The 57,671-nt window shown below is 61.6% G+C and carries 44 protein-coding genes and 1 tRNA gene (1 of these 45 running past the window's edge); 27 read left to right on the forward strand and 18 right to left on the reverse strand.

Going from position 1 to position 57,671, the window contains the following annotated elements; all coding sequences use genetic code 11:
* A partial coding sequence (locus IAE77_RS11820; protein WP_294226572.1) for a tRNA uridine-5-carboxymethylaminomethyl(34) synthesis enzyme MnmG occupies positions 1–1,787 on the reverse strand: 1,787 nt, incomplete at its 3' end.
* Between the two features lie 327 nt (positions 1,788–2,114).
* Here IAE77_RS11820 and pdhA point away from each other — a divergent pair.
* A complete protein-coding gene (pdhA, locus tag IAE77_RS11825; protein ID WP_294226574.1) occupies positions 2,115–3,200 on the forward strand; it encodes a pyruvate dehydrogenase (acetyl-transferring) E1 component subunit alpha in 1,086 nt (361 codons plus the stop codon).
* Between the two features lie 47 nt (positions 3,201–3,247).
* Here pdhA and IAE77_RS11830 read toward each other — a convergent pair whose 3' ends face one another.
* Positions 3,248–3,811: a hypothetical protein gene (locus tag IAE77_RS11830; RefSeq protein ID WP_294226577.1), complete on the reverse strand. Its 564-nt coding sequence runs from the start codon at positions 3,809–3,811 to the stop codon at positions 3,248–3,250.
* 108 nt (positions 3,812–3,919) lie between these two features.
* Between IAE77_RS11830 and holA the strand changes: the two genes are divergently transcribed.
* Together holA and IAE77_RS11840 are read left to right on the forward strand one after the other, a co-directional pair.
* Complete coding sequence (holA, locus tag IAE77_RS11835) at positions 3,920–5,041, forward strand: DNA polymerase III subunit delta (RefSeq protein WP_294226580.1); 1,122 nt, start codon at positions 3,920–3,922, stop codon at positions 5,039–5,041.
* A gap of 23 nt (positions 5,042–5,064) precedes the next feature.
* Positions 5,065–5,436 (forward strand): sulfite exporter TauE/SafE family protein, encoded by a 372-nt coding sequence (locus tag IAE77_RS11840; protein ID WP_294226582.1) that lies wholly within the window; start codon positions 5,065–5,067, stop codon positions 5,434–5,436.
* A 10-nt stretch (positions 5,437–5,446) separates the two neighbouring features.
* Here the strand turns inward: IAE77_RS11840 and IAE77_RS11845 are convergent, their stop codons facing one another.
* The 5 genes from IAE77_RS11845 to IAE77_RS11865 all read right to left on the reverse strand — a co-directional run bounded on the left by IAE77_RS11845 (position 5,447) and on the right by IAE77_RS11865 (position 9,980).
* A complete protein-coding gene (locus IAE77_RS11845; protein ID WP_294226587.1) occupies positions 5,447–5,995 on the reverse strand; it encodes a DUF456 domain-containing protein in 549 nt (182 codons plus the stop codon).
* Between the two features lie 86 nt (positions 5,996–6,081).
* Positions 6,082–6,684, reverse strand: a complete 603-nt coding sequence (locus IAE77_RS11850; protein WP_294226590.1) for a nitroreductase — start codon at positions 6,682–6,684, stop codon at positions 6,082–6,084.
* A gap of 3 nt (positions 6,685–6,687) precedes the next feature.
* Positions 6,688–8,181 carry an SLC13 family permease gene (locus tag IAE77_RS11855; RefSeq protein WP_294226593.1) on the reverse strand — a complete coding sequence of 498 codons (1,494 nt, stop codon included), beginning with the start codon at positions 8,179–8,181 and terminating at the stop codon, positions 6,688–6,690.
* Positions 8,182–8,242: 61 nt separating this feature from the next.
* Positions 8,243–8,911 (reverse strand): hypothetical protein, encoded by a 669-nt coding sequence (locus tag IAE77_RS11860; RefSeq protein WP_294226597.1) that lies wholly within the window; start codon positions 8,909–8,911, stop codon positions 8,243–8,245.
* Positions 8,904–9,980, reverse strand: coding sequence for an ATP-binding protein (locus IAE77_RS11865; RefSeq protein WP_294226600.1), 1,077 nt, complete (start codon positions 9,978–9,980; stop codon positions 8,904–8,906). Before IAE77_RS11865 ends, IAE77_RS11860 begins: the two co-directional genes overlap by 8 nt.
* A 50-nt stretch (positions 9,981–10,030) precedes the next feature.
* On the opposite strand from IAE77_RS11865, the gene IAE77_RS11870 reads away from it, so the two are divergent.
* On the forward strand, positions 10,031–12,418 hold the full coding sequence (locus tag IAE77_RS11870) for an MMPL family transporter (protein WP_294226603.1): 2,388 nt from the start codon (positions 10,031–10,033) through the stop codon (positions 12,416–12,418).
* Here the strand turns inward: IAE77_RS11870 and IAE77_RS11875 are convergent, their stop codons facing one another.
* The gene (locus IAE77_RS11875; protein WP_294226606.1) at positions 12,419–12,619 is read right to left on the reverse strand and encodes a hypothetical protein; all 201 of its coding nucleotides are present in this window, start codon (positions 12,617–12,619) and stop codon (positions 12,419–12,421) included.
* A gap of 171 nt (positions 12,620–12,790) precedes the next feature.
* On the opposite strand from IAE77_RS11875, the gene IAE77_RS11880 reads away from it, so the two are divergent.
* A tRNA-His gene (locus tag IAE77_RS11880) sits at positions 12,791–12,865 on the forward strand.
* Between the two features lie 49 nt (positions 12,866–12,914).
* On the forward strand, positions 12,915–13,646 hold the full coding sequence (gene rnc / locus IAE77_RS11885; protein ID WP_294226609.1) for a ribonuclease III: 732 nt from the start codon (positions 12,915–12,917) through the stop codon (positions 13,644–13,646).
* A 200-nt stretch (positions 13,647–13,846) separates the two neighbouring features.
* On the opposite strand, the gene IAE77_RS11890 is transcribed toward rnc, so the two are convergent.
* Positions 13,847–15,610 carry an SLC13 family permease gene (locus tag IAE77_RS11890; RefSeq protein WP_294226611.1) on the reverse strand — a complete coding sequence of 588 codons (1,764 nt, stop codon included), beginning with the start codon at positions 15,608–15,610 and terminating at the stop codon, positions 13,847–13,849.
* A gap of 119 nt (positions 15,611–15,729) precedes the next feature.
* On the opposite strand from IAE77_RS11890, the gene IAE77_RS11895 reads away from it, so the two are divergent.
* The 3 genes from IAE77_RS11895 (at position 15,730) to IAE77_RS11905 (ending at position 18,660) form a co-directional block, all read left to right on the forward strand.
* Positions 15,730–16,647 (forward strand): alkaline phosphatase family protein, encoded by a 918-nt coding sequence (locus IAE77_RS11895; RefSeq protein ID WP_294226614.1) that lies wholly within the window; start codon positions 15,730–15,732, stop codon positions 16,645–16,647.
* 78 nt (positions 16,648–16,725) lie between these two features.
* Positions 16,726–17,034: a DUF485 domain-containing protein gene (locus IAE77_RS11900; protein WP_294226617.1), complete on the forward strand. Its 309-nt coding sequence runs from the start codon at positions 16,726–16,728 to the stop codon at positions 17,032–17,034.
* 54 nt (positions 17,035–17,088) lie between these two features.
* Entirely contained in the window at positions 17,089–18,660 is a 1,572-nt protein-coding gene (locus IAE77_RS11905) for a sodium/solute symporter (protein ID WP_294226619.1), read from the forward strand.
* A gap of 13 nt (positions 18,661–18,673) precedes the next feature.
* On the opposite strand, the gene IAE77_RS11910 is transcribed toward IAE77_RS11905, so the two are convergent.
* From IAE77_RS11910 to IAE77_RS11945, 8 genes are read right to left on the reverse strand one after another with little or no spacing between them, the layout of a single operon-like run.
* Complete coding sequence (locus tag IAE77_RS11910; protein WP_294226623.1) at positions 18,674–20,953, reverse strand: AAA family ATPase; 2,280 nt, start codon at positions 20,951–20,953, stop codon at positions 18,674–18,676.
* A gap of 9 nt (positions 20,954–20,962) precedes the next feature.
* Positions 20,963–24,241 carry an AAA family ATPase gene (locus tag IAE77_RS11915; protein ID WP_294226626.1) on the reverse strand — a complete coding sequence of 1,093 codons (3,279 nt, stop codon included), beginning with the start codon at positions 24,239–24,241 and terminating at the stop codon, positions 20,963–20,965.
* Positions 24,238–27,456 (reverse strand): AAA family ATPase, encoded by a 3,219-nt coding sequence (locus IAE77_RS11920; protein ID WP_294226629.1) that lies wholly within the window; start codon positions 27,454–27,456, stop codon positions 24,238–24,240. Before IAE77_RS11920 ends, IAE77_RS11915 begins: the two co-directional genes overlap by 4 nt.
* Positions 27,457–27,507: 51 nt before the next feature.
* Positions 27,508–28,476, reverse strand: a complete 969-nt coding sequence (locus tag IAE77_RS11925; RefSeq protein ID WP_294226632.1) for an oligopeptide/dipeptide ABC transporter ATP-binding protein — start codon at positions 28,474–28,476, stop codon at positions 27,508–27,510.
* Positions 28,473–29,471 (reverse strand): ABC transporter ATP-binding protein, encoded by a 999-nt coding sequence (locus tag IAE77_RS11930; RefSeq protein ID WP_294226635.1) that lies wholly within the window; start codon positions 29,469–29,471, stop codon positions 28,473–28,475. The genes IAE77_RS11925 and IAE77_RS11930 overlap by 4 nt, the downstream gene beginning before the upstream one ends.
* Positions 29,468–31,423 (reverse strand): extracellular solute-binding protein, encoded by a 1,956-nt coding sequence (locus IAE77_RS11935; protein WP_294226638.1) that lies wholly within the window; start codon positions 31,421–31,423, stop codon positions 29,468–29,470. Before IAE77_RS11935 ends, IAE77_RS11930 begins: the two co-directional genes overlap by 4 nt.
* Positions 31,420–32,937 carry an ABC transporter permease subunit gene (locus IAE77_RS11940; protein WP_294226641.1) on the reverse strand — a complete coding sequence of 506 codons (1,518 nt, stop codon included), beginning with the start codon at positions 32,935–32,937 and terminating at the stop codon, positions 31,420–31,422. The genes IAE77_RS11935 and IAE77_RS11940 overlap by 4 nt, the downstream gene beginning before the upstream one ends.
* A gap of 3 nt (positions 32,938–32,940) precedes the next feature.
* A complete protein-coding gene (locus IAE77_RS11945; protein WP_294226644.1) occupies positions 32,941–34,197 on the reverse strand; it encodes an ABC transporter permease in 1,257 nt (418 codons plus the stop codon).
* A 294-nt stretch (positions 34,198–34,491) separates the two neighbouring features.
* Here IAE77_RS11945 and IAE77_RS11950 point away from each other — a divergent pair, with 294 nt between their 5' ends.
* The 4 genes from IAE77_RS11950 to IAE77_RS11965 all read left to right on the forward strand — a co-directional run bounded on the left by IAE77_RS11950 (position 34,492) and on the right by IAE77_RS11965 (position 40,398).
* Positions 34,492–35,253, forward strand: coding sequence for a retropepsin-like aspartic protease (locus IAE77_RS11950; RefSeq protein ID WP_294226647.1), 762 nt, complete (start codon positions 34,492–34,494; stop codon positions 35,251–35,253).
* Positions 35,254–35,303: 50 nt separating this feature from the next.
* Positions 35,304–36,344 (forward strand): retropepsin-like aspartic protease, encoded by a 1,041-nt coding sequence (locus IAE77_RS11955; RefSeq protein ID WP_294226651.1) that lies wholly within the window; start codon positions 35,304–35,306, stop codon positions 36,342–36,344.
* Between the two features lie 186 nt (positions 36,345–36,530).
* Positions 36,531–39,464 (forward strand): DUF4838 domain-containing protein, encoded by a 2,934-nt coding sequence (locus IAE77_RS11960; protein WP_294226654.1) that lies wholly within the window; start codon positions 36,531–36,533, stop codon positions 39,462–39,464.
* A gap of 697 nt (positions 39,465–40,161) precedes the next feature.
* The gene (locus IAE77_RS11965; RefSeq protein WP_294226657.1) at positions 40,162–40,398 is read left to right on the forward strand and encodes a hypothetical protein; all 237 of its coding nucleotides are present in this window, start codon (positions 40,162–40,164) and stop codon (positions 40,396–40,398) included.
* Between the two features lie 448 nt (positions 40,399–40,846).
* Here the strand turns inward: IAE77_RS11965 and IAE77_RS11970 are convergent, their stop codons facing one another.
* The gene (locus IAE77_RS11970) at positions 40,847–41,122 is read right to left on the reverse strand and encodes a PEP-CTERM sorting domain-containing protein (RefSeq protein WP_294226660.1); all 276 of its coding nucleotides are present in this window, start codon (positions 41,120–41,122) and stop codon (positions 40,847–40,849) included.
* 695 nt (positions 41,123–41,817) lie between these two features.
* On the opposite strand from IAE77_RS11970, the gene IAE77_RS11975 reads away from it, so the two are divergent.
* The 14 genes from IAE77_RS11975 to IAE77_RS12040 all read left to right on the forward strand — a co-directional run.
* Positions 41,818–42,564, forward strand: a complete 747-nt coding sequence (locus IAE77_RS11975) for a cytochrome c3 family protein (RefSeq protein ID WP_294226663.1) — start codon at positions 41,818–41,820, stop codon at positions 42,562–42,564.
* A gap of 23 nt (positions 42,565–42,587) precedes the next feature.
* Entirely contained in the window at positions 42,588–45,869 is a 3,282-nt protein-coding gene (locus IAE77_RS11980; RefSeq protein WP_294226665.1) for a TAT-variant-translocated molybdopterin oxidoreductase, read from the forward strand.
* 9 nt (positions 45,870–45,878) lie between these two features.
* Positions 45,879–47,342, forward strand: a complete 1,464-nt coding sequence (gene nrfD, locus IAE77_RS11985; protein ID WP_294226668.1) for an NrfD/PsrC family molybdoenzyme membrane anchor subunit — start codon at positions 45,879–45,881, stop codon at positions 47,340–47,342.
* A 42-nt stretch (positions 47,343–47,384) separates the two neighbouring features.
* Positions 47,385–47,984: a DUF3341 domain-containing protein gene (locus IAE77_RS11990; protein WP_294226670.1), complete on the forward strand. Its 600-nt coding sequence runs from the start codon at positions 47,385–47,387 to the stop codon at positions 47,982–47,984.
* Between the two features lie 12 nt (positions 47,985–47,996).
* The gene (locus IAE77_RS11995) at positions 47,997–48,674 is read left to right on the forward strand and encodes a cytochrome c (RefSeq protein WP_294226672.1); all 678 of its coding nucleotides are present in this window, start codon (positions 47,997–47,999) and stop codon (positions 48,672–48,674) included.
* A gap of 24 nt (positions 48,675–48,698) precedes the next feature.
* Positions 48,699–50,012, forward strand: a complete 1,314-nt coding sequence (locus IAE77_RS12000; protein ID WP_294226674.1) for a hypothetical protein — start codon at positions 48,699–48,701, stop codon at positions 50,010–50,012.
* A gap of 19 nt (positions 50,013–50,031) precedes the next feature.
* On the forward strand, positions 50,032–50,433 hold the full coding sequence (locus tag IAE77_RS12005; RefSeq protein ID WP_294226676.1) for a hypothetical protein: 402 nt from the start codon (positions 50,032–50,034) through the stop codon (positions 50,431–50,433).
* A gap of 3 nt (positions 50,434–50,436) precedes the next feature.
* Complete coding sequence (locus tag IAE77_RS12010; protein ID WP_294226678.1) at positions 50,437–51,918, forward strand: cbb3-type cytochrome c oxidase subunit I; 1,482 nt, start codon at positions 50,437–50,439, stop codon at positions 51,916–51,918.
* Positions 51,915–52,601 (forward strand): cbb3-type cytochrome c oxidase subunit II, encoded by a 687-nt coding sequence (locus tag IAE77_RS12015; protein ID WP_294226680.1) that lies wholly within the window; start codon positions 51,915–51,917, stop codon positions 52,599–52,601. The genes IAE77_RS12010 and IAE77_RS12015 overlap by 4 nt, the downstream gene beginning before the upstream one ends.
* A 32-nt stretch (positions 52,602–52,633) precedes the next feature.
* Entirely contained in the window at positions 52,634–53,362 is a 729-nt protein-coding gene (locus IAE77_RS12020; RefSeq protein WP_294226683.1) for a cytochrome c, read from the forward strand.
* Between the two features lie 72 nt (positions 53,363–53,434).
* Positions 53,435–54,184 carry a carboxypeptidase regulatory-like domain-containing protein gene (locus IAE77_RS12025; RefSeq protein ID WP_294226686.1) on the forward strand — a complete coding sequence of 250 codons (750 nt, stop codon included), beginning with the start codon at positions 53,435–53,437 and terminating at the stop codon, positions 54,182–54,184.
* Positions 54,185–54,213: 29 nt separating this feature from the next.
* Positions 54,214–56,169, forward strand: coding sequence for a cbb3-type cytochrome c oxidase subunit I (locus IAE77_RS12030; RefSeq protein WP_294226689.1), 1,956 nt, complete (start codon positions 54,214–54,216; stop codon positions 56,167–56,169).
* Positions 56,170–56,208: 39 nt separating this feature from the next.
* A complete protein-coding gene (locus IAE77_RS12035; RefSeq protein ID WP_294226692.1) occupies positions 56,209–57,573 on the forward strand; it encodes a cytochrome c oxidase subunit 3 in 1,365 nt (454 codons plus the stop codon).
* 21 nt (positions 57,574–57,594) lie between these two features.
* A protein-coding gene (locus IAE77_RS12040; RefSeq protein ID WP_294226695.1) for a cytochrome C oxidase subunit IV family protein crosses the window boundary here: on the forward strand, positions 57,595–57,671 show its 5' end (the start). It continues 250 nt past the right edge of the window; the window shows 77 of its 327 coding nt (coding positions 1–77); it begins with the start codon at positions 57,595–57,597; its stop codon lies beyond the right edge, outside the window.

Raw genomic sequence — 57,671 nt, forward strand, 5'->3', positions numbered from 1 at the left:
TCCTCCATCCGGGCGGTGCGGGCGACGAGGTCTTCCTGCCGGGTGATGTAGCCGGCGTATTTGACGTCGTTTTCGACGAGGGTCCAGACCTCGGGCATGAAACGGTCGCGCAGCTCGGAGGGCAGGGAAGCGGGGGTGTTTTCGGGCCGTTTGAGCCACTGGACGGCGGAAATGCCGTCGAGGCGGGTTTCCGAAAGCAGGGTCTTGGCGGCCGAGACGGCGTCGATTTTGGCCTGGGTGTGCTGTTTCCGGAAGTCGGAGACGAGGCCGATCTGGGCGGCGAGGGGGGTCAGGCGGAGGTCGCAGTTGTCTTGGCGGAGGAGGAGGCGGTATTCGGCGCGGGAGGTGAAGAGGCGGTAGGGCTCGGTGGTGCCCTTCGTGACGAGGTCGTCGATCATGACGGCGAGGTAGGCCTGGCTGCGCTGGAGGAGGAAGGGGGGGCGGCCCTGGACCTTGAGGGCGGCATTGGCCCCGGCGATGAGGCCCTGGCCGGCGGCTTCTTCATAGCCGGAGGTGCCATTGATCTGCCCGGCGAAGTAGAGGCCGGAGACACGCTTCGTTTCCAAGGTGGGGTGGAGCTGGGTGGGCGGGCAGTAGTCGTATTCGACGGCGTAACCGGGGCGGATGATCTCGGCCTGCTCCAGGCCGGGGATGGACCGGATGAAGTCATACTGGACCTCGAAGGGCAGGGAGGTGGAGACGCCGTTGACGTAGAATTCGCGGGTGTGGCGGCCCTCGGGCTCCAGGAAGATCTGGTGGCGCTCCTTCTCGGCAAAGCGGACCACCTTGTCCTCCACAGAGGGGCAGTAGCGCGGGCCAACGCCCTCGATTTTGCCCGAATACATGGCCGATTTGTGGATATTGGCCCGGATGATGTCGTGCGTCTGGGGGGTCGTGTAGGTGATCCAGCAGGGAATTTGTTCCACGTGGAACGTTACATCGCGCCAGGAGTTGAGGGTGAAGCGATGAAATGCGGAGTTTGGAATGCGGAATTCGGAATGCGCAGAGGAATCGGCGGGCGCGTTTGGGGATTCCGCACCCCGCATTTCGCATTCCGCATTCTCGCTCTCGTCTTCCCCCAGCACGCCCGAGAGGTAGCTAAACCGCGGTGCCGGCTCATCACCGGGCTGGAGGTCGCACTTGGAGAAGTCGATGCTGCGGCTGTTGAGGCGGCAGGGGGTGCCTGTTTTGAAGCGCTGGACGTCGAAGCCGAGCTGGCGGAGGCTGTCGGACAGGGTGGAGATGCTGTCGCCCATGCGGCCGCCGGCCTGGTTTTGCTGGCCGACATGGAGGAGGCCGCGCATGAAGGTGCCGGAGGAAATGACGACCGCTTTGGCCCGGTAGATCATGCCGAGGGAGGTGCGCACGCCGGTGATGGCATCGTTTTCGACGAGGATCTCGGCGGCGTTGCCCTGGTGGAGGTCGAGGTTGGGCTGGTTCTCGATGAGCCACTTCATGCGGAACTGGTAGGCCTTCTTGTCGCACTGGGCGCGGGGGGCCTGGACGCTGGGGCCCTTGCGGGCGTTCAGCATGCGGAACTGGATGCCGGTGGCGTCCGTGTTCCGGCCCATGACGCCGCCGAGGGCGTCGATCTCCCGCACGACATGCCCTTTGGCCAGACCGCCGATGGCGGGGTTGCACGACATCTGCGAGATGGTGTCGAGATTCTGGGTGAGGATGGCCGTCTGGCAGCCCATGCGTGCCGCCGCCATCGCGGCCTCCACCCCGGCGTGACCGGCTCCGCAGACGATGACATCGTAGTGCTTGGGGAAGGTGTAGAGAGACATGGAATGACGAATGATGAATGCGGAATGACGAACTGGCCGGGAAGGGCAGGGGACCGCGAGGATAGCATGCGGGATTCGATTGTTCCATGTGGAACGTGGGCGGGCGGAGTCCGGCTGGGTTTCAAGTTTCAGGTTTCAGGTTCCAAGATGGCGGACACGGAGCTTGGTCGGGTGCCTCTCGTGCTCGAAAAGTGGAGGAGTGAGCAGGCGTGCGGAGGTGGTTTTCCAGACCTGAAACTTGGAACGTGAAACTTGAAACTGGCGTCCCGCCGCAGCGAACGCCCGCTTGCCTTTGGCACCCTTCCCGCTAGTATCGCGGCTCCCCACATGGCCCAGATCCAAGACTCCTCCGCCTCCCTTGCCGCGCATGCTTCGGCACCGATCAACCAGAAGCTGACGGCGGCTGACAAAGTGAACCTGTATCGCCAGATGGTGCGCATTCGCCGCTTTGAGCAGGTGTCGCTCCAGCACTACCAGGCGGGTCGCATGGGCGGCTTCCTCCACCTTTACATCGGCCAGGAATCGGTGGCGGTCGGCACGGTTTCGGTGATGGGACCGAACGATCACGTCATCACCGCTTACCGCGACCACGGCCACGCTTTGGCGGTCGGCATGGGCATGAACGAGTGCATGGCCGAGCTCTTCGGCAAGGCCACCGGCTGCTCCCGCGGCAAGGGCGGCTCGATGCATTACTTCGCGCCGGAAAAGAATTACTGGGGCGGCCACGGCATCGTCGCCGGCCAGACCCCGCTTGGCCTCGGGCTGGCGTATGGTTTGAAGTATCGCGGCATCAAAGGCGCGGCTCTGTGCTTCCTCGGCGATGGGGCGGTGAACCAGGGTGCCTTCCACGAGTCGCTCAATCTGGCCGAGCTTTGGGACCTGCCGGTCATTTATGTGATCGAGAACAACGGCTACTCGATGGGCACCAGCCAGAAGCGCTCCTCCGCGTATCAGGATTTCCTCGCCAAACGGGCCGAAGGCTACGGCATGGCGTGGGAGCAGTTCAACGGCGAGGACGTCTATGAAGTGCGTGCCGGCGTGGGCAAAGCGATCGAGCGTGCGCACAACGAATCAAAGCCGAGCATTCTCGAAATCGCCACCTACCGGTGGGAAGGCCATTCCGTGGCCGACGCGAACAAGTTCAAATACCGCACGAAGGAAGAGGTCGAGAAGTTCCAGAGCGACCATGACCCGATCCAGGTGTGGAAGCGCAACCTGCTCAACGAAGGCGTCGCCACAGAGGAAGACTTGAAGAAGATCGACAAAGAGGCCCAGAAGGAAGCGGAGGATTCGGCCGAATTCGCCAAATCCAGTCCTTATCCCGAGCCGGAGACGATCTTCGAAGATGTGTATTGGGAAGTGGACAACAAGACCGAAGCCGGTCAGACCGGACGTCACTTCTTCAACGACTGAGTTGCGGGCCAAGGTGGCTTAACTCATTCAGAATCAACACTTTACGGCTACTTCGTCGCCGCCGTGGAGCCGGTCGAGTCGGCTTGGCTGCTGAGGATCACGGCATGCTTGTCATACGTGGCCTTGGCATCCACAAGCTGGGTCACGTAGTTCAAGGCCTCGGTCAGCGGGACGTTTGCGAGCGTCAGACTGAGCTTCCGCTGGCCCAGTTCCTCGCCTTTCACGATCACATTAGGAGTGACCTTGCCGCCCGAGGCATTCTTTGACAGTGCACGCAGGGCTTCGACCGCTTCCGTGAGACTGACGTCCGCCATCTCGACCTTCGGCAGGATCACGGTCGCGTATTGGTTCTTGAGTGTGTTCTCCGCCGGTTTGTGATTGGCGCGGATGAATCCCAGCATGCGCTGGGTTTCGACATGCTTCGGATTCGCCGCCGCCACCTGCGACAGGAGCGCCTGGGCGGTCGCCATGTCGCCCCGATAGAAGGCAGCGCGTCCCTGCTGATACACCGCGTTCAGATCCTCCGCCTGAACCGGAGCCGTGGCAAAAAAGAAGGCCGCGATGAAGGCGGCCGCTGCTGAAACCTGGGTCCCAATCGTGATTGCTTTCATAGGATGGTCTGGATTTGCGCTGATTTCACCAAATCGCGCGCCGCATGTCAAGACTGCGGCTGCCGCGTGAAACTTGATGCTGCCCGCATCTTGTTCCATCGGTGAACGATGCCGCCGCCGAAGAAACCCACCGCCAGCCAGGTCACTGTGATCCTGGGCAGCGACGAGGCGCGTGTGAAGGAAGCCGCGCTCATGCTGGTGCGCAGCCTCACGCCGCCGGACGCGGGCGACTTTAGCAACGACATCATCGACGGCACCGCCGACAACGCCGATCACGCCGGCACGATCTGCTCGAACGTGTGCATGGCGTTGCAGACGCTGCCGTTCTTCGGCGGGACCAAGGTCGTGTGGCTGAAGAACGCCAACTTCCTCGGCGACTCCGGCCCGGGTCGTGGGCAGGATGCGGTGAACGGCTTTGAGCGCATCCTCAATGTGGTCGAAGGCGGGCTCGGCACCGATGTGCGCTTCGTCATCAGCGCCAACACGATCGATAAACGACGCAGCTCCTACAAACGCATCTCCAAGATCGCGAACATCGAGGTCTTCGACAAGCCGGACACCTCAAAGGCCGGTTGGGAGCAGGCGGTGCTCGCCGATGCCTCGCGCAAAGTGAAGGCGATGGGCATCACCTTTGAAACCGGTGCGCTCGAACTGCTGGTGCAGATGGCGGGCGATGACACGCGGCAGATGGAGAACGAACTCGAAAAGATCGATCTCTACCTCGGCGAACGCCGCCGCGCCGGATTGAAAACCGTGCAAGGCCTCGTCTCCATGAGCCGCGCCGGCGTGCTGTGGGATCTCGGCAATGCGATTGGCAAACGCGACCTGCCGCGTGCGCTCGATCTGCTCGGCACGCTCATGTATCAGGGTCAGAACGCGATTGGATTGCTCCTCGCCGCGATTGTTCCGCGTGTGCGCAGCCTTCTGCTCATCAAGGATCTCGGTTCACGCTACAAGCTGAACAAATTCAATTACGCCGGCTTCTGCACCTCGCTCGAAGGCCTGCCATCGACGGCCACCGGACATCTGCCGCGCAAGAAGGACGGCAGCGGCTTCAACGCCTATCCGCTCTTCCTCGCCTTGCCGGAGACCGGCAACTTCACGCTCGAAGAACTGCACGCCGCCTACAAAGCCTGCCTCGCGGCGAACGTGAAGCTTGTCACTTCCTCGCTCGATCCCAAGCTGGTGCTGGAGCGGCTTCTCGTCGGCATGCTTTCACGATCCCGCTGAACCCGCGTCCAGACTTCCGCATCATGTCCACGTCCTTCGTCATCACCTGTCTCGGCATCGGCGTTCTCAGCGGTGTCATCGCCGCGCTCTGCGGAGTCGGCGGCGGAGTCGTGATGGTGCCCGCCTTTGTCATGCTCTTGAAGCTGCCGCAGAAGACCGCGGTCGCCACCTCGCTCGCCATCATCATTCCCACGGCGTTGATGGCCACGACGCAGAACGCGCGTTCGGGCTACGTCGATTGGAAAGTCGCCGTCATCACCGCGATCTCCGCGTCGATCTTCGCCTACTTCGGCGCTGGCTGGTTGAAAACGATGAGCAACGAGACGCTCACGCGCATCTTCGGCACTGTGCTCGTTGTCTTCGGCCTGCGCATGCTGTTGCAGGGCAAGGCGTGAGCTTTTCACCTCACCACACGAGCACGTCGAGGAAGAACACGGCCACCATTCCGACCGCCACGATCAGTCGCAGCACCAAACCGACGCCGGTGCCGAGCAATGAACCCCACGCCGACTTCGCGGCGGGTTGGAGTCGTTTTTTCGCGAAGATCAGCTCAAACCCCACACCACCGATCAGCGGTCCCAGCACCCAGCCCACGGGACCGAAGAACATGCCGACAATGCCTCCGACAAAGACGCCCGCGATGCCCCAGCGACTGGCACCGAACCACCGCGCACCCACAGCTCCGCTGGCAAAATCAACGACGTAGGACAGCCCTACTCCCAACGTCAGCGCCACAAAACCCCACACACTCATCCCGGCCTCCGGCAGCAACAGCGTGTGCACGACGCCAGCGATGAAAATCAGCACAGGCCCGGGCAGAAACGGCACCACGGAACCGACAAGGCCGACGATCAGCAGACAAATCGTCAACGACCACACACCGAGCACGTCCCACGGCATCGAGGTGAAGAAGTGGGACGTCGCGTTCCACGTGTTGGTGAGCCATTCCATCATGATCGCGTTAATGAGTACGTTGTTCACCTTTAGCGTGTCCGGACATGAAAATCACGCGCAAGCGTGAACAACGTACACGCCAGACATCACGCTTCACGCCACACCGTTTTCGATTCCACCGGCTGGCGCACACTGCGCGGCCAGTTCAGGCCTGATTTGGGCCAGCCGAGATAGATCAATCCCACGCAACGATCCTCAGCGCCGATTTGCAGCCACTCCGCAAACTCATGTGTGCCGAGAATCGGTGGGGATGACCAGTAGCAGCCCAAACCCGCCGCCGTGGCCGAGAGCTGCAAATTTTGCAGCGCACAGGCCACCGCCTCGATCTCTTCGATCTCCGGGATCTTCGCTCCACCGCGACGTTCCATCACACACGCGATCACCACCGGCGCGAGCACCGGGTTCTCGCCCATCTTCTTCATCTTGTCCTCGCGAAACTCATTGGCCGGCGTCGTCGCCTGATAAACACGCTGCATCGTCTCGGCGAGTCGCTGCCGCGCCGCACCTTGATGCACAATGAACTTCCACGGTTCCGTCAATCCATGCGTCGGCGCCCATGTTGCGTCTTCGAGGATCGTCATCAGCAACGCACGCTCCACCCCACGCGACGAATCCAGATCCACCGGCTTGATCGAACGCCGGTGGCGGATGAGAGCGCTGAGTTGTTCATGAGTGGCAATGATGGTCATGGATCAAACCATCGGCAGCACCTTGCTCAGCACAAGCGTCACGAGCAGACCGATGACCGCGTCGGCTGTGACGAGCAGGGACCAGGTGCGCAGCGTTTCTTTCTCCGTCATGCCGCTGAGGCGGTTCACCACCCAGAAGCCGCTGTCGTTCATCCAGGAGCAGAACATCGCACCAAAACCAATCGCAGTGAAAAGATAGATCGGATGACAGCCGAGTTTTCCGTCGGCGAGCATGGGGGCCATGATCGATGCCGCGGTGAGCATCGCCACGGTGGCGGAGCCTTGGGCCACACGCACGACGGCGGCCACGACCCAGCCCAGCAGGATCAGATTGAGGCTGTAAGTCTTCGCCAGATCAGCCACCGCCGTGCCCACGCCCGCGCTGCGCAACGCATAACCGAACGCACCGCCCGCGCTGGTGATGAGAATGATCATGCACGCTGTTTCAAGAGGCGGACCCATGAGCGACTCGATCTTCTTGAGGCCAAAACCACGCTGCTTCGCCAGCACCCCGACGGAAATCAAAGCACCAATGATGAGAGCGATGTTTTTGTGCCCGATGAAGTCCACCCAGCCACGCACCGCATCGAATCCCTGCTGGCCGCCGAACGCGTTCACCGTTGCCACGCCCCACGCCGCGCCACTTTTCGCGCCGGAGTTGGCCAGTTCAAAGACGGTCGTCAAACTGATCAAGATGATCGGCAGCAGCACCGGCGTGATGCTCCAGAAGAACGATGGCAGCTCGCTCTCCGCCTTGCCGCTGATGCCCTTCAGATCATCGAGCGACACACCGCCGGACGCACGCAGCGGCACCTCCGTGCGCGCATTGAGCCACTTGCTGAACAGGAAGCCGAAGAAACAGGTGATCGCGCCGATGACCATGCCACCGACGAGCGACTCGCCCACATTGAGATGCAGGCTGTCCACCACGGCGACCGGACCTGGATGCGGCACGGTCATGGAGTGCGTCACCGTGCCGCCGCAGCAGATCGCCATGAGATAGAGCGTGTAATCCTTCCCAGTACGCATGCGCAGCGCCATCGCCAGCGGCACCATCAGCATGAACATCGTGTCGAAGAAGATCGGCGCGCTCAGGATGAACGTGCTCCACAGCAGCGCCCAGCCCGCGCGCTTCTCACCGAAGAACGCGAGGAAGCGCCGCACCACCTTGTCCGCGCCACCGCTTTCCATCAGGCACATGCCGATGATCGCCGCCAGGGCGATTGAAATGGCGATGTCACGCGCCGAGTCGCCCAGTCCCTTCGACACCATCTCCACCGCGCCCACCAGGGCAGGCATCGCCTTCACCTTGCCATCCTTCTGCACCACATCCCACGATTGATTCCCCGCCAGCAGGCACGCCAGCAACGCCGCGAGCACCAGTGCCAGAAAGGCATGCATGCGCAGCACACTGATTGCCACGATGATGAAGGCGACGCTGACAGCGAGAACGACAAAGGGCCAGTAGCTGGCCGTGGTGGCGGCGAGAAGAAACATGGCCGCGATGCTGGCGGGTCTTCGCAAAATGATCCAGCCGAAAATGCGGCTGAGCCGGGCTTTATCGCCAGCCCTGCAACTGCTCCACGAACATCCTCAGGCTCTCAGAGGCCGCCATGGCTGGTTCCAGCGGTTGCTCCGCCGCGTCCCAGAACAACTGCATGCGATCCACACCCCGCGCCTTCACCTCCTCGTCGCGCAGATCCTTGAGCTGCGGCGGTGGCACTTTGCCATAGTAAAGTCTGGCAAGACCCTGCGAAGCCTGGCTGAAAGGCGGCAGTTCTTCGCGTTGCGGATTCAGCAGCAGGAGCACCCAGCTCTCGATCATCTCCACCGGCACCGCCAAAGCCACCTTCACAGGCCAGCGCGATGGATCAGACCCGAGTGCCGCGAAGAGCATCTGTTGCAGCGCCTCATATCGTGGAGCCTTGGATTGATCCGGCTTCGGCAAAGGTTTGGGATAGGAGCGCCCGCCGGGATGCCCGGAAGCGCGATCATTGTCCACGGCGACGATCACCGCGATGTCCTGCTTCTCTTGCCAGTGTTTGAAGCGACTGATCAGCAGCCTTGCGGATGCCATCGCAGTCTTCCAGTTCGCCCCATGCCGCAGACGAAACTCCTCATCCTGCATGAAAGTGAAGCCCGTCACCCGCTCCGCAAGACGTTCATAGAACATCTCATCCAGCTCACCTTCGCTGAGGATGTACAAGTGTTTCGTCATCTCAAGCATGCGGGCGAAGCTTGATCGGACGCGGCACTCCGCCCACCAGGCCGGAGAACCACAGGTTGCCCAGCGGCATGTCATCAGGATCGACCTTGTCGTAATCCAAGTCCTTCAGCCGGTCCGCCAGCGTGCTCAGTGTGCTGGCCCCGTCCTTCTTCTCCACGATGATCACCGCTTCCTTATCGTCCTGGAAGCAGTCCACGAGGTAGGGATTGTGCGTTGTCGCCAGAATGTTGACGTTATGGCGCTCGGCGATGTCCTTCATAAGCGGAGCCATGTACTCGAACAATCGAGGATGCAAACCACGGTCAATGTCTTCAAGCAGTATGACTGGTGCCGGCTTCTCTTGATGGATGATCGTCAAAATAGAGAGCACTAGTCGTGTACCTTCTGATAACTCGGTTGCAGGAAGAACCGCGTTCCCCAGCCCTTTTTCACGAACTTGAATCTGCTTCTTCCCTTGTTGAACAGTGCGCAAGCTCAATTTCTCGACCTCTGGTACATAGCGGCAAAAATGCTCCTCAATGCTATCGAAAAGATCCTCTCGATCTCCATTTTTAAGCATCTCTAACACTTGTGCCGTACCCGAGCCGTCTGCACGAACTCCCGCTGATGCAACGACATCCTCAATGCCAGATATTTTCCCAGGATCTAAGTTAAAAATTGGAAATGGAGATTTCCACGGTGCATTGTCCTCATGTGCGAAGCAGGATGTCCCAATGCCGGGTGGTACTGTGCAATCAATGGGCTTGATGTCGTCTCCTTCCAATTTGATATGCGCTGGCTTGCCGATGTGTCGCGCATGGGGGCTCCATCCGGCATCAAGAATTGTCCAATAACGATCTTTATCCTTATGCCTGCTTATTCCCTTGGCGCTTGTTCCTGCGATTGCCGATAAGACATTACTCTTCCCCGACCCATTCGCACCCACGACCAACGAGAAGGGTCGCAAGTTCACTTCGGCATCGACGAAGGAACGGTAGTTCTGGATTTTGATCCGAGTGATCATCTTGGCGTTGAGCCTACGCTGTGGCCTATGGAAGCGCAACAGGGCAGCTTTTGGCAGCGGCTTCAACTTCTTTGCCGTTGGACATCCCGCATCGCTCCGCTTCTTTCCGCCGCCGCATGAAACCCGCCGCCCTTCGCCTGCTTTTTCTGCTTCTCGTCATCGCGGCGGGATGGTTTGGCGTCTCGCGGCTGGATTTCGATGTGGATCCGCTCAGCCTGCTGCCGCAGGAGCTTCCGGGCTTGCAGGGAACACGCCTGTTGCGTGAGCAGAAGCGTGATCTGCTCCTCATTTCGGTTCAGGCCGACGATCCCGCGCTCGTGGAAGTCGCAGCCGATGCGTTGGCGGAGCATCTCACGGCAAAACCGGAGCTCTGTGCCAGCGTGCGCAGCAAATCCCTGCTGCAATCCGATCCCGCCATCATCGCCGAAGTGGTCGCGTATCTTTGGCTGAATGCTTCGCCGCAAGAAGTGGCGAAACTCACGGCCTCGCTCGATCCTGCGGCGCTCAACGCTGTGTTGCAGAAAGCGAAGGACACCGCGGGCACCTCGCTCGACCTGCAAAGCGCCACGCTCAGCGGTTACGATCCCTTCGGGCTCGCGAAAGGAGCGCTGCAATTCCTCAGCAACGGCCAGGACATGAGCAGCATGATGAGTGATGAGTTCACCAGCGCCGACGGCACGTTGCGTTTGCTGTTTGTCACGCCGCCAGGGCAGGCGCTGGCCGATTATCGGGCCGCGAACGCCTGGCTCACGCAGATCAAGAGCGAGGTGCGTGAGAAGTGGCTGCCGCAGCAAGGCGAACTGACCCATGTGAAGATCGGCTTCACCGGCGATCCGGCGTTTCAGGCGGAAATCGCCACCGGAATGGAAGGCGACATGCGCCAGTCCATCGGTGCGGTGACGTTCATCGTCGGCTTCCTCTTCTGGCTGCTGCATCGCAGTGTGAAGCCGTTGTTCTGGCTGCTGCTGGCGATCCTTTGCGCGAATCTGCTCACCCTCGGCACCGCAGGTGTGATCTACGGTTCGCTCAATGTCATGTCGATGGGCTTCGCGGCCATTCTCACCGGCTTGATCGAGGATTTCGGCGTCGTCGGCCTTCACATCGCCCGTGAGCATCCTGGCGAAGGATTCGCGGGCATTCGTCGGCGTGCGCTGCCGGGTGTCGCATGGTCGGCCATCAGCATCGCGGGTGTGTTTGCCATGCTTGGACTGAGCCAGCTTCCAGGCGTTGCGCAGCTCGGCCTTTTGTCCGCGCTCGGCGTTTTGATCGGCGCGGCCGTCATGCTGTTTGGCTTTCTGCCGCTGGGCATGAAAGCCGGCCGGTTGGAGGAACATCACGGCACAACACGTGTCGCGATGAGGCTGCAAGGTGTCATGGGCTTCCTCGTCATGGCCGCTTTGATCGCGGCGACGGTTGTTCTGATGGCGAAAGGCCTGCCGCGCATGGATTTCGGCTCCGCCGTGCTGCGTCCGGACAAGAGCGAGGCCTTTGATGTGTTCGAGGTGATCGAGAAACGCATGATGGACGTGAACGCCGAGCCCGGACGCAATGTCCCCGTCATCTTCGCCGCGCCTGACGCCGCAGCTTTGCGTCAAAGCATGCTCGCCACGCAAAAGGCGCTGATAAACGATGACGTCGAGGCGCAGGTGCTGCCTCTCGCGCTGGTTCCAGATGCAGACGCCCAACGAGCCAATCTGCAAACCCTGCAAACTGTCGCTCAACGCGAAGAAGAGCTGCGCAAAGCCGTCGATGCGGCCGGATTCACGGATGTGGCGTTTTCGCTGACGCAGAAGGTGCTCCAGCAATGGCGCGACTGGTCAGCAGCGAACGCAGTGACGCCGTTGTGGCCAAAACCCGTCGTGCTGGAAAACCTCGGCGGCATCGTCTCCCAACACAATGAGCATGGTTTGATGGCCGTGGGCACGGTGAGGCTGGCAAAAGGCCGCACTTTGGAAAACGCGGCCATTCTGCATGCCGTGGAGCAGATTCCGCACGCGCATCCCGCCGGGTGGGCGTTTCTGCGCACGTCCTTGGAGCCGCTGTTGAAGCGGGAGATCCTGCGCGTCTGCGTTCCCACGGTCGCCATCGCGCTGATCCTGTTCTTCCTCGTGTTCCGTGGCTGGCATGAGCGTTGGTTCGCGTTCCTCGTGCTCGCCGCCAGCGCCTGGATTTTGCTTGGCGGCATGACCTTGTTCGATTTGCAGTGGAACCTCATGAGCGTCGGCGCGGTGCCGCTTTGCCTCGGTCTCGGCCTCGATTTCACGATCCACATGATGCACGCATTGCGCGAATCCGGGGCCACGCGTCAAAGCGCCGCCTCGCTCGGCCGTTCGCTGGCCTACTGTGGTCTCAGCACCGGCCTGGCTTTCGGAGCGCTCGCCACTGGCAGCAATCGCGGACTCATCACACTGGGCATGACGGCGATGATTGGTGTGCTCACAGTCCTGATCACAGCGGCGTTCGCCTTGCCCTGGCTGTGGTTTCGTCGTCCACAGACCCGCTGATCAATCCCAAGGATGTTCTCCGGGCCTGCGAACGCGTCTCCACGGCCCGTTTGCGGCGACGCCAGCGACGATCACGGCCAGAATGATCATGGCCGCCACGGCTTCGACTGTTCCGAGCGGCTTCGCCAGATTGGAGACAAAGCGGCCGGCATCGTGGAAGAATCCGATCCCGTCGGTCAGCACAGAAATGAGCGTTTCCATGCCCGCAGGGTGCTACGCGGCCGCCGTCAGCTCAAAATTTCCGCGGTCACAGTTCAATCACTGACTTTTCGGTCACATTCCCCGGTCGGCAGGCAGGACCGGCCGCCCCCTGAATTTTCGCTGGCGTTACCGTCCCGGGCGATTACTATCCGCGCACTCTCGCCCGAGATGGTGACCGTAGTTCAAAGGTAGAGCCCCAGATTGTGATTCTGGTTGTTGCGGGTTCGAATCCCGTCGGTCACCCCACTTTTTCGCTGGAGCGTGCGTTCAGCAGCGGCTTGAATCGCGGCACGTCATGGACACGCTGGAAAACATCCTCGGGCACACTTTTCGCGATCCCGCGCTGCTCCAGCTCGCCCTCACCCACGGCAGCGTGGGCTATGAGAATCAGCGGCCGCAGCCGGATAACCAGCGTCTGGAGTTCCTCGGAGACGCCGTGCTGCAACTGGCCTTGTCCGATCTGCTCTACCGAAAGTTCCCCCACGCCGATGAAGGCGTCCTGACCAAAGCCAGAGCCCAGCTCGTCTCCACCAAAGCCCTCGCACGCATTGGCCGGCGCATCGGTCTCGGCGGCCACCTGCGCATGGGCCGCGGCGAGGAGGCGAATGGTGGTCGCGATCGTGATTCATCGCTGGCGGATGCCCTGGAGGCCATCGCCGGTGCCGTTCACCTCGATGCCGGCACCCAGGCAGCCCATCAGTTCGCCGCGCGAGTCTTTGCGGAGGATCTGGCCGCCCTGCACCAAGGCCAGCTCGACAACAACCCCAAGGGCCACCTCCAGGAACTCATCCAATCCGTCGGCATCACGCCCCTGGTGTATCAGATCATCGGCGAGGAGGGCCCTGACCACGCGAAGCAGTTCATCGCCACGGTCTCCTGGCACTCAGCGGAGCTCGGCCGCGGCCATGGCCGCAGCAAAAAGGAGGCGGAAGTCCACGCCGCCCAGTCGGCGCTCGACAATCCGGCGCTGCACGAGCAACTGCGAACAGCCTGTGAAGAATCCGGCCAACAACCGGCCTGCCGTTGAGGACAATGCGGAAAAACCCTGGTTGTTCCATCAGGCTCACAATTTCTGCCGGATTGATTCACAAACCGCATGCGCGTGGAACCCGCATGATTGCAGGGCGGAACGCGCTTGTTGCAGTTGTTCGCATCACTTACGGATAGGATGGTTCAGGACACCTCACATCCTCCAATCATAAGCGCTGGGAACAACTCTCCCCCGAGCTACTTCAACGGCCAGAACAGCGGCACCAGCGTCAGGACGACGAGCAGAATGACGAACGTGAGACCACCACCCGCCTTGATGAAATCGGCGAAGCGATACTTGCCGGGGCCATAGACCAGAATGCAGCTCGGTTCGAACGGCGTGAGAACCGACGCGGACGCGCTGATCATGACCCCGACCGCGAACGAGCGCTGATCCGCGCCGAGCTGGGCCGCGGCTTGCATGGCGACTGGCAGCACGACCAGTGCCGCGGCTGCGTTCGACATCGGCTGCGTCAGCATCATCGTCAGCACGCAGAACCCGGCGAAGACGGCAAACACGCCCATGGGCGCGAGCCAGGACGTGAGAGTATCCGCCACCATCGACGCCGCTCCGGAGGTCTTCATCGCCTCGCCAAAGGCCATCATGCCGCCAATGAGGATGAGCAACCGCCAGTCGATGTTCGCGTAGGCGTTCTCCAGTTTGATGCAGCGGGTGAAGACGGCCAGCATCGCCACGAGCACGAAGCCCACGGTATCCGGCACCCAGTCGAGGCTGCTCGCGATCACAGCGAACGCAAATGCGCCCAGCAGCGTGAGCCCACGGCGGCGCATCTCGCTGCTGAATTGATGCTGTGCCATCACGATCATCTCGCTGCCTTCCTCCAGGGCGCGGAAGCGCTCGTTCGGCCCTTGCAGCAGCAGCACGTCCCCGGCGTGAAGGCGTTCGTCCGCCATGTGATGGAGCAACGACCGCCCGCCACGGGTCAATGCCAGCACGGAGAGGCCCGTGCGCTGCCGGAACTTGCTGTTGCGCAACGATCTGCCGACAAGGCTGGACCGCGGCGCGATGACCACCTCCGCCACCTGCGCATCCCGCATGTCGATGCCTGAGCTGCGCAGCGTCACATCCTCCAGGATGTCGATTCCCTCGATCTTTTTCACCTTGATGAGGTTTTCCACCTTCCCGGCCACCAGCACCACGTCTCCTTCCTCGAACTGCACGGCTGGTCCCGCATCGAGTGTGCGGTCATGGCGGCGGATCTTGAGCACTTGGAACTCCAGGGCCGAAAAGTCCGACTCGTACGCCGCCTGCCCGATCAAGGGTGAGCTCGGCAGCACCACCACCTCCGCCAGATATTCACGTACACTGTCACCGCCGCCCATCAGGTCCTGATCTCGCTCCGGCACCAGGCGTTTGCCGATGAAGACCATGTAGGCGATGCCTGTGATCACGATCACCATCCCGATGAAGGCGAATTCGAACATGCTGAACGGCTTGAAGCCCATCTTCGTGATCGCCCCGCTCACCGCCACGTTCGTGGAGGTGCCGATCAAAGTGCAGGTGCCTCCCATCAGCGAGGCAAACGCCAGCGGCATCAGCAGCCGTGAGGGCGGGATGCCAAGCGTGCGGCACAGGCCGATCACCGGCCCGATGAACACGGCGGTGACGGTGGTGTTGTTCATGAACGCGGAGATTCCTGCCACCACGGCCATCATGAACGCCATCAGCCGCTTTGGCTGCTTGCCAAAGGTCTGCGCCAGAAAGCCGCCCATCATGTCCAGCACGCCGGTCTCGCGAAGGGCGGCGCCGATCACAAAGATCGCGGCCAGCAGCACGATCACGCGGTCGCCAAAGGCTGCGAAGGCCTTCTCCGCGCTCAGGATCCCGCACATCACGAGCACGCACAGCATCGACAGGGTCACCAGATCCACGGAGATCTTCTCCGTCGAAAAGGCGATGACGACCGCGATGAGCAGTCCGATGACAATCCAGGCTTCCATGTGGGGGTCGGTACTTCTGGCGCAAGTCGTTCAATGGCTCAACAAGCAAGCGCTCAAACTCGGGCACCGCAAAGTTTTGGAAGCATGACAGCGTCAGCACCGTTATCTCGCGCCCCACCATGATGCGTTCCTGTTTCTGCACCTTTGTTTCTTTTGCCACCCTCAGTCTGACCGCCATCGCCGCCCCGCGTGCCGATCATGTCTTCATCGTCAGCATCGATGGCGGCAAGCCCGCCGTGATCGCCGAAAGCGAGGCTCCGACGCTGAAGCAGATCGCCGCTGAAGGTGCCGTGACCTGGCAGGCCAGCACGATCTTTCCTTCCATCACCCTTCCTTCGCACACTTCCATGCTCACGGGCGTGGGTCCGGACAAGCATCAGATCTTGTGGAACAACTTCACGCCGATCAAAGGCTTCGTGAAGGTCCCCACCGTCTTCTCGTTGCTGAAGGCCGCCGATCCCATGGCAGTGGATGGCATGTTCGTCGGCAAGGTGAAGTTCCGGCACCTGTGGCTGAAGGACTCCGTGGATGTGTTCGATTTCGGCGGCCCGCAGGACTCCGCGCCCGTGGCTGGCACTCCCGAGATCGAAAAGGACAAAAAGCCTTCGCAGATGGTCGCCAAACAAGCCTCTGCCTGGATCAAGGAACACAAACCGAAGCTCGCCTTCATCCACTTCCCGGATGTGGACAGCGCCGGCCACAAGAGCGGCTGGGGCTCGCCAGAACAGAAGGAAGCGATCAAAGTGACCGATCAGGCCTTGTGGCAGGTGTGGCAGGCCATCAAGGACGCAGGCATCGCTGATTCGAGCGTGATGCTCATCAGCGCCGACCACGGCGGCCACGACAAGACGCATGGCCTGAACATTCCTGACGACATGATCATTCCCTGGGTCGCCTGGGGGAAAGGCGTGAAGAAAAACTTCACCATCACCGACAAGGTCACCACCTACGACACCGCCGCCACCGCCTTGTGGCTGCTGGATGTGCCCGTGCCTGCCGAATTCGACGGCAAACCGGTGACCAGTGCGTTCGAGTGATCGTCGCGAAAGAAAAACCCCCGAGCCGGACGCTTGGCCTTGCCAAACGAGGACCGGTTTTCTAACCTCGCGCCCTCTATGAGCCAAAAATCACCTGTGAACTGGGAACAAATCGAAGCGAAGCCGGAGTTCCGCGCGCTTCTGGGCCGCAAGTCCAAGTTCATCGTCAGCGCCACCATCTTCTTCATGGCCTATTACCTGGCGCTGCCTGTGCTCGTCGGCTACTTCCCTGACTTGATGAAGACGAAGGTGTGGGGAGAAGTCAATCTGGCCTACGTCTTCGCCTTGTCCCAATTCTTCATGGCCTGGATCATGGCCTTCATCTACGTCCGCGTCGCATCGAAGTGGGACAAGGAAGTCGCCGCTGTCATCGAGGGGCATCATTGATGATCGCTTTGTCGTTCGCCGCCTGATCCGCTGATTTTCACCTCTCCCGATTTCATGTCCACGTCCCTCATCATGTTCCTGGCCTTTGTGGGCCTCACGCTGCTCATCACCTTCTGGGCGGCGAAGAAAAACACCGGCGCCAGCGCCTACTTCGCCGCCGGGCGCAGCATCACCGGCTGGCAGAACGGCCTCGCCGTCGCAGGCGACTACATGAGCGCCGCGAGCTTCCTCGGCATCTCCGGCATGATCTGCTTTTCAGGCTACGACGGCTTCATGTACTCCGTCGGCTTCCTCGTCGCCTACATCACCGTGCTGCTGGTCGTCGCCGAGCCGCTGCGCAACGCCGGCAAGTACACGATGGCCGACCTGCTCGCATATCGCCTCAAACCACGTCCCGTGCGTGCGCTTGCCTCGCTGAGCACCCTGGTCGTCTCCACCTTCTACATGATCGCGCAGATGGTCGGCGCCGGTGCGGTGATCAAGGAGCTCATCCACATCGAATTCGCGCCGGCAGTGATCGGCGTGGGGATCCTGATGCTCGTCTATGTCGTCTTCGGCGGCATGCTGGCCACCACCTGGGTGCAGATCATCAAGGCGCTGCTGCTCATGGTCGGCGCGTTGCTCTTGAGCTACCTCGTTCTGCAGCATCATGGCTTCAGCTTCGCCAACTTCTTCGAGGCCGTCTCCAAAGCCGACTACGCCGGCACGGCTCCGCCCAAAAACCTGCTCGAACCCGGCCTGAAGTACGGTGCCGCCGCTGGAGCGTGGGGCCACATTGATCTCATTTCCCTCTGTCTCGGCTTGGTGCTCGGCACCGCCGGCCTGCCACACATTCTGGTGCGCTTCTACACCGTCCCAGACGCCAAGACCGCCCGCTCCAGCGTCGTGTGGGCCATGGCCATCATCGGCCTGTTCTACATCATGACCACCTTCTTCGGCTTTGGCGCTGCCACGATCCTGGAAAAGGCCAAAATCCTCACCGCTGCTGGCAAACCGAACACCAACATGGTCGCGCCGATCCTCGCGCAGCACCTCGGCGGGGAGTTGTTCTTTGCCTTCATCAGCGCCGTGGCCTTCGCGACCATTCTCGCCGTCGTCGCCGGCCTCACCATGAGCGCCAGCGCCAGTTTCGCGCACGACTTCTACACCAACGTCATCCATCACGACAAGGAGCATCGCCCCGGCGACGAAATCCGCGTCGCGCGCATCACCGCCTTCGTCGTCGGTGCCGCCAGCATCGGTCTGGCCATCTATTTGGGCCCCAGCGTGAACGCTGCGTTCCTCGTCGGCCTCGCCTTCTCCGTCGCTGCCTCGGCAAACCTGCCGGTCATCGTGCTCAGCGTGTTCTGGAAGCGTTTCAACACCACGGGAGCGGTCGCAGGCCTCGGCGGCGGACTGATCGTCTCGATCGTTCTCATCCTGCTCAGCCCGAACGGCATGTTTGGCAAGGAAGGCGCTATCTTCCCGCTCGAAAACCCCGGCATCGTCAGCATTCCCATCGGCTTCCTCGCCGCCTGGCTGGGCACCATCCTCACCGCCCGCGATCCGCAGGCCGAGTCCAAGTTCATCGAACTCAAAGTCCGTGCCCACACCGGCCTTGGTGCTGAGAAGGCGACGGCGCATTGATCGAAACGGGCCGTCATGCGGCCTGGATCCGCGTGCCGCCATCTTCCAGCGAGATCGAGAGTGTCGCATCTCGCTGGGCGGCGTTTTCCAGCCGCCATTTTGCCAGCGGAGTGACCACGAGGCGTTCCAAGGCCCGCTGGAGGGGCCTGGCACCGAAACGGTGGTCGTAACCGTCCCGCACGAGCGTGGCGAGCAGCTCTTCGGACCAGCTCAGGGTCAGCCCGCTGGCGGCCAGGCCCTCGCGCTGGTTGAGGTCGTGGAGTTCCTTGAGGGCAATGTCACGCACATGCGTCTGCGCCAGTGAATCGAAGGTGACGACCGCATCGAGGCGGTTGAAGAACTCGGGACGGAAGAATTTCTTCACGGCCGTTTCAAACGCGGGCGGAACCTGGTCCGCTCCAAAGCCCATCGCACCGCGTGAAGTGGCCCCCAGGTTGGAAGTCATCACGATGATGGCGCTGCGAAAGTCGGTCACCCGGCCAAAACGGTCTGTCAGACGGCCTTCATCCAGCAGACCCAGCAGCGCGTCATAGACTTCAGCAGCCGCTTTTTCGATCTCGTCAAAAAGCAGCACGCTGAAGGGCTGGCGGCGCAGTTTTTGGATCCACGCAGCCGCGTCGCCATCCGGCGCATGCAGCAGGCGATGCGCCGCGCCCCAGCTTCCGTATTCGCTCATGTCCAGGCGCACGAGACGCTCCTTTTCCGTCCCGGAGCCGAAACAGAACTCGGACATCGCCCTGGCCAGCGCGGTCTTGCCCACGCCCGTCGGCCCGCAGAACAGCATCACGCCCTGAGGCCGCCCAGGATCGGTCATCCCGGCTTTGATGCCCGTGATGACGCGTGCGGCGGCCTCCACGGCCGCGGGCTGGCCGATGATCTGTGCGGCGAGCGATTCGCGCACCTCGTCGAAAGGAAGCGGCCATTCATCCCGCAACAGGAGTTCAGGCAAACCGGTCTGCTGGACGAACAAGGCCAGCACATCGTCGGCATCGACGCGGCGGGAGTCCAACGTCTGGCGCCCTGCCCTCTCGGCGAGTTTCCGAATGAAGGCTGACGCCGGGCCTGGAAAAGCAGCGCAGGGCTGGAAGCGCCGAAACAGCCGGTGAACGAGTGTCACGCTTCCGGGAGCGAATTCGAGCCTTCCAGAGGTCGCGCAGGCATGCGCGACTCGTTCCAGCACATTGCGTGCTTCATTGTCACCGAAGGCAGGCACGTGGACGATTTGAAAAACGTCCAGCAGGCCTGGCATGAGTCTTCGGCAGGCATCCACCTCTGCTGGCGAGGCTTCCGCGATCATGTGCAGCTCGCGGCGTTGTAAAAACGGCAGCAAAAAGGCGCCCACGCTGTCATTGGCCTCCGCACCTCCCACGCGTAGCAGCTCGAGCAGGTTCTCCGCGCAGAAGACGCCTTCGATCTCGCTCAGTTTCTGGATGAACTCCTCGCAGCGCTCCTCCCACTGACCGAGGTACTTCATTCCCGCGATCATGCGTGCGCCGCTGCCACGCCAGCAGCGCCAGGTGCGCATGGAGTTGTCACTCTCGTCATCAGCAGTGAGTCGCGCCATGCGGCGGGCGGCGTCGGTGATGATGGTGCTTTTGCCGCAACCTGGCTCACCCACGAGCAAAACGTGGACGCGTTCCGTCGTGAGCTTGCGCAGTACCGTCATCACCTGTGCGTCGCGACCATAGGCGGCCGAACTCGGCCCACGATCATGCAGCAGCGGATCCGCCACGGTGAAAAGCACCTGCATGTCCTCGCGTTCGCGCATCGGCGTCTGTCGCGTGGAGCCTGCCACCTCGCGCACACTCACCTGTTCGAGCCATGCGTTGCGTGGCGGCAGTTTCAGCGCCAGATCCGCGGGTGTCATGCCGGTGAGGTGGTCTTTCACGTAGTGGCGCACCAGTTCTTTGAGCTGTGCCTCGTTGTGAAAGTGAAACCGCAGTTCCAGCACCGGGACTTCGCATACCGGCAGGCCGTTCTCTGCTTTTCCGGTCACACACGGCACGCGCAGCGTCACCGTTTCCGGACTGGGGATGAGACGGTGGCCGGTCTCGTCTTTGTATTGCGCACGCACCTCCACCTTCACCTCTCGCAGCTGTGGCTCCAGCAGTTCAGGGTCGATGCTCCAGGATTCATGCTCGGCACGCCAGGCCAGTGCCTCACTGAGCTGCCTCAGCACCTCCTGCGGCGTGGCCCCGCAGGCAGATGCGTTGCGGTAGTCTCCCACCAGCAAGCCGGTGACACCACCGCTGGCATCACGCCAGAGCAGGACGGGGAAAACATGCGTCGCCATGGTCAGGAATCAGTTCGGAGATTGAAACAGCGCGTCCAGTTCTTCCGGGAGTGGCAGAGCGGAGAGGTGAAAGGCGCGGAATCCGTCTTCGTCCGCGTCTTCTTGCACAGCCAGGCCGGTGTGATGGCTGAGGATCTGGTGATTGGAACGCGCCGTCATCACCACGGGTGCTTCTTCCACCGGGATGGACTGCGCGAGGCGCTGAGCCAGCTCGTTGGCGGTCGCGCAGGTGAGCCTCTGCACCTCCAGCGTCTGCAGGGAACCGTCGTCTTCCAGCAGCCAGCAACCCCGCAGCGGTTCCAGCAAACGCGCGACATTCAACCCCGCCGTCCAGATGCCGGTCTGGAACGGCCGCAAAGAGTCAGCCAGTGCGCCGACCGGCTTCACTTCGCAGCCCCAATGGCTGCTCAAGAGCCTCAGCACTCTTTCCTGAAGCGCTTTGGCATGGCCCATGGCACGCGGCCCCTTCCCGCGAATGACCAGGCCAACCGCCGCATAGTCATGGGGTTCACCTGTCATCAACTCCAGCAGTGAAAGCTCCCGCACACATGCGAAGACGGGCGTCTCGGCGATTTCGAGGCTCGTCGCGTCGAGGTCGGCGAGTTCGCTTTGATGCAGCTCGGCTTCGCGTGCGCGGTCAAAGCGTGGATTGCCGGAAAGGTACTGGCGGACGACGATTTTCACCGGACGTGCACGGGAAACGGAAAGCACACGGCTGCTGCTGACGGGGCGGGCCTTCAGGCTGTTCTCCGCTGCCTGCAACACGCGCTCCACACGGCGCACCTGTTCACGACAATGGTAGTAGCGTTCCTGGGCCTGGGTGAGCGCATCGAGCTCGACCTTGCCGCCCGGTGCATGCGCTTCGATGCTGTCGGTCAGTCGGCCCAGCGCGTCATAGGCCGCATCCAGCACCGCTGTCGCAGGAACGCCGCCCCGAGAGAGTTGTTCAGGCCAAAACACGGTGCGTTCCACCGGGCGCAGCTCCCGAGTGTGCAGCGTGAACTGTTGATCAGCGCAACGCAGCTCAATCCGCAGCGGAATGCCCGGTGTGCGTGCCGCGAGATCGGCGGCGAGCGGTTGCGCCACTTCCCGCTCGATCACGCGTTTCAAAGCGCGTGCGCCGAGCTGCGGATGATGCCCCAGCTCCACGAGCCGTTCGGCCGCCGCCGCCGTGAAGTCAAAGAGGCACTGGCGTTGCCGCAAACCATCGCGCTTCAACACATCGGCCAGCAGCCGGTTGGCGATCTCCGCCAGATGTTCACGTTTCAGTTCGCGGAACGGCAGCACGCGGTCCAGCCGGTTGAAAAACTCCGGTCGGAAGAACTTTTCCGCCGCCTTGACATACGCCGCCTCCATTTCGGTCTCCTGAACGCCACCGAAACCGATGCGCGAGCCCGCCTCGCGAACGCCGAGATTTGAGGTGAGCAGGATCACGCAGCTCGTGAAGTCCGCCACGCGACCGAGCGCATCGCTGAGCCGTCCTTCGTCCAGAACGCCCAGCAGCATGTCAAAAACCTCGGGGGCGGCCTTTTCGATCTCGTCAAACAGCACCACGGAGAAGGGCTGCCTGCGCACCGCGCCTGTGAGCAGCCCGTCTGGCTGCCCCGGCGTCCCGGTGAGCCGCGGCACGGCAGTCGAATCCACCATTTCGTTCATGTCGAAGCGCAGCAGACGGTCCGCGCTGCCGAACAAATGCTGCGCCAGCGCCTTCGCGCACTGCGTTTTGCCCACACCCGTCGGTCCCAGCAGCAAAAAGGCCGCCAGGGGCCGGCGCGGATCGTTCAACCGTGCCTTGAGCTTGATGAGCACATCCGCAAAGGCATGCAGCACCTCGTCCTGACCGCTGACATGTTTCAGGAGGTCGTTCACGATGCTCTCACGGCTGAGCGCCTGCGTGCTGTCGAGCATCGACAAGTGCAGGCCGCTGCGCTCGCGAAACTCTTCCAGTGCGGCGTGACGGTCACAGGTCCCGCCTGCATGCTTGACTGAAAGACGTTGGAGGAAGCCCGCCGCCTTGCCTGGAAACGCCGCATCGCTCGCGAAGCGGCGATGCAGTTCATACACGGCCGGCACCACTTCGATGGAAAACGCACAGTCATGCTGCCGCTCCATTTCACGCGCGGCGCTCACCAGAATGCGCAGCGTGTCCGCCTCTCCCGGCTCCGTCACCGGCACCACATGAAAGAGGTCGGCGAAGGTGCGGTCACGCTCACGCAGCACCCGCCATGATTCGGGCGTGATCTCCGCCAGCAGGCGCAGGCTGCGCTTTTCAAGACGCGGCTTCAGAAGTTGCGCCACGCTCAAATCGCTGTTCGCGCTCTGTCCGGCGGTGAAGAGACCGGGCAGGTCGTCCAGATAAAGCACCGCGTCGTTCTTTTCGACGTGCTCGCAGATCGCCTGCACGCGATTCTGCCACTGGCCCACGTAGCTCATGCCGCTGATCAGCCGCATCGGTGAGACGAGCCACACATTCCGCCTCTTGGTCCACGCCTTGTCCGCCATCATGCGCCAGACGAACTCCTGCACGAGGGCGCTTTTCCCGACCTGACGCGGTCCGACGAGCAAAAGGGCACGCTTGTCCGGCAGGCGCAGCCAGCGCTCCAGATCCGCCACTTCCGTCTCACGGCCGGTCGCTCGTGGCAGATCATCGGGATACATCGAGTTCAGCAGCCGGCCCACTTTGCGCAGTTCGGCCTCGCCATCGGGCTTTTTGTCGCTGCCGCCGAAAATGGAGGCCCGTCTGGCTGGTTTCGCCTTCAGCGCATTGAGGGCCGGCTTGATCTTCACCTCCAGCACGGTCAGCCGGGCCTTGCCTTCCTGCGGCAGCGCGTAGTCATCGAGATCGACGCCGTCTCCCTTCTTTTCCATCTCGCGAAAATGCTGGGTCAGCACCTCCACCGCGCGTTCGTTGAGCCGCTGATCCTTCAGCACCTCAAAATGCACGTTGGACAGCCTGGGTGTGAACCAGAGCTTGCGCCCCAAGGCCTCGTAACCTGCCAGAAAGAAGCGTCGAAGATGCGGGCCGCTCTTCAACTCGATGCGCAGGTCCAGCGTCCTCGTGTCATAGTCCGGCAGCAGAGACCAGTGGGCCAGCTCGTCATGCCGGGTGTCTTGCGAAAGCTCCAGCAGCTTCGTCTGCAGGTCGGATTGCATCTGCGCGAGAGCACGCGAGAGCTTTTCCGACTTCCGCATGGGCTCATCACGATGCAGGGGCCTCAGCACAAACAGCGGCGCCTCCCCCGCTCCGCGTGAGTGCTCCTCGATGTAAATGGGCAGCGTGATCGTCATGACAGCTCCTCCACGGCCTTCGCCAGTCGTGCCTCGATCAGGCGTCGCATCGCCGCATCCGGCTCCGAACGTGCCCACTCAGACTCGGCAAGGATGCTGTCGGAGATCTTGTTTTCGTCAGCGTTGAAAAGCCGGCGCGGTTTGCTGGACTTGTCGGTGATGAATCCAGCGCGGTGGACGCCAGCCGGAGGCACGTAATCGGCGAGCTGCGTCGCTCCCGCCTCCACCAGGCAGATCCGGTGCACGCCGTTGCTGACGTGCTTGTGCAGGCCCGCCTCATGAAGGAAGCGCGGATGAAACAACTCGCCGCGCAGATGCAGCAGGGCTCCCACCCAGCCGCCCGGCGGTCTGGCCATTGGTTCGTTCACATTCTTCGGAGGTTCGCGGCGCGGCTTGCTCTCCGGCGCATCCCGGCCTGCGGGTGGCAGCACAAATTCGAAGCCCAGGAGCTTTCCACCCAGAGCAGCGGCGTGGTCGAGGTAAATGCGAATCATCTGCTGCATCCAGCCGCGCTCTTCGCTGTAGATGGCGACCACGACGTCATCCGGCTGCGTGAAGCTCAGGCGGAAAAAGTCACGCTGAAGCTGCTGACGGTCGTTTTGAATCTCTGACAGGCATTGGTGCAGTGCAGCGGCGTCAAAACCGCCTGCCAGATGAAAGGTGCCGAGCGTGTCCGTTTCCAGACCGTCCATGCGCTGAGTGAGCCTGGCCAGGTCTCCCAGCAAGCGGCGCAAATGCCCCAGCCGCGCCATGCGCTCCTGTTCGTCGCTGCTGAGCCAGCCGCGTTTTGCGCTTCGTCGTTCCAACACGGCCAGGATGGGTACTTCATTCTCCAGCGCACTCACGGTCGAGCTTCGTGCCAGCTTTGACAAACGGCGGCGGAGCGTCACCACCTCGTCGGCGAGTTTCAGCGCTTGCTGCGTGGCTGCGGCGTCCTCTTTGGCCTGATGCTGGCGTACTTCGATCACCAGCGCCTGCTTCACGACATTCACCGTGGCCACGAGCGGCTGGCGATGCCGCACGTCGTTCAGCGCCTCGGCCAGCGGCACCATCAGCTCGCGCTCCAGCACACGTTTCAGCGGTCGTGCGCCATACTTTGGGTCGTGCCCGCGATCTGCCAGATGCTCCTCCACTCCGGGACCGAGTCGCAGATCCACAGCGCGCAGGCGGAGGCCGTCACGCTGTCTGAGAAGGTCCAGATGACGCCGGGTGACACGTAGCATGAGGTCGCGACTCAGGGCCCGGAATCGCAAAATGGCGCCGAGGCGATTGTAAATCTCCGGCCGCAGAAACTGGCGTGCCGCTTCCTCAAAATGGCCGCTGCTGTCACTTGCCGCACCGCCGGGAAATCCCACGGCGCCACGCTGAAAATCCCGCGCACCGAGGTTGGAGGTCATGATGACCACCGTGTTGCAAAAGTCTGCCACCCGCCCCGCGGCGTCGGTGAGGCGTCCATCTCCGAGGATCTGCAGCAGCAGGTCAAAAAACGCCGGATCGGCCTTTTCGAACTCGTCCAGCAGCAGCACGCTGAACGGCTGCTCGCGCACTCGGGAGGTCAGAAGCCCCTCGGGCTGACCTGCACCGCCGATCAACCGCTGAACCGACGCCGCATCACTGAACTCGCTCAAGTCGAAGCGTGCCAGCCGGTTCGCGCTGCCAAAAAGGAACTCCGCGAGAGACTTCGCCAGCTCCGTCTTGCCCGTGCCCGTCGGTCCCACGAACAAAAACGACGCCAGCGGCTGCTTGGGACGGTTCAGGCGGGCTTTCACCGTCACCAGCAGATCCAGCACCGCCTCCACCGCCTGCGGCTGGCCGATCACCCGCTGCGTGAACCACTGCCGTGTGGCATCCAGGTCGAGCGGAAGATCATCCTTCAAAAGCACCTCTGGGAGCCCTGTCTCCCGGGTGAAAGCGGCGGTGACCTGCGCCACGCTCAGCAGCGTCTTTTGTTCCACCGGCTGCTCCGTGACCAGCGTCGTGAGAAACCGGACCGGACGTCCCGGGTTGGCTGAATACGTGGCGTAACGGCGATGGAGCTGGTGCAGCCAGTCGAGCGCCGCGTCCGACCGTGCGTGGTCGCTGTCCTTCCGTGCCAGATGCAGAAACACCTGGTCCAAAATGCGCCGCGTGACCTCTGGAGCCGGCTCCGGCACGCGAACGTGCAGAAATGCGCCCGCGATGTGCGGATCACGCCGCTCAATGACCGCCAGTTGCTCCGGCGTGCATTCCGCGATGGCGAGAAGCTCGCCGCGAGCGATCCATGGCCGCAAAAAACTGGCGATGCTCTGTGCATTCGCGCTGTGCTGGCCGACCTCCATCAGTTCGACCAGATTTCCCAGATGCAGCACCGATTTTGTCTTCGAAGCCTCGCGGCACAGGTCCCGGCAGCGCTCCTGCCACTGCCCGAATCCTGACTGGCCGGCGATGAGCTGCGCGCCGCTGGTGCTCCAGACACTTTTTCCAGTCATGCGTGCCAGTTCCCGCACGGCAGCCGTCTTTCCCACACCTGGCGGCCCCACGAGCAGCACGCTGGCAGGCTGTCTTGACTCCAGCGCCTCGCGCAACAGATGCAGCGTGGCTTCCATCTCGAACGCGGGCGCCGTGTTCTGCCGCGTGAGTTTCACCGCCACCCGGCGCAGCACCGACTTCTCCTTTTTCTCCCCGTCCTTCTGTTCCTCCAGCTCACGCGGTGTCTTGATCTCGGCCGTGACGCTGAGCTCATCCACCCGCAACTCACGCACAATCTGCGTCTTCGCCAGGCGCTCCAGGGAAACGCGTTTCACACGATCCACGAGTGCCAGCCGCACATGAGCCTCCACGCGTTCGGCGATCTGCTCCGCCTTTGCAGCGATCACCTGCACACCAAGCGCCGGAATGAACGCCAGATGCAGATCGTCGGCCTCCGACCATGCGAGATAATCAAAACGCAACTCCACCGGCGTCCGCCAGTCGGCGCGCTTCTTCGGCGCTTCCAGGGTGATCGTGATCTGTTCCACGCGGCCGTCCCTGCCCGTGACCCGACGATGCAACGTCGGCACCGGCACGGCTTCAGGGTCTTTCAGCAGCGCCGTGATCTTTGAGCGCAACCCCACCGTCGCGCGTCCGGCTTTGTCGCCCAGGCTCGAGACCTCGGGAAACCCATGACACTCCACCAACTCCAGGTCATCGCCCAGGCCGAGCGTGACGGCTTGCACATGGATCGTTCGTTCAGGCATTCAAAAACGGGACGACCATGCTCCCGAAAGCGCGGCAGGAGGCAAGCATCATCACGTGCAGCACGGACACGCCTGCACCCAGTGTCCCGGCGACACCTCTTTGAGGCGCAGGTCCATCTTTGTGCTCTCTTCCCACTTCGGATGCTTCATGCGATGCCCAAAAGCGCAACCGGCCGGCGGATTGATCGGCGAAGGCACATCACCACGCAGCAATTGACGCTCGCGACGCTTCGTCGGGTCCGCGATGGGGATCGCATCGAGCAAAGCCTTCGTGTAGGCATGCCGCGGATTCTTATAAAGCTCCGCCGCAGGTGCCATCTCGACGATTTTGCCAAGGTACATCACCGCCACGCGATCGCTCATGTGCTGCACGACGCTCAAATCATGCGCGATGAACAGATACGCGAGCCCAAAGTCCCGCTGAAGCTCCAGCAGCAGGTTCAAGACCTGCGCCTGAACACTCACGTCGAGCGCGGAGACCGGTTCGTCGCACACGATGAGCTTCGGCTTCAACGCGAGCGCTCTCGCAATGCCGATGCGCTGCCGCTGACCGCCGCTGAACTCGAAGGGATACTTGTGCACGCCATCTGCCGGCAAGCCGACGCGTTTCAGCAGCTCCGCCGCCCATTCGCTGCGCTCGGCTCGCGCACCCATCTTTTGAATGATGAACGGCTCCTCCAAGATCTGCCCGATGGTGTGACGCGGGTTCAGCGACTCCGCCGGATCTTGAAACACCATCTGCAACTCCCGCCGCAGCTCGCGAAGCTGCCCCTGCGACTTCGTCGAGATGTCGTGGCCGTTAAACTGGATGCTCCCCGCCGTCGGTTTCAGCAACCGCACAACCGACTTCGCCACCGTGGACTTCCCGCAGCCGCTTTCACCGACGAGTCCGAGTGTCTCGCCCGGTTGCAGCTCAAAGCTCACACCATCCACCGCCTTGCACGTCGCCTTCGTCGTGTAAAACACGCCGCCACGCACCGGGAAGTGCATCTTGAGGTTTTGGACGGAGAGGAGACTCATGAAGCAGACAGTTGTTGGGCAAAGCACGCGCAGGCCTCGACGCCATGGCCGCTGCCGCATTCCTTCCAGGGCTGGCGTTGGCTCAAAACGTCATCGCTGTGCTTGTTGGGGCAGCGTGGGGCGAAGCGGCAGCCTTTGGGCATGTCTGCTAGGCTCGGGACCATGCCGGGGATGACCGGAAGCGGGGTCTTCGGCGGATGATCGAGCTTCGGCAGACACTGGATGAGGCCTTGAGTGTAAGGATGGAGCGGCTTGGCGAAGATTTCGCTCACGGGGCCGCGCTCGACGATGCGGCCGGCATACATGACGATGACTTCATCGCACACCTCGGCGATCACACCGAGGTCGTGCGTGATCAAAATGACGCTCATGCCGAGGTCTTGCTGCATGTCACGGATCAGCTCGAGAATTTGAGCCTGCACGGTCACATCGAGCGCGGTGGTCGGTTCGTCGGCGATAAGGAGCTTCGGCGTGTTGATGAGCGCCATCGCGATCATCACGCGCTGACGCATGCCGCCGCTGAGTTGATGCGGATACTCGTTCAGACGCTGCTCCGCGGCCGGAATGCGCACTTTGTTCAGCATGTCGAGGCTACGCGACAAAGCCTCACGCGGCTCGATTCCGGGCTCGTGGAGCAAAACGGCCTCGCAGAGCTGTTTGCCGATGGTTTGCACCGGATTGAGCGCGGTCATCGGCTCCTGGAAAATCATCGAGATGTCGTTCCCACGCACTTTTCGCATGTCCTCGGGCGAAAGCGTGACCAGATCGCGATTTTCGAAGCGGATGCTGCCGCCGAGAATTTTGCCGTGCGGTTGAGGAAGCAGTCGCGTGATCGAAAACGCCGTCACGCTCTTCCCGCAGCCGCTTTCGCCGACAATGCCGAGCGTTTTGCCTTTCGGCACCGTGAAGCTCACGCCATCGACAGCCACCACACGTCCGGCGTCGGTATCGAAGCCGGTGACGAGATTTTCGACCTGGAGGATGGGTTCGCTCATTTGATCTGATACTGGTCAAAGATTCGATACACCTCGCCGAAGGAGCGGCCGTCGCGGATCGCCTGCTGCGTCTCCTTGCGGGCATCCTCGTCGATCCAGTGCACATGCGTGTCGAGCGGGAGCTGGCTCTTCTTGAGGTTGCCGTCGCGCGGCCATTTGATCCAGCGCCAGTGGCCGAAGCGGTAGGCGGGGCTTTCCCATGCGGGGATGGAGATGCATTTGTCCTCGACCATTTGCTGGAGTTGCCAGCCGAGGCGCTGAACCTCGTCCTCCGTCTGTGCCTTGCGATACTGGTCGATGAGCGGGTCCATGGCCGGATCAGCGTTCATCGTGACGTTGTTGGTGTCCGGCACGAGCTTGCGGGTGCCATCGGGCTGCACCTTCCACGCGTTGTCGCTGTGATAGTATTCCCACAGGCGTGGAAATGGCGGCTGCGCGGCCCAGCCGGCCATGACCATCTCGTGGTTCTTCTGGTCCATCTTCTTGAAGAGCACGGTCATGTCGAGCTCTTCCAGGTTGATCTCCAGACCTGCCTTCATCGCCTCCTCCTTGAGGCGCAGCGCCATCGGCACAAACGGGCCCTGCGGCAAGGAAAGGGTGACCGAGAGACGCTTGCCGGCCGCGTTGACGAGCACGCCGTCCTTGCCGGCGGTGCTGAAGCCCGCCTTGGCGAAATGCTCGCGCGCCTTCGGCACATCAAAGGGCCGCGCTTTGACATTCGGGTTCGTGAAGCGTCCGAAGCCCGCGAAGGTGCTCTGCATGCGCGTGTAGTCGCCGCGGAAGTCCACATCGATCACTTTTTGGAAGTTCAGGGCGTGCGCGATGCCGATGCGCACGTCGAGACTATCGAGCAGCGGCTTGCTCTGGTTGATGTAGATGCCGCGCGAGATGCGGGGGAAGTCATTGAAGAACTTCTGCCGCTCGATGTAGCCGTTGTAGAACTCCGGCACCTCGGACTTGTCATACCAGTAACGCGGCAGACCGAGCGCAAACCAGTCAATCTGGCCCTGGCGGAACATCTCCCAGGTCTTGTCCATGCTGCCGACGACTTTGTACTCGATGAAGTCGGGATTGAAGCGGTAGCGGTAGTGCTTCTTGTCGCGTGCCCACCAGTTCTTCAGGCGAGTGAGCGTGATGGAGCGGCCTTTTTTGATGCCTTCGGGGAAAATGTCATACGCGCCCGTGGTCGGAAATTTCCGCCACTGGTAGCGGGCGGGATAGTCATCGGTGAACTCCTTGAAGAAGTGCCGCGCGAGCGGCTGGAGGTCATAAACGATGTACATGCGGTCTGGTTTGCTCTCCGGCATGTGGAAGGCAAATGTGCGCTCGTCATAGCGGGTGATGCCGGTGAACTCCTTCGTGTAGTAGTCGTTGTACCACGGGTCCTTCAAATAGGGCGACTGCATGACGTAGAAGGTCATGAAGTAGTCGTCGCTTTCGATCTTCACGCCGTCGGAGAAGGTGGCGTCTGGATCGATGCGGAAGTACATCGTCTTGCCGTCTGGTGAGACCGCCCACTCCTTCGCGATGCCCGGTGCCCAGCCGTCCACATTGAGATGCGGCTGGATGAGGTTCACATTGATGTGATCCCAATGTTCCGAGCGGAAGGAGCCGTTCGCATCCGGGCCGACAAAGCGGAACGTGGCGGGAAACGAGTCGATTTGATCGTGGAAGACGCCGCCCTTCTTCGCATCGGGATCGCCCATTTCCGGCAGATCGCCGCCGTTTTCCCATTTCAGGTCCGCCGGCAGATCCGCAGGCGTTTTGAAGCGGAAGAAGTCCGGCTTCGACTTGTAGTAGGCCTGCACCTCCGCGGTGTTGTCATAGGGCGGAAAGCGGTCGTCGGCCTCGCAGGGAAGAACGGTGAGCCAAGAGCAGAGCGTCAGTAGCGCCGCGAAGGTGCTTCGCGTGCGGGTTGGCTCTTGGCGCTTGGCTCTCGGATCTCGGCTCATTTGTAAGTGGTGAACTTTTTCGGATCAAAGGCCTCGCGCACGGCCTCGCCCACGAAGGTGACGAGCACGAGCACGATGACCATGGCGGCGAACGCTCCGCTGACGATCCAGGGGTAATTGAAATTTTCCGTGCCTTCGTGCAGTAGGCGGCCCCAGCTCGGCTCCGCGGGCGGCAGGCCAAAGCCGAGGAAGTCCAGCGAGGCGAGCGCGGTGATGATGCCGGCCACTTTGAACGGCGCGAGCGTGACGAGGATGGCGATCGTGTTCGGCAGGATGTGCTTGAACATGACACGCAGCGGCCCAGCGCCGAGCAGGCGGGCGGCGGAGACGTAGTCGCGCTCCTTTTCGCGATAGGTCGCCGTACGCAGGTAGGTGGCGGTCTCCATCCAGCCAAACACGCCGATGATGCCGACGAGGATAATCATCGTCGGCTCGACCAGCGAGCTCACGATCATCACGACAAAAAGGAATGGCAGCACCGACCAGATTTCGATCAAACGCTGGCCCAGCAGGTCAGCCAGGCCGCCGAAGTAGCCGAGCACGCCGCCGATGGTCACGCCCGCGGCGAAGACGAAGGTCAAAAACAGCACGGAGGCAATCAGCGCCTGCTGCCAGCCGCCGTAGAGCACGGCGAGGATGTCACCGCCCTGCGAGTTCGTGCCCAGCCAGTGCCCCTGACGCCACGACGGCGGCGAGGGAGGGTAAATCACCGTGAAAAGCTGCTCACCGCCCGCCGCTTGGAGCGCCGCGGCCTTACCACCGGTGAAGTCATCATATTTCACCCGCCCGCCCTCTTTGAAGGTGGCCTTCTCCACCTGCTCGCCATTCACATCCCAGCCCATCATGTCGCCATTGAGCACGCCGTGACGGAAGGTGAACTCCTGGCGCTTCTGCACCGGCTTCTCGCGAAAGACCGTGTAAGCGCGACCATTGAAAAGCTGCGTGCCGCCGGGAGCGAGGAGCTTGCCGGAGGCATCGCGCTCGAGCTGTTCGATGATCTCGTCGGAGTCGAGCTTCGGCGCGTACGGAACGAGCGGCATGAGCACCCAATCGCCCCTGCTGGCTTCGCGGAACTTCTTTTGCAGCTCGCGGTAGTTCGTCTCGCTCTCGTAATCGAGGCCGAAGGCCTTGCCAGGGATCACATCGCCACGCAGAAAGGGAAACGACCACTTTCCATCATGGCTGACCATGAGCGCCTGCTTGCCGACGAGCAGATTGTCCAGCATGGCGAGGCCCGCGAGGCCCAGCAGAATCAAAAAGGACAACCAGCCGCGCTTGAGCGAGCGGAACCGGCGGAGCTGCTTCAAGGTGAGCGGGCTGAACTGCCACTCGCGTTTGCCACGCAGCTGCAAAGACACGCCGCAGGCCAGAAACACCGCCAGCAGCACCCAGCCGGGCCATACCCCGGCGAGAAACGGAATCTTCAGCACCGGCACACGCAGCCCCGCGAGCTGCTGCGCACCGGCGAGCAGCGTGAAAAACGTGAGCGTGTGACCGAGAGCGCGAGGTGACATGGTTTATTCAAATCGAATGCGCGGGTCCATGCAGGCCACGAGGTAGTCGGAGAGGATGTTTCCCAGCATGATGAGAAACACATCGATGGTCAGGATGCCCATCATCAGCGGCACATCGCGGTCCAGCACGGCCTGGAAGCTCAGCATGCCGAAGCCGTTGATGTCGAACACACGCTCCACGAGGATGGAACCGGCCACAAAGATGGTCACGATGCCGCCAAGCGTGGTGGCGATGGGGATGAGCGAATTGCGCAGCGCATGGCCCACGACGGCGAGGCGGAAGCTCGCTCCCTTTGCCACCGCGGTGCGCACGTAGTCGGAGGCCAGGTTGTCCATGAGGTTGTTCTTCATCAGCATGGTGATGAAGGCGAAGCTGCCCACCATGTAGCACACCAGCGGCAGCGCCCCGTGATGCACGAGGTCCCAGGCTTTTTCGAGAAAGCCCATGTCGGCAAAGTTTTCGCTCGTGAAGCCTCCGGTGGGGAACCAGCCCATGCGGGCGGCCAGGTACACCACCAGAATACTGCCCAGCACGAACCCCGGCACCGCGTAGCCAATGAAAATCAGGATCGAGCTCGCATTGTCGAGGAAGCTGCGATGCTTGATGGCCTTCACCACGCCCAGCGGGATGCAGATGATGTAAGTGAGCACAAACGAGATCAGCCCGTAGAAGATCGAAACCGGCATGCGCTCCAGCATCATGCCGCCCACCGGGTCATTGTAGCGGGTGGAGATGCCCAGATTGCCCTGCAGCAGCCCGTTGAACTCCGGGCGGAAAACCACGAAACGCTGTTTCTCCGGCTCAAAGCGGGCTTTCCAACCGGGGACGAGGTTTCCAGACTTGTCACGCACCTCGCCTTTCTCATTCAGCACGGCCTCGATGAGCTCGTAGGCGTTGTTGGGCTTCCATTCAGCTTTGGGCAGCAGACGCTTCAGCGTGCCGCTCGCCTCTTTTTTGCCATCCTCGACTTTGATCACCTGCCGGCTCTCCTCGCTCGGCAGTGCACCGAGCCACATGAGGTAGCCGATGAGGTAGGGCTTATCGAATTTGAAGTGAACGAGGAGCTGCTCCTTCTGCTCCTCGCTCAGCGATCCACCGGCGTCACGCTGGCTGCTTTTGGCGTTCAAAGCCATCGCCTGCCGCATCATCGCCTCCACCGGCCCGCCCGGTGCCATGCGGACGATAAAATACACCGCCATCGTCGCCCCGACGAGCGTCGGCAGGATGAGCAAAAAGCGGCGGATGAAGTAGGCGGTCATTCAGCGGGTATCGGACGGAGAAAGTGAAAAATCTCTGACATTACGGCCGTGAGCACAAGGATTTGTGTGCGATTTGCACCAGAACACACGCTGTCGGCCTCTGATCGCGGGAACCGCAAGCGCGGACGGCTGCGTATTCGTTCGTGCCACGCTTGTCCGATGAAAAAACTCACCGCACTTCTGATTTCAGCCCTGCTTTCATCCTGCGCGGTGCCTTACCTGCCTTTCAGGGCGGGAAGTTCCGCCGCGGACATCGTGGTGCCGGCTCACTTTCGCTCCGCTGCACCGCATGTCATGGCCAGCATCAACGACCGGGCGCCCATCGCGCTGCTGTTCGACACGGGCGCTGTGACCAGCGTGTTCGAACCCGACATCGCGACCGCCACCGGGCTGCTGCCTGCCAGCGGCCAGTCCGTGACGATTCGGGGGGTGCACGGCAGCACCTCGGCCACACAGGCGATGATGCAGACGCTGAAGATCGGCTCGTGGCGCGCAGACCATGTCCCCTGCCTCGTGCGCAGCCGCTCCGCTTTCCGTGTTGGTGGTTTGGGCAGCGCGATCCTCGGCATCGATCACTTTCGCCGCCACTGCACTTTTGTGACCATCGATTACCGTCGTGGTGGCCTCGAAGCTGGTTTCTCACGCCCGTTTCAGCCGGGAGGCTCACATGCGACGCGTGCTCCGTTTCGATGGGTCAACGGTTTGCCGGTCATCCGCGTGAATTCCGGCGGTGATTCGTGGGACGCGGTGGTCGATACGGGTTCATCGTGGGGGATTGTCATCGATCAGGACACCGCATCGCGGCTGGGACACGCGCGTGGCGGCTTCAGCATGGGAGAAGGCCTCATTCTCAGTGGTGTCGGCGGCAGTGTGAGCGCAGACAAGGCGGGCGCACGCGTGGTGCGTGGAACCGGAGGCGTGAGCCTCTGCGGTGAGACCCATGCGGCGGCGGCATTTTATGTCATGCCAGGGCCGAAACGCGTCGGCTCGCGCTATTGGGCGGGTTCGCGTCTGACACTCGACTTTGTCACCAAAACCCTGTGGCTGGAAAGATGATGGCGGCTGCGGTTGACAGCGGGAGTGCCCCGACGAATGGCTTGCGCTGCATGAACTGGCCGCCCCTGCTCGTGATCTCGCGCATGCTGCAATTGACCGGCTTCCTGCTGGGCGCGACAGGCTGCGCGGAGTCTTTTGCCGTCAAAAACGAGGCGGTGTCCGCCGGCATGCAGCAGCAACTCCAGGCGCAGGCCGTGCCCGCCTCCGAGCTGAAGGTCAACAAGGACGGCCTTCGCGTGCGTTCCGTCAGCACGCCGCCTGCGGAGGGGGTGCTGAAGGTGCCGATGTACTATGAGAACGGGGTGCCCTACCTCAAGCTGAGCCTCAACGGGCGCAAACCAAAGAAGTTCATGTTCGACACAGGCGCGACTTTCAGCGTGTTCGACGCGGAACAGGCGGTGGAGTATGGGTTCAGGACAGTTCCGCAGGTGCGGCCGACGATGTCGGGTGTCCTCGGCAAGGAACCTGGGATGGCCGCCATCATTCCCACGCTGCAAATCGGCTCCTGGAAGGTGCAAAACCTGCCCTGCATCATCCGCATGCAACGCACGGCCTGGGGCACCAGCATTCTGAAGGAGCATCTTGGCATTTCGGTCATCGGCGTCCATCTGGCCGCCCAGCACTGCAAATACGTGACGCTCGATTTCCTGAAGGAGCAGTTCGAGTTCGGCTTCACTCGCAGCTTTCCGGGCCAGACCCGGAAGCGCATGCACAAGACAAACCTCAGCATGGCTCAAGGCGTGCCGACGACGCATTTGAAATATGGCAAAATATCGTGGGATGCCGTGGTGGATTCAGGCTCGATTTTCGGCGTCCAACTCGATCAAAACATCGCCCGGGTGCTCGGTTACCGCGATGGCGGCTGGCACGTGGGAGGAAACTATCTCATCACCGGTGTCGGAGGTGCCCAGACGCCCAAGGACGCCCAAGTGCGCGTGCTTGAGTTCAACGCATTGGGGTTGTTCGGTTCCTACTACCCGTTCGCCGAAGTGGACGTCATGCCCGGCCCATCGCGTCTCGGCACCTACCTGCTCGAAGACTACCGCATCACCCTCGATTTCGAGCACAAGGTGCTCTGGGTGGAGTGGTGATCTCAGCGGGCGCTTGGAGGGCAGGCGTTTCGGCTCCGTGCCGACGTGTGCGGGGGACCTCGCGCCTGGATCGTTGGCGAACTTCCCGTTTCCACACTTGCCCCGGCCGTTTCCATCAGCAATTCAAGCGTCGGATCGAGCTGCGAGCGCCCTCCAACAGAACAACACCTGTCGATCAGCAACTACATGACCTCCACCCGCCTCATTCGCGGCTTTGCCACTTTTTGGATCACGACTTTCTCCGGCGTCCTGCAAGCCGCGCCGTGGATCGTCGAAAACGGGGAACCGCGGGCCGAGATCGTGATTGCCCAGCAGCCCGCGCGCAGCGTGCGCCTGGCGGCTGCCGACCTGCAAAACTACGTTGAGAAGATCAGTGGCGCACGGCTGCCGATCGTCACCGAACCGAGCGGGAAGGCGGTCAAGCTCTTCGTGGGGGACAGCCCGGGCACCGACAAGCTCAAGATCACCGCCGAAGGGCTGAAATACGGCGCCTATCGTCTCGTCTCGGGCGGCGATTGGCTGGCCTTTGTCGGAGACAACACGGACTTCGTCCCACCCAAAATCTGGGCCCGCCGGGGAGGCGACGCCGGCGAATACGCCCGGGTGCAGCAGGAGTGGGAAGCTGCGGCAGGCGGCCCTTGGAACCGACCGAGGATTGCCGATTCCGTCTGGAGGGCTCGTCGCCAGATGCCGGCCGATGTCGGCCTGCCCGACGCGGCCCCGCGCCCTGGAAAGAACAATCGTTTCGAAGTGTGGACGCATGACGAACGGGGATCGTATAACGCGGTCACCGCCTTTCTGCAGGATCTCGGCGTGCGCTGGCTGCTGCCGGGTGAATTGGGCGAGATCGTGCCGCGGACGAAATCAATCGCCCTGCCGCAGATCGACCGGACCGTGCATCCCGACTTTGAGATTCGCACCTTCCATCTCAACATGGGCGAATGGGCCTGGCGGCTGGGGGCGCGTCATCCGTTCAGGCCGTTGACCGAGCACGGCATCACCCTGTTGCAGCGCCAGGAGCTTTTCGACTCCCATCCGGAGTGGTTCGCCCTCTACGGAGGCAAGCGGGACATCAAACAATTCTGTTACTCCAGCGAAGGGCTGTTTCAGGAAATGCTGCGCTGTGTCCGGGCTCAGTTCTCTGTTTATGATTTCGAGGGCGTGTCGGTGATGCCGCCCGACGCCTTCATCGCGATGTGCCAGTGTCCCCTGTGCAAAGGGAAAGATGATCCGGCTCGTCCTCCGGAAGGCAGGCACTCGAACTATGTGTGGGGCTTCGTCAACCGCATCGCCAAGGAAGTCGCCAAGACGCACCCGACGAAGCTCATCTATAACGTCGCCTACAATTACTACAGGCTGCCACCGACGGACATCGCAAAGCTCGAGCCGAACGTGCAGGTGATCCTCTGCAACGGTCGGCTTCCTCCGCACATGCCCGCGGCCAAACAGGACGAATTGCAGGCCTGGCGCGAAAGCTGGCTGTCGAAAACGGACCGCCCGTTCGAGATGTATGAAAACTACCCGTGGACGAGTCGCGACCACTACAAGCCCAGCTTCGCCGCGGGGGCGATCGGCCACGACATCAACGCGACCAAGGGAGTTTCGCGCGGCGAAAGCATTTATCTGAACGCCCTCGGGACAAAGTTCGACGCCCGCGCTGCCTTCAATGCGTTCCAGATCTACTTCACGGCGCGGATGTATTGGGGCGGCAAGCAGCAAGACGCGGAGGCCTTGTTGGACGAATATTGCCGCCTGCTCTACGGCCCTGCCGGCGACGCCATGAAGGCGTTTTTTCGCTATTGCGATGCCAACTCGTCGGACATGGAGAATGAAAAGTCGAAGGTCGATGCGGCGCTGGCCCTGTTCGATGGAGCGAAGGCGAAACTGGAGCCATCAAGCATCGAGGCGCGGCGTCTCGCAGCTCTGGACGAGTTCCTCAACGGCTTGCGGGCGAAAGCGGCGCAGCTCGGGCAGAAGCGCGGCCTCGTGCCAAAGCTGCGCCTGGTGGGCGACGCCAAGGGCATCGTCATCGATGGCCGCCTTGACGAGCCTTTCTGGCAAAAGATCAACCCCGGATCCGTGGGCCGCCTGCGGGAGGTGCAAACCGGCCGGTGGCCATCCCTGGGGACCACCGTGAAGGCCGGTTGGGACGACAACAACCTCTACTTCGCCGTGCGCTGCGAGGAGACGCCCGGTGGGAAGCTGAACGTCACGGCGGCCAAGCGCGACGACATGGCGATCTTCCTCGGCGACACCGTTGAAATCCTGTTGGAAACGCCCAACCACTCCTTTTATCAAATCGCCGTCAATCCTGCCGGAGTTGTTTGCGATCTCGATCGAGCTGGAAAGGGAATCTCTGATTGGGACTCCGAAGCCGAGGTCGCCACGCACGTCGATGACGACCAATGGACGGTCGAAATCCGCATTCCCGTCACCAGTAATACGGAGGACCCGCTGCACCAAGTCGTGGGCCGCACGCCGTCGATCAGCCTGCCGTGGTTCGTCAACGTCTGCCGGCAGCGGGTGCGAGGGAACGAGGCCGAGCATTCGGCCTTCTCACCTACAGGACACAAAGGCTTCAATCATCCCTTGAGCTTCGGGCACCTCTACGCCGGATTGTCGCACACCTTTGAGGCCGATCCGACGGCGACGAATTTTCTGACGGCAGTCAGCGCGGCGGCCAGCCTGCCGAAGGCCGAGGCGATGGCAGCGCTGGTTGCCTTGGCGGACGGGTCCCAGGGCAAACTGACCGACCTCCAACAATCCCAGGCGCTGAAACAAGCGGCCGCTGCGGCCAGCTCATTGAAAGATCATGCCCGCGCCGAAAAATTGGCCGCCCGCATTCCCATCGAAGCCGAGCGGAAGAATGCCCAGATGGTCAGTCTGCTCTCCCAGCGAAAGCCGAAGGAAGTCATCGAACGCTTTGGCAACGAAGACCTGACCCTTTGGCCCTTCTGGGCGGCCGGAGAAGGCTGCTTCGCCCGCGGCCAAGCTTATGCCGCCGTCGGTCAACGGGTCGAGGCCCAGGCCGACTTCAAGGCTGCGCTCCCGCTCACCAGCGATCCTCGCGTTCGCGACAGCGTGCTCAAAGCCCTGCAGAAATTGACCGGCGGGAAATAGCCCGTGAGACAAAAGGAATGCTCACGCGCAGCACCTTGAGGTTAGGCTCGTCTGCGAACTTATTGCTCGAAGACTACCGCATCACCCTCGACTTCGAGCAAGGTGCCCTGGGGTCGAGTGGTTCAATCTCGCCCTCGTTCGGAGGCAAGGAGAGTGAAAGAACGGCGAGGAGAATTATAATTTCCAGAACATGGATTTCCGGTAGCGTGTGGCCGAAATGAACATGTTGCCGGTTCCAGCTCACGGTTTGGTGGATCTCAAGTGCCCGAACTGCGCTTCGCCGATGCCTGAAGGCACCTGGGACACGAAATATGGCGTCGCCCACTGCGGTTACTGCGGATCTGCCGTGTCTCTTCCCCGGAACTTCAGGCCCCGCCTCCGCATGCCGATGCCTCCTGGGATTGGAGTTTCACATGAAGATGGCGGTCTCCTCATCACGCATCGCTGGCTGTCGAAGAATGGCCTGATTGGATTTCTGGCGACAGCCGTGGCGTTGATTCTGTTGTACGCACCAGACGCTTCGGGCCGGTCGCTGTCAGAGTCAGGTGATGTCATGCTGGCGCATGTCGTCAGGCTCGTTGCCCTCGGCTCCGCATATTATAGCTTCGCCTACTTGGTCAATCGTAGCTGGGTTCGCATCCGCAACGGTGTGGTGGCTGTTTGCCATGGCCCTCTCCCGTGGTGGGGCACACGGTGCATGCCCTGCTGCGAGGTGGACCAGTGCTTCAGCCGGTCCCGCGTCGTGGAAACGAAGAACGGCAGCATCGAGTACTTTGAGCTGTGGGTGGCCAGCACGAACGGAACCGCATCGAAACTGCTCGCCACCGGCTCTCTGACGCTGGATCAAGTGCTGTACATGGAACAGCAGATCGAACAAGCGCTCGGCATTGAGGACCGCCCGATGCCTGGGGAGATTTCTCGGGGCATTGTTTGAAGAATGAAGACCTTGGCTTCTGGTCCCGGTCCGTCGGTCCCGGACGAGGGAACACATCCGTCGCGACGACCATGCCGCAGTGGGTTCCGTCAGTTCATAAACAGACGACGAAGCACCAGGGCTCCGATGATGATGCCCAGAAGAGGTAGGAGAACATGGGACGCATAGGTATCGGCATCGTTCTGCGGGCCGGACATGAGGCGCTCCCACCAGCTCGGGTCACCGCGCCCACCTGGCAGGATGGCGATTATTAAAGCGCGCGGTGGTGCTTCGAGCGGGATGAGGAACGACAGTGGGGGCAATGCTCGGACGATTCTCCGTGGTGAGCAGCGTGTGAGGTAGCGACTCCTGGTAAGCTGTCGTTGTTCAAATGGCCGAGCTTCGGAGCCAAAAGAGGGCCAGGATAAGGCGAGGAAGGTATGACGCGTGCGGGACTCACCGGCAAGCTTTAACGCTTGTCACGAGGACACCGGCGGCGGACGCTGAGGACGCCCGCGAGCCCTGCCATGAGCAGCAGCGCACGGGATGGCTCAGGTGCGACGGTACCTTCGAGGGCGAAAATACTGTTTCCGTTGCGGGTGAAGTCCCAGTTGGATGTACCGTCCACGCTCAGCGCGCGCAGCGGTGGAGAGCCATTCGTGAAGAGGCTGCCCGCATCTTCCGCGTCCGAGGCGGTGTCGCGCCACGCGTAGGAACTCGAAGAGGCGTTCTCGAGGCCGGCCAAGGCGATCCAGTACCTGGTGTCGGCGGCCAGACTGATGCCTGGGTGGCTGAACGTGATATCCTTGGAGAAGACACCCGCCGATCAAGTTGTCCACAGCCATAAATGTGGCGAGCAGGGTGCCCGGTGTATTCGATCCGCTGTCGGCGTAAAGGTAAGCCGCAAAGGTGTGGGATGCGGCGTCGCCGTTGTACACGCGTGCGGTCAATGCGGTGATGGTGCTGGCGAGGGCTCCCGTCTGAAACTCCGATGCCTCGACGTGGGAGGTGCTGCTCATGCCATTGATCGCCGTCATCGGTCTGACCGAGATTGCTGAAGAGCGTCGCGGCTCGTAAAGGCGAGAGAGTGCCAAAGGCAGCGCACAACACCAGGACCAGAGTGAAGAGAGGAAACTGCTTCATGGCATTTAGAAATGACAGAGGCGGTTTTAACCTGGACCATTCGCGCAACACAAGCCTTAAAGCCTGGGACTGCAGGACAGCGCCGCCACGGGCAATTTTTTGCGACGGAATCGCAACAGCACAAGCGAGGCGCACAAAAGTTCAAAAAAAATAACATGCCTGTTGAAAGCTGCTTTTGGCTTTCTATTCTGACCTACCTTGTGAAATTTTTCACAAGCTCATCCGACGCTCTTTTCTATGGGTAACTTTTTTCCGCGCTGGTCCAACTGGCTTCCTCTCAAGCTGGCCATTGCCGTCGTGTTCATTGCCTTCGGCGTGAGTGTCGGCGTCGCCTATTACTTCACACCGAAATACACCCGTGTGGGCTACGAACCGACGCAGCCGGTGCCGTTCTCGCATCAGATTCATGCCGGGCAGCTCGCACTTGACTGCCGTTACTGCCATAGCTTCGCGGAAAATTCCGGTCATTCGAACGTTCCGACGAATCAGACCTGCTTCAACTGCCATGGCCAGGGCAAAGGCGGCATCCGCGCCGCTTCTCCGAAGCTGGAGCTGGTGCAGAAGGCGAACGAGTCCGGCCAGTCCATCCCGTGGGTCAAAGTCCACAAGGCGCCGGACTATGTTTACTTCAATCACAGCGCCCACTTGAACCGGGGCATCTCGTGCGTGTCCTGCCACGGCAAGATCAACGAGATGGAAGTGGTGCGGCATGACCAGCCACAGTCGATGGGCTGGTGCCTCGACTGCCATCGCGAGCCTGAGAAAAATCTGCGGCCGCTCGAGTTTGTGACGAATCTCAATTACAAGGCGGGAGATCTGAAACGCGCTGATTTCTACCAGGGACTGCTCGACAAAAAGGTGGCGGCGAAGGACATCGCGAACGTGATTGGTGGCGAAGGTGCCAAGGCGGATGACCTCGGACAGCTCATCGCCCTTGCTGAGAAGACTTACGGCAAGGAAGTGACCCAGACGGAAGTGGGCACGCAATTGAAGAAGCACTGGCAGATTCAGCCGCCGGAATCCTGCACCGCCTGCCATCGCTAAACCCGCGCCCCCTTTCCTGACACATGAAACGCATTTGGAAGCATCCCGAGGAGCCGCAGAACGCCAAGCGCTACTGGCGCAGTGTCTCCGAGCTGGAGCGTCGTGAGAATTTCCTCAAGGATCTGGGCCAGGAGTTCCCGGCCGGTGACACTCTGTCCGAAGAAGAGCGTGAGAACGGCCGCCGTGACTTTTTGAAAATCATGGGAGCCAGCGTGGGTCTGATGGGCCTCGCGAGCTGCCGCCGTCCGCTGACCACCATCCTGCCTTACACCCAGCACATCGAGTGGATGGTGCCGGGCAAGCCTCTCCTCTATGCCACGACAATGCCGCGTGGTGCCGCTGGTGCGACGCCTCTGGTGGTGACGACGCATGAAGGCCGTCCGACTCACGTGACGGGCAATCCGCTGCACCCGCTTGGTGGGGGCGTTGACAGCTTCGCGCAGGCCTCGGTGCTGGACCTTTATGATCCTGAGCGCTCGCAGAAGCCGCTTGGCAAGGGCAAGGAACTTTCCTGGGCGAAGGCGAATGAACTGATCGCTGGAGCTGCGGAAGAGGCGAAAAAGACCGGCGGCGCCAGCCTTGGCATCGTCACAGGCTCGTCGCTCTGCCCCAGCTATCTTCGCATCCTCGGCGAATTGAAGACGACTTTTCCGCAGGTGAAGCTGTTCGCCTATGACGCAGTGGGTGGTGAAGGCCGCTCTTCTGCGAACAAGGAGATCTTCGGCGCGGGCGTGAAGCCCTTCGTGAAGCTCGGCTCCGCCATGCGCATCCTGTCACTGGACTGCGATTTCCTCGGCGTGGACCCCGTCTCGGGCGAACCAATCGCCGCTTTCACCAAACATCGTGCGAAGGATGCCAAGGCGGCGGACATGAACCGCCTCTACGTGCTCGAAAACCGTTACACGATCACCGGCGGCATGGCGGATCATCGCAAAGCCCTGCCCGCGAGCCTTATCCCGGCGGCTGCAGCTTTGATCGCCTCCGAGCTGGGAGACGCCTCCGCCAAGGCGCTTGCCGACACGGCTCCTGCAGGTCTCAAAGAGTGGATCGCGCCTGCCATTCGCGATTTGATCGACAACAAGGGCAAATCGCTCGTTGTCGCTGGTTCCCGCTACGGCGCGGAAGTGCATGCGCTGGTCGCCTCGATCAACAATGCTCTGGGAGCTTACGGTTCGACCATCGAACTGCTTCAAGACGCGGCCGGACCCGAGTTGGGCACGTTTGCGGACCTGCAAAGCGCGATTTCCGCCGGTCAGCTCAAGACGCTGGTGTCCCTGACGCCTTCGGACCTGTTCTACGACGCTCCGGATGCCGGAGCGTTTGCCAAGCTCGTCGCCGACAAAGGCGTGAAGGTGATCCACGCCAGCCTGCTGAAGAACGCCACGGCGCGTGAGGCTGCGCTTCATCTTCCGGCCGCTCATTATCTCGAAGCCTGGAGCGATGCGCGTGCTGCGGACGGCACCTACTCGATTGTCCAGCCGATGATCGCTCCGCTGTATGATGGAGCGAGCCGTCTGGAAGTGCTGCTGGCCCTCCTGGGTCGCAAAAAGCTCGGTCCGGCGGAAGTCGCAACCCCTGCGGCCGCTGGTGCTGCGCCGGCAGCTCCCGCCGAAGACGCCGCTTATGTGGCCGTGCGCGACACCTTTGCCGCAGTGGCGGGCGGGCTCGATGAATCGAAGTGGAATTTCACTTTGCGCGACGGGTTCCTCAAGGGTTCCGCCTTCGCCAAGGCCACGGCTACCCCGAACGTCGCTGCGGTGGCTGGAATCGTGGCCAAGGCCAAACCTGCCGCTGCTCCGAGTGATGATGCGGTCGAAGTGGTGCTCGTGCCGAGTTCCAGCGTGTTCGATGGTCGCTACGTGAACAACGCCTGGCTCCAGGAAGCGCCCGATCCGGTGACGAAGCTTACTTGGGAAAATGCCGCCTGGGTTGGCTCCATCACGTTCCGCCGCCTGGGCCTCAAGGAAGGCCAGCTCGTCAAAATCACCGTCGGTGACACCAGCGTCGAGATCCCTGCGATCGAAGCACCGGGCCATGCGACGAACTCGATCACTCTCACGCTTGGTTACGGCCAGAAAGACATCGGCGTCGTCGGCAGCGACCGCGGTGTGGATGCCTATGTGCTGCGCAAACAGCCTGACGTGTTCGTTTTGAACGGTGCGAAGGTCGAAGCGCTCAGCACAGTCGCGGAACTTGCGATCACGCAGGACCAGAACACGATGGAAGGCCGCGCGGTGTATCGCGAGGGCACGCTCGACACCTTCAACAAGGACGTCCACTTCGCCCAGAAGACGGGGATGGACTCCCACATCCCGGAGAACATCTCCTTCTACAAAGGCCAGGTCGGAGAGAAGAAGGACTACAACGATCCTCACGACGAAGGCTTCGACTACAAGACCCAGCACCAGTGGGGCATGGTCATCGATCTCAGCAAGTGCATCGGCTGCACCGCTTGCGTCGTCGCCTGCCAGAGCGAGAACAACATCCCTGTCGTCGGCAAGGATCAGGTGCGCAAAGGCCGTCTCATGCAGTGGATCCGCATGGATCGCTACTTCGCCGTCCCGAAGTGGGGCAAGAACGAAGTCGAACAGGAAAGCACCTGGGCCGAGGACAATCCGACGCCCGAGCAGCTTGAAAACGCCGAGATGGTCACCCAGCCGATGGCCTGCCAGCAGTGCGAGGCCGCCCCGTGCGAAACGGTCTGCCCGGTGAACGCCACCGTTCACACGCCCGATGGCTTGAACGCCATGGCCTACAACCGCTGCATCGGCACGCGCTACTGCGCGAACAACTGCCCTTACACCGCCCGTCGCTTCAACTGGTTCGACTACAACAAGCGCAACCCGCTGATCGAGACCAAGGTCGCTGGCATCACGATGAACAATCTTTACGCCGGCCCGCTCGGCGAGAAGAGGGAGGACGAAAGCCTCCGCCTGCAGCGCAATCCGAACGTCACCGTCCGCATGCGTGGTGTCATCGAGAAGTGCACCTACTGCGTGCAGCGTCTCGAAAGCGCCAAGATCCTGCAGAAACAGGTGCAGCGTGACTCGAAGAACTTCCGCGTGCCCACTGACAGCGTCAAAACCGCCTGCCAGCAGTCCTGTCCGGCTGATGCCATCATCTTCGGCGACCTGGCTGACAAGAAGTCCGCCGTGGTCAAAGCCAAGGCCTCCCCGCGTGACTACCAGGTGCTCAAATACATCGGCACCCGCCCGCGCACCAGCTACCTCGCCCGCCTGCGCAATCCGAACCCGAAAATGCCCGGCGCGGAAAACATCGCCGTGTGGAGCAAAAACCAATTCTAATCCGGACACATGGACGCTTCCGCCACAGCCTCTAACACACCGCGCATCCTCGAACGCGAGCCGCTGGTCCTGAACAACCGCTCGTACTCCTGGATCACGAACCGCATCTGCGGCATCGTCGAGAACAAGCAGCCCACGCTTTGGTGGATCCTGATGGTCCCTTCCGTGCTGCTCACCGGCCTGATGGTGTTCTGCTTCGCCTACCTCATCTCCACCGGCGTCGGTGTCTGGGGTCAGAAGCAGCCGGTCGCATGGGCTTGGGACATCACGAACTTCGTCTTCTGGATCGGTATCGGCCACGCCGGCACGCTGATCTCCGCCATTCTCTTCCTCACCCGTCAGAAATGGCGCACGTCGGTGAACCGCGCCGCGGAAGCCATGACGATCTTCGCCGTGATGTGCGCCGGTCTCTTCCCGGCCTTCCACGTCGGTCGTGTGTGGATGGTGTGGTTCCTGGCCCCGATTCCGAACGCCAATGCCATCTGGCAGAACTTCAAATCGCCGCTGCTGTGGGACGTGTTCGCGGTTTCGACCTACTTCAGCGTCTCTGCCGTGTTCTGGTTCCTCGGTCTCGTGCCCGATCTCGCCACGCTGCGTGATCGCTGCCGCCCGGGCCTGAAAAAGTTCCTCTACGGCCTGTTCGCCCTCGGCTGGCGCGGTGGAAACCGTCATTGGAGCCACTACGAGACGGCCTACATGCTGCTGGCCGCCCTCTCGACGCCACTGGTGCTCTCCGTGCACTCCGTCGTGTCCTTCGACTTCGCCACCTCCGTCGTTCCTGGCTGGCACACCACGATCTTCCCGCCCTACTTCGTCGCAGGTGCCATTTTTGGTGGGTTCGCGATGGTGCTGACCCTCATGCTCCCGGTGCGCCGCATCTACGGCCTGGATGACCTCATCACGCCCAAGCACGTGGACAACATGGCGAAGATCATCCTGCTCACGGGCACGATCGTCGGTTACGCCTACTGCATGGAGTTGTTCGTGGCCTACTACTCTGGCAACCCGTATGAAGCCGCCGCCTTCACCCTGCGCGGTCTCACCGGTCCGTCCACCTGGGCCTACTACTGGATGTTCGGCTGCAACGTGTTCGCCCCGCAGTTGTTCTGGTCCCGCTGGTGCCGTCACAACGTCTGGATCGTGATGATCGTCTGCATGTTCGTGAACGCCGGCATGTGGTTCGAGCGCTACGTCATCATCGCCACCACGCTGGAGCGCCACATGATTCCAGGCTCCTGGCGCGTGTATGAGGCCACCTGGGTCGATAAGTACACCTTCCTGGGCACCTTCGGCTTCTTCATGATGTTGTTCCTGTTGTTCCTGCGCTTCCTGCCAGTCATCGCCATCGGTGAGGTGAAGGGCGTCCTGCCGCAGTCGAACCCGCACCACGACGACCACGCCGAGCCCGGCATCCAGGAGGAGGACCTCATGGACTATGCCGACCGTCACGTCCCGAAACCCGCTGCCGCCTGACCGGATTTCAAATCACTCACTTTCAATTTCAAATTCATCATCGTGAGCACCACCCTCAAACGAGTCCACGGATACCTCGCTGAATTCGACAGCGTGAAGGATCTGTATCACGCCGCCGAACAGGTGCGTGACGCAGGTTACAGCCGCTGGGACGTGCATTCCCCGTTCCCGATCCACGGCATGGACGATGCCATGGGCAATCCGCGCTCCCGGCTGCCCTACCTCGTGTTCTGCGGCGGCATCACCGGCACCACCGTCGCTTTCGTGCTCGAAACGATCACACAAACGAACTTCTGGAGCCACATCGGCCTCGGTTTCCTGCAAAAGATCGTCGAAACCTATCCGACCGTCGTGCAGGCCAAACCGACCGACATCTGGACGCTGCCGGCGTTTTTCCCGGTGATGTTCGAACTGACGATTCTCTTCAGCGCGTTCACCACCCTGTTCGGTTTGCTCGCCTTGATCGGACTCCCGCGTTGGAACCACCCTCTGTTCGCGTCCAGGAACTTTCCGAAGTTCTCCGATGACGGCTTCTTCGTGTGCATCGAGGCCCGCGACCCCAAATTCTCCCAGGAAGGCACCAAGTCCCTGCTCGAAAAAGCTGGCGGCAAGAACATCGAACTCGTGGAGGACGAAATCTAAGCCGCGCGAACCATGAAATACTTCTTCCTCAGTTACATCTTCGTCGGCGCGATCATCGTGAGCGCGTTCGGCTTCCGTGGCAGCAAGTCCGAACTGCCGCCGATCGAAGTCTTCCCCGACATGGACCACCAGGCCAAAGTCAAGTATCAGGCCTCGAGCGATTTCTTCGCCGATGGCCGTGGGGCGCGTCTTCCAGTGAAGAACACCGTCCCGATGGGATTCGAGATTCCCGCCAAAGCAGCCGCGAATGGCGCGAAACCCGCTCGTTTTGGATTCACCAACGGCCTGGACTACTACAACACCGGCAAGATGGGTGATTTCTATGGTGACGGCCTCCCAGTCGAGATCACCAGTGATGCGTCGGTCTTTAACGAAGCCTTCCTGAAGCGCGGTGAGCAACGCTACAACATCCATTGTGCGATCTGTCACGGCACTTCCGGCAACGGCAAGGGAGTTACCTCCAAGTATGGCATCCTGACCGCCTTCAACTTCCAGCAGCCGGGCAACACCGACCCGGCCAACGCAGCCGCCTTCCGCGCGGATGGTGCCATCTTTGATGTCATCACCAACGGCAAGGGCCTCATGGGCAGCTACGGCGGCAACATCACCGTGCGCGATCGTTGGGCCATCGTGGCCTACATCCGCGCCCTGCAACTCGCCGCCAAAGAGTCCGGCGCCACCCTCCAGTAACGGCACGATCACGCGAATCACGGCATGAGTCACCACGTCACCTTCAACGATCTGCCCCAGGGCGGAGAAAAATTCGAACCGGCCAAGGGCGGCAAGCTCATCGGCGCGCTTGGGCTGTTTGGCCTGCTGGGCCTCGTCGCTTCCGCCTGGTTCTTCTTCAACAACACGGACACTTTCGCCTACTCCTGGCTGTTCGCGGTCTTCTTCACCTTCACCTTCGTGGTGGGTGGCTGCTTCTGGATCCTACTTCACAGCGTGTCGAATTCCGGCTGGGGCGTCTCCGTGCGCCGCATCTGGGAAAACTTGGCGAACATGATCCTGGCGCTGGCCATCTTCGCCTCGCCGCTGCTCCTTCCAGCCGTGCAGAAGCCGCTTTACGAGTGGATGAATCATCACCGTGAGGCTGCGGAACACGCGCACCACGACCATGTCTCCGTCAAAGAGGCCTTGCATCACATGGCGGAGGCGAATCCACACCTTCACGTGCTGGTCACCAAGTTCGGCTACATGAACCTGAACCCAGTGGGATTCTCCTGGTACACCCGCTTCGTTGCCTACTTCCTCATCCTCTGGGGCATCGCCCGCTACCTGCGTGGCAAATCACTGCAGCAGGATCAGGATGGTGACATCAAGCACACCGTCCGTGCGCGTCAGTTCTCCAGCATCGTGCTGCTGTTTTACGCACTCACGGTGACCTTCGCCGCCTACGACTGGCTCGTGGGTCTGGACTACACCTGGTTCTCCACCATGTGGGGCGTGTACATCTTCGCTGGCTGTGCGTGGGCCTCCATGGCGCTCTCCATCCTTGTCATCACCTGGCTGCGCAGCCTTGGCTACCTGCAGAAGGTCGTCACCGACGAGCACTACCACTTGATGGGCAAGCTGCTCTTCGCCTTCACGGTGTTCTGGGCTTACATCGCCTTCTCCCAGTATTTCCTGATCTGGTATGCCAACGTGACGGAAGAAACCCGCTTCTACCTGACCCGTAACACGGAAGGCTGGCGTGGAGTTTCGATCTTCATCGTCGTCGGTCACTTCGTCGGCCCGTTCCTCCTGCTGCTCTCGCAGCCGCGGAAGAAGAATCCGGTCGTGGTCAGCATGGTCTGCATCTGGATCCTGTTCATGCATCTTGTGGACATCTACTGGATTGTCATTCCAGAGCGCGGCCCGTCGCTCGGCCTGGGAGTTTTCGCTCCAGGAGCCTGGGTGCAGGACATCGCAGCCCTGTGTGCCGTGTTTGGCACGATGGGCTTCCTCTACCTGCGCGGCCTGGCCAAATACAGCCTCTATCCGTGGCGTGATCCGCGCCTCATCGAGTCCGTGAACGTCGTCAACTGACCCGCATCTCCTCATTTCCATGTCGCAGCCCGAACCATCCAAAAAAGCCGGCGCCACCTTCCTGTGGGTGCTCGGAGCCTTCGCAGGCTTCGCCGTGCTGTTCACTCTCATCCAGTCCGGTGTCGATTCGAAGCTGGGCCAGGATCCGCGTGCGTCCGAACGTGCCGCCAACACGGCCGAGATCGCCAAGACGCAGAACGAGAATCTGGCGAAGATCGGCATGACCGACGCCGCCAAGCAGAAGGCTGTGTATCAAAAGGCGCTTTCCTCTCTCGGCGTGAGAAAACCGGCCGCCAGCACCCAGGTCGTGCCAGGATCGCCCACCCAGCTCAAACAAGCTGCGGCCGCCGCGACCGCCCCGGCTCCGGCTGCACCCGCAGCTCCTGCACCCGCCCCTGCCGCACCCGCTCCGCCCAAGTAAGTCATGCAGACCAATCCCTCCACCCCTGACACGGAACTTCAGGCCGACAACCTTCGCCGTGCGGCGATCGACAAGTCGGTGAAAGGCCCCGTCCTGTTCCTGTTCACGAACGGAGCCTTCTGGCTCATGCTCTCCACGATCCTCGGCGTTCTCTCCGCGATCAAGCTGGTGGAGCCGGGCTTCCTCGACGGTTGCCCCTACATCACGTACGGCCGCCTCCAGCCCGCTCACATCAATGCGCTGGTCTATGGCTGGGGCCTTCAGGCCGCCCTCGGCGTGATGCTTTGGATCATGGCCCGCCGCTCCGGCCAGGAACTCAAAACCGGCAAGAGCCTGATGATCACCGCCGGCGTGTTCTGGAACATCACCATCACCATTGGCATCCTGGCCATCCTGATGGGCAAGAGCACCTCCATCGAGTGGCTGGAAATGCCGAAGTTTGTCTGGCCGGTGCTGCTGGTCTGCTTCCTGTGCTTCGCCTGGCCGATCGCCCGCATGTTTGGCCGTGCGTTCCGTCCGGAAGGCTTCATGGTCAGCACCTGGTACATCCTGGGAGCCTGCTTCTGGTTCACTTGGATCTTCATCACGGCAAACGTCACGCTTCACTGCCTGCCAAACCTCGGAGCGCTCGGCGCTGGCATTGATGCCTGGTACATCCACGGCGTGATCCTGCTGTTCTTCGTCCCCGTCGGTGTCGGCTCGGCCTATTACTTCATTCCGAAGATCACGGGCCAGCCCATCGCTTCCGCCCAGCTTGCTTCGGCCGGATTCTGGACGCTGGCTGTCCTTGGCGGCTGGACGGGCATGCAGAAATACATGGGCGGCCCCCTTCCCGCCTGGATGTCGGCCGTCGGTGCCTGTGCTGGTGTGCTTCTGCTCATTCCGGTGGGTCTTGTCGGCCTCAACCACCACCTGACCACCATCGGCAAGCACAACGCTGTCGCTGCCAGCCCGACGCTGCGTTTCGTCTTCTTTGGAGCCCTGTTTTACCCGATCTCCGGCCTCGTTCTCGCGCTTAACTCCGCCTTCTGGACCGGTGCCAGCCTCCAGTTCACGCAGTCCTGGTATTCCTTCCAGATGGTGAGCGTGTACGGTTTCTTCAGCATGAGCGTCTTCGGCGCGATCTACTACATCGTGCCGCGCCTCTCCGGCTGTGAATGGCTCAGTGTGCGCCTGATCCGCAACCACTTCTGGTTCTCCGTCTATGGCGTGGGCACCATTGTCATCATGAGCCTGGTCGCCGGTTTGCAGCAGGGCGCCGATCTCAATGATCCGGGCCATTGGGACCAGTCTTTCATGAACCACGTCATCAACTCACGCCCCTACGTCGTCTCGCGTGCGGTGGCCTGGGCCTTGATCAGCTTCTCGAACTTCATGTTCCTTTTCCACCTGCTGCTCATGGTTGCCGGTCTCGGCCGCCGCAGCACCGCTCCGACGCTGCTGCACCGCGAGCATGACGAACACGCTCTTCCCGCCCACGCATGATGAACTTCCGCACTTTCATTCTTGGCCTTGCCGCCTCTTTCGGCCTGCCCTGGCTGTGCCTCATCGTCATTCCGACGGTGCAGTACCAGCATCTGGCCCCCATCGCCTATGACAAGGAGAAGGACGGCGTGGACTTCACTTCGTATCCGCCCGCCAACATCAACGGCCAGGGACAGCTCGTTTACATCCGCGAAGGCTGCAACCAGTGCCACACGCAGATGATCCGCCCGGTCCAGCTCGGACTTGATGGCTGGTACAAAGGCTGGGGAGAAGATCAGGAAGCCCGTCCGTCGGCTCCTGTGCGCCCGAATGTCCTGCGCGACTACCTGGGTGAGAAATACGCCCTGCTCGGAGTCCAGCGTGTCGGTCCGGACCTCGCCAACTACGGCTGGCGTGCCCCGGACGCCAATGCGCTCCATCAGCACCTCTATGCTCCCCGTTCTGTGCATGAGTGGAGCAACATGCCGGCCTACCCCGGCCTCTACAAAGTGCAGAAGATCCAGGGCCAGGTTTCCAATCGGGCACTGAAGCTGCCGAAGAAGTTCGCCCCGCCTGCCGGATACGAAGTCGTTCCGACCCCTGAAGCCGACCGTCTCGTCGAATACCTTCTCTCCTTGAAGAAAGCCTACCCCGTCCCCGGCCAGTCCGCCGTCGCCGCTGCTCCCGCCCCGGCCAGCAAGTAACTTTTGTCCCCTGCCCTTAGCTCTCCGCACCAATGAGCGCCCCCGCAAATCCCGACAGCACCGATCTTGACCGCCTGCACGCCGCTGTGAAGCGTGAGAAGGAAGATCTTGCGCCCGAAAGCCAGCCTGCGCCCCTTTGGGCCATCTTCCTGCTCATGCTCGTCGCCATCGTGGCTGGCGGCCAGATCGGTCAGATGACCGGCGGCTGGAGCTTCGATGTCAGCAACCCGTTCTCCGTCGCAGGCACTGGCGGTGACCCTCGTCCAGGTGGTGGTGCGGCCGGTGACGCGCTCGATCCATTCGCTCTGGCGATGAAAAAAGGCGCGAGCGGCTACTCCGTCTGCGGCGGCTGCCATCAGGGAAATGGCGCTGGAATTCCCGGCCAGTTCCCGCCGCTCGCAGGCTCTGAGTGGGTGAATGGCGGCACCGAGCGACTCATCCGCGTCGTGCAGCATGGCCTGACCGGCCCCATCACTGTCAAAGGCGCGGGCTTCAACACCCCCGGCGGCATGATGCCCTTCGGCGCGGCCATGTCCTCCCAGGATCTGGCCAACGTGCTGACCTTCGTCCGCAATTCCTGGGGCAACGAGGGCACCATGGTCACCAAGGAGATGGTGCAGAAAGTGCGTGACGAGGAAAAACGCGCCACGCAGTGGACTGCGGCTGACCTTGAGCCTTTCGCTGAGAAAAATGTGCCTGGCGACATTCCCGCCGGACCTGGAGCCACCGCAGCCGCAGCGCCTGCTCCCGCAGCCAAGTAATTCTATCATTCGATGATCCGTGTGAAGCATGCCGTCTCCCGCCAGGCACCTTGGGCTGCCTTCGGAGCCGTCATGCTGATCGCCAACGTGAGTTGCGGCAAAGCGCCTGAGGCCGTTGCAGAGGCAAATCTCGCCCCAGCCATCGAAATCGCCGAGAAGCCCAGCATCAGCGGCAAGGTGACGCTCAAAGGAGCCGATTCGACCGCCCTGCGCAAAGTGGTCGATGTAAGTGGGAATCCGTTTTGCAGCGGCCACGGTGAGATCATTGACCCTGCGTGGAAAGTCGGCCCCGATGGTGCCCTGGCCGACGCCGTGATCACGGTGCGTGGCAGTCAGCGGGCCAGCAACGCCATCGGTTCCCCGCTGATCGATCAGACGAATTGCGAGTTCGTGCCGCATGCCGTGGCGATCCAGCCTGGCCAGGCCGTTCGCTTCCACAACAGCGACCTGACTTTCCACAACATCCGCGTCGCCCGTCACCAATCCGGGACTTCGGGGAAGGGGGAGAACATCGACAACTTCGGCCAGCCCTCGCGCGGCGACGAAAACGTCAAAACTTTCAACACCCCCGGCCTCTACCGGCTGGAATGTGACGTACATCGTTGGATGAGCGCCTGGGTTGTCGTGCACGAAGGCGTTCACGCCGCCGTTTCCGCCGCCGATGGCCGATTCGGCATCAACCGGGCCCTCGATGATGGTGAGTATGTCATCGAAGCTTGGCATCCGCAGTTTCCGCAACGGTTGTCACAGACCGTCACCGTCCGCGATGGCAAGGCCACCGCAGACTTCACCTTCGACTTCGCGCAAGCCATCCAACTCTGAAACCCAACCTGGATTCCTGATCTTTCTCCATGAGCGCCGCCGCCACCACCCATGACCACGCCCACGATCACGCGCATGACCATGCGCACGATCACCACGAGCCGGGCTTCCTGCGCAAATATGTCTGGTCCACCGATCACAAGGTCATCGGCGTGCAGTATGCGGTCAGCGGGCTGCTGTTCCTGCTGTTCGGCTTCTTCCTGATGCTGCTGATGCGCTGGAGCATCGCCTATCCGAACCTGCCGGTTCCGGCTGTCGATGCGATCCGCTCGATCCCCATCATCAAGGACCTGTTTGAGAGCATGTTCGGCCGCTGGTTGAATCCCGACGGCTCCCTCAATGGCGAGCTCTACAACATGCTCGGTGCCATGCACGGCACGATCATGGTGTTCTTCGGCATTGTGCCGCTTGGTTTCGCCGGTTTCGTGAATTTCGTCATGCCGCTGCAGATCGGCACGATCGACATGGCCTTCCCGAAGCTGAACATGATGAGCTTCTGGCTGTTCTTCGTCAGCGGCGTGCTGATGTTCTGGAGCTTCTTCGTCGGAACCGGCCCGGTGCAGACCGGCTGGACGATGTATTCGCCGCTGGCCTCGACCACCGGGATCGGTGTCTCCAATGTCTGGCAGCACGGTCACACCTGGTGGTTGATGGCGATGGTGTTCAACATCTCCGCCTCGCTCCTCGGCTCCGTCAACGTCATCGCCACGGTCATCAACCTCCGCGCCAAAGGCATGAGCTGGCTGCGCATGCCCGCCTTCTCCTGGGCCATGTTCGTCACCGCCTTCCTGCTGCTGCTGGCGTTCCCGCCGCTCGAAGTGGCCGCTCTCCTGCAGCTCTCCGACCGTGTCTTCGGCTCCTCGTTCTACCTGCCGACCGGCCTGATGGAAGGTGGCAAGCACCTGGACATCTCCGGTGGCGGCTCTCCGCTGCTCTACCAGCACCTGTTCTGGTTCCTGGCGCATCCTGAGGTGTATGTCTTGATCCTTCCCGCCTTCGCCATCCTGACCGACGTCATTCCCTGCAACGCCCGCCGTCCGTTGTGGGGCTACAAGCCGATGGTGTACTCGATGCTCACGCTGGGCTTTCTCAGCTTCCTTGTGTGGGCTCACCACATGTACCTCACCGGCATGGGCACCATGATGTCCACCTACTTCCAGATCACCACCGTGCTCATCTCGGTGCCTTCCGTGATCTTGCTGACCTGCCTCATGATCTCCCTTTGGGGCGGCTCCATCCGCTTCAACACGCAGATGCTCTTCGCCTCCGCCTTCCTGCCGATGTTCGGCATCGGCGGTCTGACGGGTCTGCCGCTGGCTTTCGCCTTCATCGACCTCGCCCTGCACGACACCTACTACGTGATCGGTCACTTCCACTACGTCGTGGCTCCGGGAACGATCTTTGCCCTGTTCGCGGGTGTGTATCACTGGTATCCGAAGATCACCGGCCGTTTCATGAGCGACAAGCTCGGGAAGCTCCACTTCTGGCCTTCGCTCATCGGCATGAACCTGCTCTTCGCGCCGATGTTCATCCAAGGTATGGCCGGCTTCCACCGCCGCTGGTATGACGGCGGCAAATACTTCGAAAACACGGCCTCCATGAGCCATTGGACGACCAGTCTGACCCACAAGATTGGCGCTTTCTTTGGTCTCGAAATCCCGGACAACATGCTGTCGCTCAACATCGTGATGAGCTTCGGGGCCTTCATCCTCGCCTTGGGTCAGATCCCGTTCATCATCAACTTCTGGTTCAGCATCAAAGGCGGCAAGAAGATCGAAAGCGACAATCCATGGAACGCCACCACGCTGGAGTGGGCCACCCCCACACCGCCGCCGCACGGCAACTTCCTCTTCGACGTCAATGCACACCGCGGACCATACGAGTACAGCGTCCCGGGTCACCCCGCCGACTTCTACCCGCAGTGGGAATCCGAGCCTGGCAAGCCGGTGCCACCCGCCAAGTCCGAAGCGCACGCGCATCATTGATCCCACCGCGAACAGCGAACCGACCAACGCGAACTTTCCATGGAAATCCCATACACCGTCCACGCCCGGCCTGACACCGGCCTCTACAACGCCAAGATCGGCATCTGGCTCTTCCTCGCATCGGAAGTCATGCTCTTCGGCGGCTTGTTCTCCGCTTACATCTTCCTCCGCGTCGGCGCGGACTATCCCTGGCCGGTCTGGGATCTCGATGTCAAGCTTGGCTTGATCAACACCGCCGTGCTCATCGGCTCGTCCGTCACGGTCGTCATGGCCTGGGCATCGCTGAAGCTGCGTCGTTTCGGCCAATACAAGCTCTACATGGCCATCACGGTTCTTTGTGCCGGTGTGTTCATGTTCAACAAGAGCCTGGAATACAGCGCCAAGTTCAAACACTACGCCGTGAAGCTCACGGACGGCACGATCCTCACCGGTCACCTGCCGGAGGACGATCACCACAAGACGATCCCGTATCAGGTGAAGTTTGGCGACATCACGGCCCTGTCGTTGACCATTCCGGTCAAAAACAGCGCGGTCACCGCCGATCCTGCCAGCTATGTCGTGCCTCACCTCGAAGGTGAGCCGAAGTTCAAGACTGCGGATGGCAAAGAGATCGTCCTCAACGCCGCTTCCTTCGCGGAACTGCGCGCCCAGGCCCTCGCCAAGGCTGCCGCTGACAAAAAGGACAGCGCCAGCGTGCAGCTCACCGCTGTTTCGCCGCTCAAAGCCGCCGCCAAGCCCGCAGACATCTTCGGTTACACCGAAACCACCATCACCTTCCGCGATGGCACCGTCGCCACCGGCAAATTGATCGACGACAAGATGACGTTGCTGGTGGACGGCATCGACACCCGCGCAGTCGCCCAGCCGGAGAAGTCCCTGGCCTTCGACCAGCGCTATCTTGCCGCCTGGCAGCCGACGTTCGTGGCCAACCGTGACCACCACATCGCCGAGTTCGAGAAGCATTTCCCGACCCGCGACAAATCGAAGTCTGCCACGCTCCAGAAGGAGTCGCTCTTCCTGAAGCTGCACTCCTCCACACCGCCAGCCGCTGGTGAAGCTCATGGCAACAAGCATGGTGCGGAGGCCCACGCTCCGGCCGAAGGCGGCCATGGTCACGGCCATGATTATCCGACCGTTGTCCTGGAGAAGAATGACGTCACCTTCTTCTCGAATTTCACGCCGAAGCTGAACACCTACTACGCGATTTACTTCACACTCACGGGCCTTCACGGCCTTCACGTCATCGCCGGTGCGTTGGTGCTGGGTTACTTCCTGGTCTTCAACGGCCGCATGATGCGTGAGGATCCTGAGCATCTCGCCAATCGCGTCGAAGTCGGCGGCTTGTTCTGGCACTTCGTCGATCTCGTCTGGATCTTCCTCTTCCCGCTTCTGTATCTCCTCTAAAACTGTTTTCCCTCCACCGTCATGGCCGACAACGTCGAAGAAATCCAAAAATCCATCAAGAAGTACCTGTGGATCGGTTTGATCCTCATGGTCTTCAC

The sequence above is a fragment of the Prosthecobacter sp. genome (genome assembly GCF_014879935.1).
In the GTDB taxonomy this organism is placed as follows: domain Bacteria; phylum Verrucomicrobiota; class Verrucomicrobiia; order Verrucomicrobiales; family Verrucomicrobiaceae; genus Prosthecobacter.

Coding starts and splice junctions, on each gene's coding strand:
- pdhA (WP_294226574.1), top strand. CDS start 2,115: ATGGCCCAGATCCAAGACTCCTCCGCCTCCCTTGCCGCGCATGCTTCG.
- IAE77_RS11830 (WP_294226577.1), bottom strand. CDS start 3,811: ATGAAAGCAATCACGATTGGGACCCAGGTTTCAGCAGCGGCCGCCTTC.
- holA (WP_294226580.1), top strand. CDS start 3,920: ATGCCGCCGCCGAAGAAACCCACCGCCAGCCAGGTCACTGTGATCCTG.
- IAE77_RS11840 (WP_294226582.1), top strand. CDS start 5,065: ATGTCCACGTCCTTCGTCATCACCTGTCTCGGCATCGGCGTTCTCAGC.
- IAE77_RS11845 (WP_294226587.1), bottom strand. CDS start 5,995: ATGATGGAATGGCTCACCAACACGTGGAACGCGACGTCCCACTTCTTC.
- IAE77_RS11850 (WP_294226590.1), bottom strand. CDS start 6,684: ATGACCATCATTGCCACTCATGAACAACTCAGCGCTCTCATCCGCCAC.
- IAE77_RS11855 (WP_294226593.1), bottom strand. CDS start 8,181: ATGTTTCTTCTCGCCGCCACCACGGCCAGCTACTGGCCCTTTGTCGTT.
- IAE77_RS11860 (WP_294226597.1), bottom strand. CDS start 8,911: ATGCTTGAGATGACGAAACACTTGTACATCCTCAGCGAAGGTGAGCTG.
- IAE77_RS11870 (WP_294226603.1), top strand. CDS start 10,031: ATGAAACCCGCCGCCCTTCGCCTGCTTTTTCTGCTTCTCGTCATCGCG.
- IAE77_RS11875 (WP_294226606.1), bottom strand. CDS start 12,619: ATGGAAACGCTCATTTCTGTGCTGACCGACGGGATCGGATTCTTCCAC.
- rnc (WP_294226609.1), top strand. CDS start 12,915: ATGGACACGCTGGAAAACATCCTCGGGCACACTTTTCGCGATCCCGCG.
- IAE77_RS11890 (WP_294226611.1), bottom strand. CDS start 15,610: ATGGAAGCCTGGATTGTCATCGGACTGCTCATCGCGGTCGTCATCGCC.
- IAE77_RS11895 (WP_294226614.1), top strand. CDS start 15,730: ATGATGCGTTCCTGTTTCTGCACCTTTGTTTCTTTTGCCACCCTCAGT.
- IAE77_RS11900 (WP_294226617.1), top strand. CDS start 16,726: ATGAGCCAAAAATCACCTGTGAACTGGGAACAAATCGAAGCGAAGCCG.
- IAE77_RS11905 (WP_294226619.1), top strand. CDS start 17,089: ATGTCCACGTCCCTCATCATGTTCCTGGCCTTTGTGGGCCTCACGCTG.
- IAE77_RS11910 (WP_294226623.1), bottom strand. CDS start 20,953: ATGGCGACGCATGTTTTCCCCGTCCTGCTCTGGCGTGATGCCAGCGGT.
- IAE77_RS11915 (WP_294226626.1), bottom strand. CDS start 24,241: ATGACGATCACGCTGCCCATTTACATCGAGGAGCACTCACGCGGAGCG.
- IAE77_RS11920 (WP_294226629.1), bottom strand. CDS start 27,456: ATGCCTGAACGAACGATCCATGTGCAAGCCGTCACGCTCGGCCTGGGC.
- IAE77_RS11925 (WP_294226632.1), bottom strand. CDS start 28,476: ATGAGTCTCCTCTCCGTCCAAAACCTCAAGATGCACTTCCCGGTGCGT.
- IAE77_RS11930 (WP_294226635.1), bottom strand. CDS start 29,471: ATGAGCGAACCCATCCTCCAGGTCGAAAATCTCGTCACCGGCTTCGAT.
- IAE77_RS11935 (WP_294226638.1), bottom strand. CDS start 31,423: ATGAGCCGAGATCCGAGAGCCAAGCGCCAAGAGCCAACCCGCACGCGA.
- IAE77_RS11940 (WP_294226641.1), bottom strand. CDS start 32,937: ATGTCACCTCGCGCTCTCGGTCACACGCTCACGTTTTTCACGCTGCTC.
- IAE77_RS11945 (WP_294226644.1), bottom strand. CDS start 34,197: ATGACCGCCTACTTCATCCGCCGCTTTTTGCTCATCCTGCCGACGCTC.
- IAE77_RS11950 (WP_294226647.1), top strand. CDS start 34,492: ATGGCCAGCATCAACGACCGGGCGCCCATCGCGCTGCTGTTCGACACG.
- IAE77_RS11955 (WP_294226651.1), top strand. CDS start 35,304: ATGAACTGGCCGCCCCTGCTCGTGATCTCGCGCATGCTGCAATTGACC.
- IAE77_RS11960 (WP_294226654.1), top strand. CDS start 36,531: ATGACCTCCACCCGCCTCATTCGCGGCTTTGCCACTTTTTGGATCACG.
- IAE77_RS11965 (WP_294226657.1), top strand. CDS start 40,162: ATGCCCTGCTGCGAGGTGGACCAGTGCTTCAGCCGGTCCCGCGTCGTG.
- IAE77_RS11980 (WP_294226665.1), top strand. CDS start 42,588: ATGAAACGCATTTGGAAGCATCCCGAGGAGCCGCAGAACGCCAAGCGC.
- nrfD (WP_294226668.1), top strand. CDS start 45,879: ATGGACGCTTCCGCCACAGCCTCTAACACACCGCGCATCCTCGAACGC.
- IAE77_RS11995 (WP_294226672.1), top strand. CDS start 47,997: ATGAAATACTTCTTCCTCAGTTACATCTTCGTCGGCGCGATCATCGTG.
- IAE77_RS12000 (WP_294226674.1), top strand. CDS start 48,699: ATGAGTCACCACGTCACCTTCAACGATCTGCCCCAGGGCGGAGAAAAA.
- IAE77_RS12005 (WP_294226676.1), top strand. CDS start 50,032: ATGTCGCAGCCCGAACCATCCAAAAAAGCCGGCGCCACCTTCCTGTGG.
- IAE77_RS12010 (WP_294226678.1), top strand. CDS start 50,437: ATGCAGACCAATCCCTCCACCCCTGACACGGAACTTCAGGCCGACAAC.
- IAE77_RS12015 (WP_294226680.1), top strand. CDS start 51,915: ATGATGAACTTCCGCACTTTCATTCTTGGCCTTGCCGCCTCTTTCGGC.
- IAE77_RS12020 (WP_294226683.1), top strand. CDS start 52,634: ATGAGCGCCCCCGCAAATCCCGACAGCACCGATCTTGACCGCCTGCAC.
- IAE77_RS12025 (WP_294226686.1), top strand. CDS start 53,435: ATGCTGATCGCCAACGTGAGTTGCGGCAAAGCGCCTGAGGCCGTTGCA.
- IAE77_RS12030 (WP_294226689.1), top strand. CDS start 54,214: ATGAGCGCCGCCGCCACCACCCATGACCACGCCCACGATCACGCGCAT.
- IAE77_RS12035 (WP_294226692.1), top strand. CDS start 56,209: ATGGAAATCCCATACACCGTCCACGCCCGGCCTGACACCGGCCTCTAC.